Annotated in this window: 61 protein-coding genes (2 of these 61 cut by a window edge); 29 read left to right on the top strand and 32 right to left on the bottom strand. The window is 65.0% G+C overall.

The window, feature by feature from the left end; all coding sequences use genetic code 11:
- On the top strand, window positions 1-1040 hold the 3' portion of the coding sequence (xseA, locus tag LPJ38_RS10440; RefSeq protein ID WP_145637815.1) for an exodeoxyribonuclease VII large subunit. Its footprint begins 580 nt before the window's first position; the window shows 1040 of its 1620 coding nt (coding positions 581-1620); the start codon falls outside the window, past its left edge; it ends in the stop codon at window positions 1038-1040.
- A 137-nt stretch (window positions 1041-1177) separates the two neighbouring features.
- Here xseA and LPJ38_RS10435 read toward each other — a convergent pair whose 3' ends face one another.
- Both LPJ38_RS10435 and LPJ38_RS10430 read right to left on the bottom strand, forming a co-directional pair.
- On the bottom strand, window positions 1178-1327 hold the full coding sequence (locus LPJ38_RS10435) for a hypothetical protein (RefSeq protein WP_008570117.1): 150 nt from the start codon (window positions 1325-1327) through the stop codon (window positions 1178-1180).
- A gap of 243 nt (window positions 1328-1570) precedes the next feature.
- Complete coding sequence (locus tag LPJ38_RS10430; RefSeq protein ID WP_145637844.1) at window positions 1571-2359, bottom strand: dienelactone hydrolase family protein; 789 nt, start codon at window positions 2357-2359, stop codon at window positions 1571-1573.
- A 176-nt stretch (window positions 2360-2535) separates the two neighbouring features.
- Between LPJ38_RS10430 and LPJ38_RS10425 the strand changes: the two genes are divergently transcribed.
- Window positions 2536-2760, top strand: a complete 225-nt coding sequence (locus LPJ38_RS10425) for a DUF2093 domain-containing protein (protein ID WP_145637810.1) — start codon at window positions 2536-2538, stop codon at window positions 2758-2760.
- A gap of 614 nt (window positions 2761-3374) precedes the next feature.
- Entirely contained in the window at window positions 3375-3572 is a 198-nt protein-coding gene (locus LPJ38_RS10420) for a hypothetical protein (protein ID WP_231088604.1), read from the top strand.
- Window positions 3573-3933: 361 nt separating this feature from the next.
- Here LPJ38_RS10420 and LPJ38_RS10415 read toward each other — a convergent pair whose 3' ends face one another.
- The 7 genes from LPJ38_RS10415 to LPJ38_RS10385 form a co-directional block, all read right to left on the bottom strand.
- On the bottom strand, window positions 3934-4269 hold the full coding sequence (locus tag LPJ38_RS10415) for a GYD domain-containing protein (protein WP_060734859.1): 336 nt from the start codon (window positions 4267-4269) through the stop codon (window positions 3934-3936).
- A gap of 338 nt (window positions 4270-4607) precedes the next feature.
- Window positions 4608-5624 (bottom strand): tetraacyldisaccharide 4'-kinase, encoded by a 1017-nt coding sequence (gene lpxK / locus LPJ38_RS10410; RefSeq protein WP_145637807.1) that lies wholly within the window; start codon window positions 5622-5624, stop codon window positions 4608-4610.
- Window positions 5617-6951 (bottom strand): 3-deoxy-D-manno-octulosonic acid transferase, encoded by a 1335-nt coding sequence (locus LPJ38_RS10405; RefSeq protein ID WP_145637805.1) that lies wholly within the window; start codon window positions 6949-6951, stop codon window positions 5617-5619. The genes lpxK and LPJ38_RS10405 overlap by 8 nt, the downstream gene beginning before the upstream one ends.
- Entirely contained in the window at window positions 6914-7627 is a 714-nt protein-coding gene (locus LPJ38_RS10400) for a lysophospholipid acyltransferase family protein (RefSeq protein WP_145637802.1), read from the bottom strand. Before LPJ38_RS10400 ends, LPJ38_RS10405 begins: the two co-directional genes overlap by 38 nt.
- The gene (locus tag LPJ38_RS10395) at window positions 7624-7866 is read right to left on the bottom strand and encodes a DUF4170 domain-containing protein (RefSeq protein ID WP_036009212.1); all 243 of its coding nucleotides are present in this window, start codon (window positions 7864-7866) and stop codon (window positions 7624-7626) included. The genes LPJ38_RS10400 and LPJ38_RS10395 overlap by 4 nt, the downstream gene beginning before the upstream one ends.
- A 62-nt stretch (window positions 7867-7928) precedes the next feature.
- Entirely contained in the window at window positions 7929-8747 is an 819-nt protein-coding gene (locus tag LPJ38_RS10390; RefSeq protein ID WP_145637799.1) for a 3'(2'),5'-bisphosphate nucleotidase CysQ, read from the bottom strand.
- Window positions 8734-10119: a TldD/PmbA family protein gene (locus tag LPJ38_RS10385; RefSeq protein ID WP_167520566.1), complete on the bottom strand. Its 1386-nt coding sequence runs from the start codon at window positions 10117-10119 to the stop codon at window positions 8734-8736. The genes LPJ38_RS10390 and LPJ38_RS10385 overlap by 14 nt, the downstream gene beginning before the upstream one ends.
- Before the next feature lie 264 nt (window positions 10120-10383).
- On the opposite strand from LPJ38_RS10385, the gene LPJ38_RS10380 reads away from it, so the two are divergent.
- Window positions 10384-10899, top strand: a complete 516-nt coding sequence (locus tag LPJ38_RS10380) for a DUF6101 family protein (protein WP_145637795.1) — start codon at window positions 10384-10386, stop codon at window positions 10897-10899.
- A 92-nt stretch (window positions 10900-10991) separates the two neighbouring features.
- On the opposite strand, the gene ubiA is transcribed toward LPJ38_RS10380, so the two are convergent.
- Entirely contained in the window at window positions 10992-11933 is a 942-nt protein-coding gene (gene ubiA / locus LPJ38_RS10375; protein WP_145637793.1) for a 4-hydroxybenzoate octaprenyltransferase, read from the bottom strand.
- The gene (locus LPJ38_RS10370) at window positions 11930-12592 is read right to left on the bottom strand and encodes a hypothetical protein (RefSeq protein ID WP_145637791.1); all 663 of its coding nucleotides are present in this window, start codon (window positions 12590-12592) and stop codon (window positions 11930-11932) included. Before LPJ38_RS10370 ends, ubiA begins: the two co-directional genes overlap by 4 nt.
- Before the next feature lie 209 nt (window positions 12593-12801).
- Between LPJ38_RS10370 and LPJ38_RS10365 the strand changes: the two genes are divergently transcribed.
- The 6 genes from LPJ38_RS10365 (at window position 12802) to LPJ38_RS10340 (ending at window position 18852) form a co-directional block, all read left to right on the top strand.
- Complete coding sequence (locus LPJ38_RS10365) at window positions 12802-13557, top strand: 16S rRNA (uracil(1498)-N(3))-methyltransferase (RefSeq protein WP_145637789.1); 756 nt, start codon at window positions 12802-12804, stop codon at window positions 13555-13557.
- A 237-nt stretch (window positions 13558-13794) separates the two neighbouring features.
- Window positions 13795-14946 (top strand): ATP phosphoribosyltransferase regulatory subunit, encoded by a 1152-nt coding sequence (locus LPJ38_RS10360; RefSeq protein WP_145637787.1) that lies wholly within the window; start codon window positions 13795-13797, stop codon window positions 14944-14946.
- 3 nt (window positions 14947-14949) lie between these two features.
- On the top strand, window positions 14950-15927 hold the full coding sequence (gene hisG, locus LPJ38_RS10355; protein ID WP_145637785.1) for an ATP phosphoribosyltransferase: 978 nt from the start codon (window positions 14950-14952) through the stop codon (window positions 15925-15927).
- Window positions 15928-16025: 98 nt separating this feature from the next.
- A complete protein-coding gene (locus tag LPJ38_RS10350; protein ID WP_145637783.1) occupies window positions 16026-17072 on the top strand; it encodes a glycosyltransferase family 2 protein in 1047 nt (348 codons plus the stop codon).
- Window positions 17069-17914, top strand: coding sequence for a ChbG/HpnK family deacetylase (locus LPJ38_RS10345; RefSeq protein WP_145637781.1), 846 nt, complete (start codon window positions 17069-17071; stop codon window positions 17912-17914). The genes LPJ38_RS10350 and LPJ38_RS10345 overlap by 4 nt, the downstream gene beginning before the upstream one ends.
- 125 nt (window positions 17915-18039) lie before the next feature.
- Window positions 18040-18852, top strand: a complete 813-nt coding sequence (locus LPJ38_RS10340; protein ID WP_145637779.1) for a DUF2076 domain-containing protein — start codon at window positions 18040-18042, stop codon at window positions 18850-18852.
- Between the two features lie 625 nt (window positions 18853-19477).
- Here LPJ38_RS10340 and LPJ38_RS10335 read toward each other — a convergent pair.
- Complete coding sequence (locus tag LPJ38_RS10335; protein ID WP_145637777.1) at window positions 19478-20305, bottom strand: L,D-transpeptidase; 828 nt, start codon at window positions 20303-20305, stop codon at window positions 19478-19480.
- Window positions 20306-20344: 39 nt separating this feature from the next.
- Between LPJ38_RS10335 and LPJ38_RS10330 the strand changes: the two genes are divergently transcribed.
- Window positions 20345-20560, top strand: coding sequence for a hypothetical protein (locus tag LPJ38_RS10330; protein WP_145637770.1), 216 nt, complete (start codon window positions 20345-20347; stop codon window positions 20558-20560).
- A gap of 61 nt (window positions 20561-20621) precedes the next feature.
- Window positions 20622-21407, top strand: coding sequence for a protein phosphatase CheZ (locus LPJ38_RS10325; RefSeq protein WP_145637767.1), 786 nt, complete (start codon window positions 20622-20624; stop codon window positions 21405-21407).
- Between the two features lie 161 nt (window positions 21408-21568).
- On the opposite strand, the gene LPJ38_RS10320 is transcribed toward LPJ38_RS10325, so the two are convergent.
- A complete protein-coding gene (locus tag LPJ38_RS10320; protein ID WP_167520565.1) occupies window positions 21569-22090 on the bottom strand; it encodes a hypothetical protein in 522 nt (173 codons plus the stop codon).
- 315 nt (window positions 22091-22405) lie between these two features.
- On the opposite strand from LPJ38_RS10320, the gene LPJ38_RS10315 reads away from it, so the two are divergent.
- From LPJ38_RS10315 to LPJ38_RS10305, 3 genes are all read left to right on the top strand, one after another.
- Window positions 22406-22702, top strand: coding sequence for a co-chaperone GroES (locus tag LPJ38_RS10315; RefSeq protein WP_008544107.1), 297 nt, complete (start codon window positions 22406-22408; stop codon window positions 22700-22702).
- A gap of 110 nt (window positions 22703-22812) precedes the next feature.
- On the top strand, window positions 22813-24444 hold the full coding sequence (gene groL / locus LPJ38_RS10310) for a chaperonin GroEL (RefSeq protein WP_145637763.1): 1632 nt from the start codon (window positions 22813-22815) through the stop codon (window positions 24442-24444).
- 144 nt (window positions 24445-24588) lie between these two features.
- Window positions 24589-25800 carry a hypothetical protein gene (locus tag LPJ38_RS10305; protein WP_145637761.1) on the top strand — a complete coding sequence of 404 codons (1212 nt, stop codon included), beginning with the start codon at window positions 24589-24591 and terminating at the stop codon, window positions 25798-25800.
- Window positions 25801-25949: 149 nt separating this feature from the next.
- On the opposite strand, the gene LPJ38_RS10300 is transcribed toward LPJ38_RS10305, so the two are convergent.
- Both LPJ38_RS10300 and LPJ38_RS10295 read right to left on the bottom strand, forming a co-directional pair.
- Window positions 25950-26348 (bottom strand): META domain-containing protein, encoded by a 399-nt coding sequence (locus LPJ38_RS10300; protein ID WP_145637759.1) that lies wholly within the window; start codon window positions 26346-26348, stop codon window positions 25950-25952.
- A 133-nt stretch (window positions 26349-26481) separates the two neighbouring features.
- Entirely contained in the window at window positions 26482-28146 is a 1665-nt protein-coding gene (locus tag LPJ38_RS10295) for an L-lactate permease (RefSeq protein WP_145637757.1), read from the bottom strand.
- Between the two features lie 311 nt (window positions 28147-28457).
- Between LPJ38_RS10295 and LPJ38_RS10290 the strand changes: the two genes are divergently transcribed.
- Window positions 28458-30215 (top strand): ABC transporter ATP-binding protein/permease, encoded by a 1758-nt coding sequence (locus LPJ38_RS10290; protein WP_145637754.1) that lies wholly within the window; start codon window positions 28458-28460, stop codon window positions 30213-30215.
- 189 nt (window positions 30216-30404) lie between these two features.
- Here the strand turns inward: LPJ38_RS10290 and LPJ38_RS10285 are convergent, their stop codons facing one another.
- The 5 genes from LPJ38_RS10285 to LPJ38_RS10265 all read right to left on the bottom strand — a co-directional run bounded on the left by LPJ38_RS10285 (window position 30405) and on the right by LPJ38_RS10265 (window position 36419).
- Window positions 30405-31439, bottom strand: coding sequence for a TorF family putative porin (locus LPJ38_RS10285; protein ID WP_145637752.1), 1035 nt, complete (start codon window positions 31437-31439; stop codon window positions 30405-30407).
- A 405-nt stretch (window positions 31440-31844) separates the two neighbouring features.
- Window positions 31845-32219: a histone gene (locus LPJ38_RS10280; protein ID WP_145637750.1), complete on the bottom strand. Its 375-nt coding sequence runs from the start codon at window positions 32217-32219 to the stop codon at window positions 31845-31847.
- A 98-nt stretch (window positions 32220-32317) separates the two neighbouring features.
- Entirely contained in the window at window positions 32318-33640 is a 1323-nt protein-coding gene (gene glcF, locus LPJ38_RS10275; protein ID WP_145637748.1) for a glycolate oxidase subunit GlcF, read from the bottom strand.
- On the bottom strand, window positions 33637-34875 hold the full coding sequence (locus tag LPJ38_RS10270) for an FAD-binding protein (protein WP_145637745.1): 1239 nt from the start codon (window positions 34873-34875) through the stop codon (window positions 33637-33639). Before LPJ38_RS10270 ends, glcF begins: the two co-directional genes overlap by 4 nt.
- A 50-nt stretch (window positions 34876-34925) precedes the next feature.
- The gene (locus tag LPJ38_RS10265; protein ID WP_145637743.1) at window positions 34926-36419 is read right to left on the bottom strand and encodes an FAD-linked oxidase C-terminal domain-containing protein; all 1494 of its coding nucleotides are present in this window, start codon (window positions 36417-36419) and stop codon (window positions 34926-34928) included.
- Between the two features lie 273 nt (window positions 36420-36692).
- Between LPJ38_RS10265 and cycA the strand changes: the two genes are divergently transcribed.
- Entirely contained in the window at window positions 36693-37088 is a 396-nt protein-coding gene (gene cycA / locus LPJ38_RS10260; RefSeq protein WP_145637741.1) for a cytochrome c-550 CycA, read from the top strand.
- 17 nt (window positions 37089-37105) lie between these two features.
- On the opposite strand, the gene LPJ38_RS10255 is transcribed toward cycA, so the two are convergent.
- Window positions 37106-38062, bottom strand: coding sequence for an alpha/beta fold hydrolase (locus LPJ38_RS10255; RefSeq protein ID WP_167520564.1), 957 nt, complete (start codon window positions 38060-38062; stop codon window positions 37106-37108).
- Window positions 38063-38391: 329 nt separating this feature from the next.
- Here LPJ38_RS10255 and LPJ38_RS10250 point away from each other — a divergent pair, with 329 nt between their 5' ends.
- Window positions 38392-38574, top strand: coding sequence for a hypothetical protein (locus LPJ38_RS10250; RefSeq protein ID WP_008544046.1), 183 nt, complete (start codon window positions 38392-38394; stop codon window positions 38572-38574).
- Between the two features lie 12 nt (window positions 38575-38586).
- On the opposite strand, the gene LPJ38_RS10245 is transcribed toward LPJ38_RS10250, so the two are convergent.
- The 3 genes from LPJ38_RS10245 to ykgO form a co-directional block, all read right to left on the bottom strand.
- Window positions 38587-38847, bottom strand: coding sequence for a hypothetical protein (locus tag LPJ38_RS10245; RefSeq protein ID WP_167520563.1), 261 nt, complete (start codon window positions 38845-38847; stop codon window positions 38587-38589).
- Window positions 38848-38974: 127 nt separating this feature from the next.
- Window positions 38975-39616: a tetratricopeptide repeat protein gene (locus tag LPJ38_RS10240; RefSeq protein WP_145637736.1), complete on the bottom strand. Its 642-nt coding sequence runs from the start codon at window positions 39614-39616 to the stop codon at window positions 38975-38977.
- 105 nt (window positions 39617-39721) lie between these two features.
- A complete protein-coding gene (gene ykgO, locus LPJ38_RS10235) occupies window positions 39722-39847 on the bottom strand; it encodes a type B 50S ribosomal protein L36 (protein ID WP_006611362.1) in 126 nt (41 codons plus the stop codon).
- Window positions 39848-40157: 310 nt separating this feature from the next.
- Between ykgO and LPJ38_RS10230 the strand changes: the two genes are divergently transcribed.
- Window positions 40158-41042: an amidohydrolase family protein gene (locus LPJ38_RS10230; RefSeq protein ID WP_024337500.1), complete on the top strand. Its 885-nt coding sequence runs from the start codon at window positions 40158-40160 to the stop codon at window positions 41040-41042.
- A 72-nt stretch (window positions 41043-41114) separates the two neighbouring features.
- On the opposite strand, the gene LPJ38_RS10225 is transcribed toward LPJ38_RS10230, so the two are convergent.
- On the bottom strand, window positions 41115-41849 hold the full coding sequence (locus tag LPJ38_RS10225; protein WP_167520562.1) for an SDR family NAD(P)-dependent oxidoreductase: 735 nt from the start codon (window positions 41847-41849) through the stop codon (window positions 41115-41117).
- Between the two features lie 148 nt (window positions 41850-41997).
- Here LPJ38_RS10225 and LPJ38_RS10220 point away from each other — a divergent pair, with 148 nt between their 5' ends.
- The gene (locus LPJ38_RS10220; RefSeq protein ID WP_208750568.1) at window positions 41998-42369 is read left to right on the top strand and encodes a winged helix-turn-helix transcriptional regulator; all 372 of its coding nucleotides are present in this window, start codon (window positions 41998-42000) and stop codon (window positions 42367-42369) included.
- 103 nt (window positions 42370-42472) lie between these two features.
- Here the strand turns inward: LPJ38_RS10220 and LPJ38_RS10215 are convergent, their stop codons facing one another.
- Entirely contained in the window at window positions 42473-43567 is a 1095-nt protein-coding gene (locus tag LPJ38_RS10215; protein WP_145637725.1) for a Gfo/Idh/MocA family protein, read from the bottom strand.
- Window positions 43568-43589: 22 nt separating this feature from the next.
- A complete protein-coding gene (locus LPJ38_RS10210) occupies window positions 43590-44417 on the bottom strand; it encodes a sugar phosphate isomerase/epimerase family protein (RefSeq protein ID WP_145637723.1) in 828 nt (275 codons plus the stop codon).
- A gap of 64 nt (window positions 44418-44481) precedes the next feature.
- Between LPJ38_RS10210 and LPJ38_RS10205 the strand changes: the two genes are divergently transcribed.
- From LPJ38_RS10205 to LPJ38_RS10195, 3 genes are all read left to right on the top strand, one after another.
- Window positions 44482-45207, top strand: a complete 726-nt coding sequence (locus tag LPJ38_RS10205; RefSeq protein ID WP_231088603.1) for a TetR/AcrR family transcriptional regulator — start codon at window positions 44482-44484, stop codon at window positions 45205-45207.
- A 130-nt stretch (window positions 45208-45337) separates the two neighbouring features.
- Complete coding sequence (locus LPJ38_RS10200) at window positions 45338-46069, top strand: haloacid dehalogenase type II (protein ID WP_145637721.1); 732 nt, start codon at window positions 45338-45340, stop codon at window positions 46067-46069.
- A 49-nt stretch (window positions 46070-46118) separates the two neighbouring features.
- A complete protein-coding gene (locus LPJ38_RS10195; RefSeq protein ID WP_145637719.1) occupies window positions 46119-46586 on the top strand; it encodes a YbaK/EbsC family protein in 468 nt (155 codons plus the stop codon).
- Between the two features lie 6 nt (window positions 46587-46592).
- Here LPJ38_RS10195 and LPJ38_RS10190 read toward each other — a convergent pair whose 3' ends face one another.
- Both LPJ38_RS10190 and LPJ38_RS10185 read right to left on the bottom strand, forming a co-directional pair.
- Window positions 46593-46952, bottom strand: a complete 360-nt coding sequence (locus tag LPJ38_RS10190; protein WP_145637717.1) for a hypothetical protein — start codon at window positions 46950-46952, stop codon at window positions 46593-46595.
- Window positions 46953-47084: 132 nt separating this feature from the next.
- Window positions 47085-48071: a tripartite tricarboxylate transporter substrate binding protein gene (locus LPJ38_RS10185; protein ID WP_145637714.1), complete on the bottom strand. Its 987-nt coding sequence runs from the start codon at window positions 48069-48071 to the stop codon at window positions 47085-47087.
- Between the two features lie 149 nt (window positions 48072-48220).
- Here LPJ38_RS10185 and LPJ38_RS10180 point away from each other — a divergent pair, with 149 nt between their 5' ends.
- Window positions 48221-48478, top strand: coding sequence for a hypothetical protein (locus tag LPJ38_RS10180; RefSeq protein ID WP_167520561.1), 258 nt, complete (start codon window positions 48221-48223; stop codon window positions 48476-48478).
- Between the two features lie 113 nt (window positions 48479-48591).
- On the opposite strand, the gene LPJ38_RS10175 is transcribed toward LPJ38_RS10180, so the two are convergent.
- Window positions 48592-49527 carry a LysR family transcriptional regulator gene (locus tag LPJ38_RS10175; protein ID WP_145637709.1) on the bottom strand — a complete coding sequence of 312 codons (936 nt, stop codon included), beginning with the start codon at window positions 49525-49527 and terminating at the stop codon, window positions 48592-48594.
- Window positions 49528-49644: 117 nt separating this feature from the next.
- Here LPJ38_RS10175 and LPJ38_RS10170 point away from each other — a divergent pair, with 117 nt between their 5' ends.
- The 4 genes from LPJ38_RS10170 (at window position 49645) to LPJ38_RS10155 (ending at window position 52086) form a co-directional block, all read left to right on the top strand.
- Complete coding sequence (locus LPJ38_RS10170) at window positions 49645-50397, top strand: SDR family NAD(P)-dependent oxidoreductase (protein ID WP_145637707.1); 753 nt, start codon at window positions 49645-49647, stop codon at window positions 50395-50397.
- A 38-nt stretch (window positions 50398-50435) separates the two neighbouring features.
- Window positions 50436-51134 carry a pirin family protein gene (locus tag LPJ38_RS10165; protein ID WP_145637705.1) on the top strand — a complete coding sequence of 233 codons (699 nt, stop codon included), beginning with the start codon at window positions 50436-50438 and terminating at the stop codon, window positions 51132-51134.
- Window positions 51135-51275: 141 nt separating this feature from the next.
- Window positions 51276-51875: an NAD(P)H:quinone oxidoreductase gene (gene wrbA / locus LPJ38_RS10160; RefSeq protein WP_145637702.1), complete on the top strand. Its 600-nt coding sequence runs from the start codon at window positions 51276-51278 to the stop codon at window positions 51873-51875.
- Window positions 51868-52086 carry a hypothetical protein gene (locus tag LPJ38_RS10155; RefSeq protein WP_145637700.1) on the top strand — a complete coding sequence of 73 codons (219 nt, stop codon included), beginning with the start codon at window positions 51868-51870 and terminating at the stop codon, window positions 52084-52086. Before wrbA ends, LPJ38_RS10155 begins: the two co-directional genes overlap by 8 nt.
- A gap of 15 nt (window positions 52087-52101) precedes the next feature.
- On the opposite strand, the gene LPJ38_RS10150 is transcribed toward LPJ38_RS10155, so the two are convergent.
- Window positions 52102-52986, bottom strand: coding sequence for a protein-L-isoaspartate O-methyltransferase family protein (locus LPJ38_RS10150; RefSeq protein ID WP_145637694.1), 885 nt, complete (start codon window positions 52984-52986; stop codon window positions 52102-52104).
- 116 nt (window positions 52987-53102) lie between these two features.
- Window positions 53103-53579, bottom strand: coding sequence for an Lrp/AsnC family transcriptional regulator (locus LPJ38_RS10145; RefSeq protein WP_145637688.1), 477 nt, complete (start codon window positions 53577-53579; stop codon window positions 53103-53105).
- 120 nt (window positions 53580-53699) lie between these two features.
- On the opposite strand from LPJ38_RS10145, the gene LPJ38_RS10140 reads away from it, so the two are divergent.
- Window positions 53700-53983: the 5' portion of an RBBP9/YdeN family alpha/beta hydrolase gene (locus tag LPJ38_RS10140; protein ID WP_158644768.1), read on the top strand. It continues 256 nt past the right edge of the window; only the first 284 of its 540 coding nucleotides appear in the window; its start codon is at window positions 53700-53702; the stop codon falls past the right edge of the window.

The following is a 53983-nucleotide window of genomic DNA, read 5'->3' as shown; positions in this document are numbered from 1 at the left end:
GCTTCAACGCGCTGCCCGAGGGCGGCAGGATTCCACGGCCCGACGTTCTGATCGTGGCGCGCGGCGGCGGCTCGCTGGAGGATCTCTGGTCCTTCAACGAGGAGATCGTGGTGCGCGCGGCAGCCGAAAGCATGATCCCGCTGATCTCGGCGGTGGGGCACGAGACCGACATCACGCTGATCGACTTCGTTGCCGACAAGCGCGCGCCGACGCCGACGGCTGCGGCCGAGATGGCAGTGCCGGTCCGCAGCGACCTCTTCGTCGAGGTCGCCGACCTTGCTCGCCGCACCCGCGCCTGCTGGCAGCGCGGCCATGAGAACCGGCGCAACGAGTTGCGTGCCGCGGCGCGCGCGCTGCCGGCGGCCGGCGACCTGCTGGCGATCCCGCGGCAGCGGCTGGATTCGGCGGGCGCCTCCCTGCCCCGCTGCCTCAAGGCCAACACGCATGCGCATTTCCGCAGGTTCACCGCCGCCGGCGCCAAGCTGACCTTGCGGGTGCTGCACGGCCAGATCTCGCAGGCCGATCACCGCCTCACCGTATGCGGCGAGCGGCTCGGTCTTTCCGCGCGCTCGCTCTTGCGGCGGCGGCGCGACCGCTTTGCCGGGCTGGAGGTTCGCCTGCGCGCCTCGAAGCTTTCGAATGCGCAGGCGCAGCGCAACGCCATTGCCCGCCAGCGCGAGCGGACGCATCGTCTCGCCGAGCGCGCCGGCCGTGCGCTGGTCACGCTGCTGCAGCGGCTGGATGCGCGCGTCGAGAACAGCGGCAAGCTGCTCTCCGCCTTGTCTTATCGCAGCGTGCTCGCGCGCGGCTTTGCGCTGGTGCGCGACGAGGCCGGCCATCCCGTGCATTCGGCCGACGCGATCGGTCCTGCCGCGCGTGTCGAGATCGAGTTCGCCGATGGACGCGTGGCCGCAACCGCGGATGCCGATCGCCCGGCGCCGGTCAAGCGCGCACCGTCACAACCGAAGCCGGCCGCGGCGGACACGAAGCCCGCGCCGAAGCGCGTGGCCAAGCCGGTGGATCAGGGCAGCTTGTTCTGAGGCGCCGAGATCGACGCCGCCGTGAAGGTGTCATTCCCCGCGAAAGCGGGGAATCCAGTATGCCGCGGCTTCTCGGCGACCAACAGGCGTCTCGGCGTACTGGATCGCCCGGTCAAGCCGGGCGATGACGGCGAGCCTCAGCGGCAGGATAACCCCGCGTCGATCGTGGTCCAGAAGCCGCAATGTTCGACCGCGCGCTGGGGCGCGCCGGCGTGGGCCTCGAACAGGAAGATCGCGGCGGTGAAGACGACCAGGGCGGAGGCGAAAAGAACGATACGGCTGCGCATGTGACATGCGTTTAATCGACATCGTGGTCGAATGATGGCGTCGCCGCGTGTTGAAACCCGCACCTCGCGCGATCCGTAGATTCCTGGTCGGCCATACTCCGTGCAGGGCGGTGGTCGATGCGGGGCTGTCCGCCTGACGTTGTTCCTCGGGCGGCCCCGCTCGCGCATTTGTAGCCCGCATGAGCGAAGCGATATGAGGGGTCTTTCTTCCCGGATGTCGCTGCGCTCATCCAGGCTACGAGACTACCGCGCCAGCCACTCCGCGACATCCTTCTGCGACTCCGCGCGCGCCTCGGCATCGGTGCCGCCGGCCGCTGCGTGCAGCGGCGTGTTGGCGCGGTCGAAATCGTGATCGGCACCGGGATACACCACGATGCGCGCGAGCGCGCTGCGGCCGCGTGCGCCGTCCACCATCTGGCGGCAGGCCGGCGGCGACGACACGTCGTCATCGGCGCCGATCAGCACCAGCGTCGGCACCCGCGTGCTCCAGCCGAGGCCGGCGGAGATCCGGCAATCGGGATAGAAGGCCACCGCCGCACGGAAGTCCGGGCCGAGGTCCCGCGCGGCACTCTGCGGACGCACGGCCCAGAGCAGCGCGCTGGCACCGTTGGCCCAGCCGATCAGGCTGACGCGATCGCGCGCCACCCAGCTCTGCTTCATCAGCCAGGCGCGCGACGCCGCAATGTCGGAGACGCGTTCGCGCCGCGCCTTGACGTGCATCTCCTTGACGCGGCATTGCGGCCCGAGCTCGCGCGAGCCGTAACTGTCGGGCAGCAGCACCGCATTGCCGGCCTTGAGCAGGCGCTCGGCCCAGTCGCGATAGCGCGGCAGGACGGTATCCGAACGGCCACCGAGCCCGCCGCAACCATGCAGCGCGATCACGGCCGGAAACGGCCCCTCACCCTCGGGCTTGTAAAGCTGTGCATGCAGGATGCCCGACGACAGCGGAATGTCGACCTGCTGCGGCACGGGCGCGGCGTGCGCGGCCGACATCAGGAGCATCAGGAACAGAGCGGTCAGCCGAAGGCGAATCGGAGGTTGCGTCAACATCCTTTGGCCAAGCCCTATCACGCGGAAACGGCGCCAAATCATCACAAACCGGTGGGGTTTACCGGGCGGACAAGCCACCCTATTTATGCTACATCCAGCCCGACACATCGTGCCCTCCGGGTTTTCCAGGGAGCGGCCTTCCGCGGAGACTTTCGACCGTGCTGAACAAGTTCGGCCCCTCGGGCCATGGCGAAGCGCAGGTGCAGTATCTCGACGGCGATTTCCGCGTGATCTCGCCGGGGACCTATGTGCGCTGTGCCATCACCGACACGCGCATTCCGCTCGACGAGTTGAAGTATTGGAGCGTGGATCTGCAGGAGGCCTACGCCACGCCGGCCGCCGTGCTGCAGCGGCATTTTCCGGGCGCGCTGAAGCAGGCGTGATCCTTCGGCTCGCGTAGGGTGGGCAAAGCGAAGCGTGCCCACCTTCGCCGTCTCAGTTGCGAGCAGACAGTGGGCACGGCGCGTTGCGCCTTTGCCCACCCTACGAGACCGCGTTCGTGGCACCGTTCGGCTATTGCTCGGGACCATCAGTGCCCACGCAAGTCAGTTTCATCGAACTCTCCCGATCGTCCGTAACCGATAGGCGTTTTGCGATGAATGTGGCCTGAATAGCAGGCCACTGACGGAGGGGCTGAGCGGCATCGAGTTGTCGCGATCGACGCTGGCTGGTGCTCTCAAACTACCGTGACTTCCTTCGCGACGGTCCGCATTGCATCAGGCCGTATCTACACTCTGTGGTTAGTCTCTTCGCGCTGAGGTTGGATTCTTCATGCGAATTGGCGCCCTCAAGTTGTTTGACGAAGTCTTGATGAAACAGAAGGCTGCTAGGCTGCGCGTTAGGTAATCGGTCCTGCTCTTTTCATCGCACAGACCATCAAGTCACGGGCAATTCGGATCGGCGCGATCTGTGAACGGGCTCATATCGAAGAGCCATCTGGCGGACTACGGTCACCCCGGAAATGCACGGCGGCACATCGGCAAATCGAAAGTCAACGATGGGGGTGATCATGCCCACCATACTAGACATGCTCTATCGTGAATATTGCCGCGCCCGCCTCGCCGAGATGCGGAAACAGCTTCTGATCTCGGCCCGACGCTCTGAAGCTCTCGAAGCGCATGATCATCTCGCGCATCTGGATGATGATGAGAGGGCGGACGCACCTCGCAATGCCAATGACAGCACGACGAACTGAAGTGGGCCCGGGACCGGCAACTCCCGCGCGCCAAACTGGCAACAGTTTGGGAGGCAACGATGAATACACCCGAATGCTATACTGTGATGGTGGCCTGCGTCTCGTGCCTGACCATTGTCGGATTGATGGCCGCTGGGGCGTGGTGAACGCAACCCATCGCTGAACCGCGATCGAAGGCCATCACCGGGTCGGCCGGCAACACGTTCAGCCGGGCCATGACCCGACGCGGCACGCGCACCGCATGGCCCGTCAAAGCACGTCGAAAGGCCTCCGCCCTGCGTCGCTTGGCGACGGCGATTCTGTCGGCGCGAGCGTCGCCGCCGCGTCGTCCGACTGCGGCGGCAACGCTTCGATCAGGCTGTCAGCTTCCAGGCGGACTATAGGAAGAACGCAGCTTCGCCGCGTTCTGGCGCACCTGCTTGATCTCGTCCTGAGTGAACAACCTCGTCAGCTTCACGTTTTGAAGGGTGCCCGCCGTGACGGTCAGGCCGGAAATGGCGGGAGCCGCAGCGGGGTCAGGCACATCGAAGATCACCAACACGCCAGGGCCATCGGCCGCAACGCTGTACATCGAGATCAGCTTTCCTCCGGCCGCCTCGATGAGCTTTCGAGCCGCCTCCTGGCGATTGGTCGTGGGGTTTTCCAAAATGGCGTTGAGAGCGCGTGGTGTGTACTGTCCGGTGAGGCAAAAATGCATGGCATGTTCTCCTCTGCGCTTCTGGCGATGATTCTCCCTGCCGTTGCGAACGGGTCGTTACGGCCGCTGGATCTAAAATGGTGAAGATGCGCTGCCCGCCGTGGGCATAAACGCCGCCAATGATTGCCGGGAGTTCGGCACGTCCCGGTGACGGCTCTGCTGCAAGGCTACATCAACCTGCAACGGTGCGGAAGATAATTCGTCAGCCGCGGTATGTGACCTCGGTTCACACGATGCATCGCGTTGAATGAACCATCTTTCCATCATGCATGGGATGCCACGGCGGGAGAGCGATACGCAATCCGACCCATTGCGCAGTCGCTTTGCTCGCAAGGAGATCAGCGCTTGCCAAACCTTCGCTCACGCGCCGCATAGAGATGATCGCCGATCAGCTGCCTCAGCCTTGCAGGGTCGTCGAACTCGAGCCGGACGGCGAACGGCACGATGCCGTCAGGTACGTCCGCTCTGCCGCGCAGGCGTGCAAGATCCTTTTCCGTGGTCACCAGCGTGAGCTGCTCGCGCTGCGCATCCGCCGCGAGGCCTGCGATCTCCTCGTTCGAGAACATGTGGTGATCGGCGAAGGCGCGCGCACGCGCGACGTCGATGCCGCTGGCGCGCAGCGTGCGGAGGAAGCGTTCGGGATCGCCGATGCCGGCGAAGGCAAAGACCCGCTTGCCGAGCAGCTGCGAGACCGAGTCCGCATCGGGCTTCAATCGCGCGCGCAGCTCCGGCTTGTCGCGCTTGGCCAGCTCCGCGGCGACCTCGTTGGCGGCACGGCCGTCGCCGATCAGCACGAGCGCGTCGGTACGCGCGAGCTGTGCGCTGAGCGGTGCGCGCAAGGGGCCGGCGGGAAACACATGGCCGTTGCCGAGACCACGCTCGCTGTCGATCACGATCAGCGAGGCGTCCTTGAGGAGGCGCGGGTTCTGGAAGCCGTCATCCATGAGGATCACGGTCGCGCCCTGCGACTTCGCCAGCGCGACTCCGTCGAGGCGATCGCGTGCGACCGCAACGGGGACATCGCGCGCCATCATCAGGGGCTCATCGCCGACGTCGGCCGCGTCGTGACGCGTCCGATCGACCATCAGCGGACCCTTCAGGCGCCCGCCATAGCCGCGGCTGAGCACCACGGGGGTCTCGCCGAGCTCGCGCAAGAGCCTGGCCAGCGCCAGCACGGTCGGTGTCTTGCCGGCGCCGCCGACGTGATAGTTGCCGACGCAGAACACGGGGATGCCGGCATCGACGCCCTTGCGCAGCATGCGCCGTTCGGCGATCGCGCCGTAGAGCGCTCCGAGCGGCCATAACGCGTAGGACGGGAGAGAACGTGGCCGGTACCAAAAGGCCGGCTCACGCATTGGCGGCCCCCATCTCGATGGTCAGCTGCAGCAGATAAGGCTCGAGCGCAGTCATGGTGCGATCCAGCGCGCCACCGAGCTGCTCGACCACGCCTGCGCCTGCGCGCTGCATCTTGTCGCGCAGGGTGGGATCCGCCAGCAACTGGCCGAGCTGCTTGACCAAGGCCTCGTGCGTGTCGGCCTGGCGCGCCCCGCCGCTTGTGTCGAGCGCCTCGTAGACGTCGGCGAAATTGAAGACGTGGGGGCCGTGCACGATGGCGGCACCAAGCTTGATCGCCTCGATCGGATTCTGTCCGCCATGATGGATCAGCGATCCGCCCATGAACACGATCGGCGAGAGCCGATAGAACAGACCGAGCTCGCCCATGGTGTCCGCGACATAGACGTCGGTCGTCGCCGTCGGCAGCTCCTCGCGCGAGCGCAGCGCCGGCTTCAGGCCGGACGCGGTGATCAGCCCTGCGATCGACGAGCCGCGATCCGGATGGCGCGGCACGATCACGGTCAAGAGCTGCGGGAAGAAACCGGACAGGCTGCGATGCGCCGCGACCAGCATCTCGTCCTCGCCCGGATGGGTCGAAGCCGCGACGATGATGGGACGCCCGCGCGTCATCGCCATCAGCCGTTCGAGCCTGGCGGGATCGGCCGGCGGCGCCGGCACGTCGAGCTTGAGATTGCCGGTGGTGAGGACGTCGCGGCCGCCAAGCGCGGCAAACCGCTCGGCATCCGTCTTCGATTGCGCAAGGCAAATGTCGAACCGCGACAGCAGCGCCGAGATGGTGCCGTGCATGCGCCGCCAGCGCGGGAACGAACGCGGCGACATCCGTCCGTTGATCAGCACCATCGGCACCCGGCGTGCCGCCCCGGCAAGGATCAGGTTCGGCCACAGATCGGATTCGATGAACAGCGCCAAAGACGGCTTCCAATGGTCGAGGAAGCGCGCGACATAGCGCGGCGAGTCATACGGCACGTATTGATGGATGACGTCGGGCGGAAAGCGCTTGGCGACGACGGCGGCCGAGGTGACGGTGCCTGACGTGAGCAGGATGCGCAAATTCAAATCGCGCAACCGCTCGATCAGCGCAGCCGCCGCCAGCACCTCGCCGACACTGGCGCCGTGGATCCAGACCAGCGGACCGTGTGGCCGTACGTCCTGCGACAAGCCGCGTCGCTCGCCGACACGCGCGGGATCCTCCTTGCCCTGCTTCAGGCGCCGCTTGATCAGCGCAGGCGCAAGCGGCACCAGGCCGCTCGCCAGGCGCCGATACATCCGCAGCGTGATGGGCAGCGAGTTAGGCATCTTCCGGTCCCGGGCGGCCGAGTTGCGCATAGGCGCGGCGGGTCGCCTCGTTCAAGGTCTCCTCCAGCTCCAGCCGCAGCGCTTCCATGGCGGCGGCGTCGGCGTCGGGCGGAACGTGGATCTCCTTGATGCCGACCAATGCGCCCCGCCCGAATGGCAGATTGATGGTGGTGCGGTCCCAGTTCTTGAGCCGGATAAAGCGGCTGGTCGCCATCGCAAAAGGCATGATCGGCCGCCCCGATTCCCGTGCCAGCATGATGATGCCGAGCCCGGCCACGCGCGAGCGCTTGGGGACATCGGCGGTCAGCGCGACATTACAACCGTCCTGGAGCGTGCGCACCATCTCCTTGAAGGCGCCCACGCCACCTTTGCGGTGGAACGCGCCGCCATGGTCGCCGGAACCCCTGATCGTGCCGATGCCGAGGCGCTCGGCGGCGATCGCGTTGAACTCGCCGTCGCGGTGACGGGAGATCAGCACCTTGGCCCGGTACCAGTCCTTGTTCTTGATGAAGGGCGTGAGGAAATGCTGGCCGTGCCAAAAGGCGAAGATCGCCGGGATCTGCGGCTCGACGAGGTCATAGACGCCGGGCGGATCGAACTTGAATTTGTTGGTCCGCCAGACAAAGCGCAGATATTCGGCCGCCAGGACCCCGACGGCACGCTGAACGAAGCTGCTTCGCAGCGTATTGCGAAGCAGTTTTTTCAACGCGCCGGTTCTTGATTGGGGTCGAGCAGCCGGTGCAGATGGACGATGAAATAGCGCATCTGCGCATTGTCGACCGTGCTCTGCGCCTTGGCGCGCCAGGCCGCATGTGCGGTGGCATAATTCGGATAGAGGCCGACAATGTCGACCTCGTCGAGATTTTTGAAGGTATTGTGCTCGAGGTCGACGAGCTCGCCACCGATGACGAGGTGAAGCAATTGTTGCGGGGCACTATCTGGCATGGGTTCTCTTCCTAACGGGCTGCCCGGCAAAGCAGTGTTCGACAAGCACGACGGAAAGCGCTTCAGGCCAAGGGGCGGCTTCGAAAATGCGCGACAATGCCCGCATGACGATCGCGCCCCGCTGCCACCAGCACCCCGTGCGCCACTTCCCGGCGGTTATAGAGGATGGGTTCTCCGGAGAGGTCGCTCATCCTACCATCCGCTTCCTGCACGATCAAATCGGCCGCCGCAAGATCCCAATCATGGCTGTTGCCCCCCGCAAAAGCCGCATCCAGTGCGCCATGCGCGACCCGGCACAGACGCAGCGCGAGCGAGCCGATTCGCCGATGCAGCTTGATCTCGCCGAGGGAGGGCTTCAGGCGTTCGACCAGCGGCTTCGGGCCGGCGACGCGCGCGAAGTCGAGCTCGGATCCCGACGACGTCCGCACCGGCTTGTCGTTGAGCGTCGTGCCCTGGCCGCGAACCGCGAAGAAGAACTCGCCACTGGACGGGGCGAACACCGCCGCCAGCACCGGCGAGGCATCCTGGACCAGCGCGACACTGACGCACCATTCGTCGTGGCCGCCGAGATAATTGCGCGTGCCATCGATGGGATCGACGATCCAGGTCAGCCGCCGCGACAGCCGCGCCGCGTCGTCGGCGCTTTCCTCGGACAGCCAGCCATAGTCGGGCGTCGCATTGCGCAAGCGCGTTTCGAGGAGATCGTTGACCGCGATGTCGGCTTCAGACACCGGCGAGGACGCGCCCTTGGTCCACTTTTTCAGCTCGGTGCGGAACATCGACTGCGCCAACGCGCCCGCGTCCCGTACCGTCGCCTTCAGCAGCGCTGCATCGCGCGTCAGGATGGTCGCGTCCAGGGATTGCGCGTCAGCGTCCGCCAAGCGTCAATCCCTCGATGCGCACCGTCGGCGCATTGATGCCGTAGCGGAACTCGAGATTGTTCGCCGGCTGCATCGACTTGAAGATCTCGAACAGATGGCCGGCGATCGTGACCTCGCTGACGGGATAGGTGATCTCGCCCTTCTCGATCCAGAAGCCGGAGGCGCCGCGGCTGTAATCGCCGGTAACGCCGTTGACGCCGGAGCCGATCAAATCGGTGACGTAGAAGCCCTGCTTGATGTCGGAGATCAGCTCAGCCGGGCTCGGCGTGCCGGGCTCGAGATGCAGATTGTACGGCCCGGGCGAGGGCGAAGACGAGACGCCGCGATGGGCGTGGCCGGTGGTGGTGAGGCCAAGCTCGCGCGCGGTGGCGCAATCGAGCAGCCACGTCGTCAGCACGCCCTCATCCACCAGCGCGATCCTCTTCACCGCAACGCCTTCGGCGTCGAAGGTCTGCGAGCGCAGGCCGCGCTTGCGCAGGGGATCGTCGATGATGCGGATGTTCTTCGCAAACAGCTGCTGGCCGAGCTTGTCCTTCAGGAAGCTGGTCTTGCGCGCGATCGAGGCGCCGTTGATGGCGCCGACGACATGGCCGACCAGCGAGCCGGCGACACGCGGATCGAACACGACGGGTACCTTGCAGGTCTCGACCTTGCGCGGATTGTAACGCGCCACGGTGCGCTCGCCGGCGGAACGGCCGACGACATCGGGCGACAACAGATCGGCGCCGTGCGGCGCCGAGGTGAAGTCGTAGTCGCGCTCCATGCCGGTGCCTTCGCCCGAGATGGCGGTGGCCGAGATGCCCTGGCTGGAGCGCAGATAAGAGCCGTGGAAGCCGGTCGAGGTGACGAGCACCATGCCGCCGATGCCGGCGGAGGCGGAGGCGCCGCCGGACTTGGTGACGCCCTTCACTGCGAGCGCGGCAGCTTCCGCCGCGAGCGCGCGGCGCTCGAGCTCGGCGGTCGTCGGCACCTCGGGATCGAGCAGGTCGAGATCGGGGAAGTCGCGCGCGAGCAGCGCAGGATCGGCGAGGCCGACATATTTGTCGTCGGGCGCGACACGCGCCATCGCCACCGCGCGTTCGGCGAGCTTGGTGACGGCGTCACCGCTGACGTCGTTGGTCGAGACCACCGCCTGGCGCTGGCCGACCAGCACGCGCAAGCCGACATCGTCGCCTTCGGAGCGCTCGGATTCCTCGACGCGGCCGTCGCGCACCTCGACACCTTGCGAGACGCCGCGCACTGCGACCGCATCGGCCGCATCCGCACCGGCGCGCTTGGCCGCCTCGACCAGTCGCTGCGCGAGATCGGAGAGCGCGGACTGATCGAACAGGTCGCGATGGGCTGTGGTCGTAGAGCTTGGTGAAGAGTTCACGAACGAAATCCTGTTGGGGCGGGGTTCGGGACCGGAACCCACAAATGTGCCCTGATGGCGCGGACTTCAAGCATTTTCAGCCCGTCAAAAGCTCAGATTCGCGACTTCGGCGCAACGTCTCGTCAATCATGCGTGCCAAGGTCTTGTCAATCATGAGCCGCAGTGACGGTGGGTTAACCAGCCTTTTTAAGCGGTTTCGGAAAGCCGCGCGCTAAGGTCCTCGCATCGACCGGGAACATAATCCCGGCGGGGAGAACTAAAGCCGTGAGGCGTCAAACAGCAACATGCGGGGTCGCTCCCGCCGGGTCGAGCCGCTCCCTGCGGCTCGACCCTCTTTCCCTTCCGGTCCGCTTCGATGCGCACGATCCGCGCGCCGACGGACATGTCAGGCAAATCGAGCTTCATCGCGAGCGTGTCGTGCTGCGCCGTGCCGTGCACGGCATGCAGATGGCCATCAACGTGCGCGTCAGCGACTTCACCGGCGTCGCGCTGCGCGGCAATGACGAGGGGCAAGCCCTCGTGCTCGTGCATCGCGATCCCTCGCTCTCCGTTCCGCTGCTGGTCGGCGCCGATGGCAACGAGCTCACGGAAGCCTGGGCGATCTGGAGCGAGATCTTCGCGCTGCCGCAGCTCGACGAAGGCGCACGCAAGCCCGCACCGCGCCGCCGCCGTGCCAACGCGATCCGCGCCCGCCGCCCGAAATTCCTGATGCGCCGGCGCACCGCGATGGCGCGCGAGCTTACAGTGCATCGCGAGCGCGAGATCATCGCGCGGAATTGAAGGTGCCGTAGGGTGGGTTAGCCGTAGGCGTAACCCACCTCTTCTGTTTCCGTGGATAGAGACAGTGGTGGGTTACGCTTCGCTAACCCACCCTACGAGAGCAACGCGGCTCGCATCACCGCGTCCGCCAGCAATCCCGCAAACAACAATAGGCCCGCATCCCTATTCGACTTGAACAGGCGCAGACACAGCTCGGGATCGTCGATCCGGAGCCGCACGATCTGCGATGCCAGATGCACGGCGAAGGCGATCAGCCCGAGCCAGGCGGGCCAGCGCGCATCGCCGGAGGCCAGCGCGACGCCGATCAGCATCACCGACAGGCCATAGAACAGGATCAGCGCCTGGTGCGTGTGCGCGCCGAACAGGCGTGCGGTGGATTTGATGCCGATCAGCGCGTCGTCCTCGGTATCCTGATGCGCGTAGATCGTATCATAGCCGATCACCCAGGAGATCGCACCGGCATAGAGCACGAGCGCGGTGACGTCGATGCGCCCGAAGGTGACGGCAAATCCCATCAAGGCGCCCCAGGAGAAGGCAAGGCCAAGCACGATCTGCGGCCACCAGGTGATGCGCTTCATGAAGGGGTAGATCGCGACGATCAGAAGCGAGGCGATGCCGGTCAGGACCGCGAAGCGGTTGAACTGCAACAGCACCACGAGGCCGATCAGCGCCTGCGCAATCATGAAGACCAGCGCCTGCTTCGTGGTCACCTGCCCTGACGGCAGCGGCCGCGATCGGGTGCGCTCGACCTTGTCGTCGAGGTCGCGGTCGGTGATGTCGTTCCAGGTGCAGCCGGCCCCGCGCATCACGAAGGCGCCGATGAAGAACAGCACGATGGTGAGCGGCAGGCCGCGGACGTCATGCGCGATGCCGGCCGCCAGCGCCGCCGACCACCAGCACGGCATGAGCAACAGCCAGGAGCCGATCGGACGGTCGAAGCGGGACAGACGCAAATAAGGCCGCGCCCATGGCGGCGCGAGCGTATCGACCCAGTTGCCGGCGGAATCGGCAACGCGGGCGGATGCATCGCTCATCGGGTCAGGACGTTGCCGTTGAGCGTATCGAAGGTGCTGCCGCCCTTCTTGCCGGCATTGGCCTCAGGCGCCGAGCCCGAACCCAGCACCTCGCTCAGTGAGGGGCCTGCCGGACCGCGCGGCTGGTTCTGCATCTGCTGCGCGACGTTGCAGACCTTGGTCGCCATGGCCTCGGTGTTCTTGTGGCCGGCCTTCATCTGATCGCCGACCTGCGCCGGGATTCCGCATTTGGCGGCGTTGGTCTCGATGTACTTGATCATCTTCGTTTCAGCCTGGCTGAAATTACGGATCAACTTGCAGGCCTCGTCCGGCGGCGCATGACGGTCGCTCGCCGCCTTGATCAGCTTGCCGCGCTTCTCGGCCTCCTCGCGCAGCGGGATGAAGGCCTTCATGCAGTCCTCGCCGGGACCGGCTTGCGTCGGCGGAGCCGCGCTGAAAGCGCCGGCACCGCCGAGCGGGGCAGCGCCGTTCACGGGAAAGGAGGACTGCGGCGCGGTGCCGACCGACGCGCTAGGCGCCGAGCCGTTCACGGGCGGAAACGGCGAACTGCTTGCAGCCTGATTGGGCAGCGGCGCCGGGAACGCGCTTTGCGCGTCAGCACCCGCAACGCCCATGGTGACTATGGCGGCAGTGATCGGAACCATCAAATGACGGATCATCAAGATAGTCTCTCCGGCAGGATCTTACGGGTTCGGCGCCTTCCCAATTGAAGCGCAACCAACGTGTTCGCGTTTTTACGATTCCCGCCGACGCTTAACAACCCGTGGAATTGGGCAAGAGCGCGGCGCTGGGACGCACCATTCTGGCAATATTTACCCCCAAAACTACGGCTTTCGGTTAAGAACGGCGGCAAATCGGACCTTTGACGATGCCTGCCCACGATTTCCGCGCCCCCCGCCTGTTCGTCGACGCCCCCCTCGCCCAGGACGCCCGGGTCCCGCTTGACCGCGACCAGAGCAATTATCTCGGTAATGTGCTGCGGCTGGCCGCCGGGGCCGAGGTCCTGGCCTTCAACGGCCGCGACGGCGAGTGGCAGGCGGCCATTGAGGGCCGCAAGCGCCCGGATGGCCTCGTCATCCTCCAGCAGACCCGGGCCCAGGACCGGCTTGCCGACCTCGCCTACGTCTTCGCCCCGCTCAAGCATGCCCGGCTCGACTACACGGTGCAGAAGGCCATCGAGATGGGCGCGGCAAGGCTTCAGCCGGTCCTGACCCGGTTCACCCAGGCTTCCCGGGTCAACACCGAGCGGATGCGCGCCAATGTCGTCGAGGCGGCCGAGCAATGCGGCATTCTGAGCCTTGCCACCGTCGCCGAGCCGGTGGCGCTGGAGCGCTTCCTCAGCCAGCGGCCGGGCGACCGCCTGCTGATCTTCTGCGACGAGGCGGCGGAGGTCGAAGATCCCATCCAGAGCCTGCAAGGTGCGCGCGCGGCCGACCAGGGTATTGACGTGCTGATCGGCCCCGAAGGCGGCTTCGCCGAGGAGGAGCGCGCGCTGCTGCTGCGGCAGCCGAAGATCCTGCGGCTGGCGCTGGGACCCCGGATCATGCGGGCCGATACCGCCGCCGTGGCGGCCTTGACGCTGGTGCAGGCAGTCCTCGGCGATTGGGGCGGCAGAATGGGTTAGCTTCGGTCCGCAATCCAACGGGGAGGTCGTCATGCCCGGGCTTGTCCCGGGCATCCACGTTCTATGTGCCGGCAGCAAGGCGTGGATGGCCGGCACAAGCCCGGCCATGACGGTGAAACGGTGAATTGCCCCCTGTTAAGCGATTGATCCTTTGGAGGTCGAAACCGCCTAGCGGCCATGCTAAGGGCTGCGCAACTTCCCTCCCTGCCCGGTTCCACCGGGACGATGGACCCCGTTATGACCACGACTGCCACCTCAAATGCTGCCGGCTCCGCCGCCTGGGCGGATACGCTGCTCTTGTCGTTCGCGCAGGCGGGGTATGTCAGGGCGGAGCCTGCGATCCTGCAGCCGGCCGAGCCGTTCCTCGACCTCTCCGGCGAAGATATCCGCAAGAGCCTCTACCTGACCACGGACCTCTCCGGCGAGGAACTCTGCCTGCGTCCGGACCTGACCATTCCCGTGGCGCGCGATTACCTCGCCTCAACCCGCGCCGGCCAGCCGGCCGGGTTCAGCTATCTCGGTCCGGTGTTTCGTTACCGTAGCGGCCAAGCCAGCGAATTCCTCCAGGCCGGCATCGAATCCTTCGGCCGCCAGGACCGCGCCGCGGCGGACGCCGAGATGCTGGCGCTGGCGCTCGAAGCGACTGCCGCCTTCGGCGTCAACGACGTCGAGATCCGCACCGGCGATGTCGCGCTGTTCAATGCCCTGCTCGACGCGCTCGATCTCTATCCAGTCTGGCGCCGCCGCCTGATCAAGGATTTCAACCGCAAGATCAGCCTGGAGCAGGATCTGGAGCGCCTGGCGGCCGCGACCACCGCAACCCGCAGCGAATATGAGGGCGTGCTCGCCGCGCTCGCCGGCTCCGATCGCAAGGCGGCGCTGGCCTTCGTCACCGATCTGATGTCGATCGCCGGCACCACCAATGTCGGCGGCCGCACCACGGCCGAGATCGCCGACCGCTTCCTCGAGCAATCGACCCTCAAGGGCGGCGCGCTGCCGCGCGAGGCGATCACCGTGCTCAAGCGCTTCCTGTCGATATCGGGCAATCCCGACGACGCCGTCGCGGAGCTGCGCGCACTCACCGCTGACGCCAAGCTCGATCTCACCGCCGCGATCGACCAGTTCGAGAGCCGGGTCGGCTTCTTGGCGGCACGCGGCATCGACGTGAAGCTGGCGCGCTTTTCTACCGCGTTCGGACGTGGGCTCGACTATTACACCGGCTTCGAATTCGAGCTGCACCACACGGGCAATGGTGCAGAGCCGCTGGTCGCCGGGGGCCGCTATGACGGACTGATGACCCAGCTCGGATCAGTCGAGCCGATCCCCGCGGTCGGCTTCTCGGTCTGGGTGGACGCGCTGACCAGGATCGGCCGCAAGGTGGGAGCTTAAGCCATGAGCGCGCCATTCGTTCTGGCCGTTCCCTCCAAGGGCCGCCTTCAGGAAAATACCGAAGCGTTCTTCGCCCGCGCCGGGCTCAAGCTGTCCAAGGCCGGCGGAGCCCGCGACTATCGCGGCACGATCGCCGGCCTCGACAATGTCGAGATCGCCTATCTCTCCGCGAGCGAGATCGCCTCGCAATTGTCGCGCGGCTTTGCGCATCTCGGCGTCACCGGCGAAGACCTGGTGCGCGAAACCATCGCCGATGCCGACAAACGGGTATCCCTGATCGAAGGGCTCGGCTTCGGCTATGCCGACGTCGTCGTCGCGGTGCCGCAGGCGTGGATCGACGTCCGCACCATGGCCGACCTCGACGACGTCACCACCGGCTTCCGCGAGCAGCATCACATGCGGATGCGGGTCGCGACCAAGTTCATCAACCTCACCCGCGCCTTCTTCCAGAGCCACGGCATCACCGATTACCGCATCGTCGAAAGTGCTGGCGCGACCGAAGGGGCGCCTGCGGCCGGTAGCGCCGAGCTGATCGTCGACATCACCACGACCGGCGCCACGCTCGCCGCCAATGGCTTGCGGGTGCTCGACGACGGCGTGATCCTGCGCAGCCAGGCCAATCTGGTCGCCTCGAAAGACGCCGACTGGTCGCCGCAGGCGCGGGAGACCGCGCGCATCATCCTCGATCACATCGCCGCGCGGGCGCGAGCCAACAAATATCGCGAGGTCCGCACCCGTTTCCGGCAGTGCGACGCCGCCCTGCTCGGCGAAGCCCATAGCCGGTTCGGCGTCGAGGCCCCGTTCGGCGGACCGACCTCGTCAGGCATGTTGACGCTGCACTGCCCGCCGGGGCAGCTCTACGCGCTGGCGAGCTTCCTGCGCGAGCATGGCGCCGAGACCGTTTCGGTGGTGTCGCTCGACTACGTGTTCGACCGGGAGAATCCGCTGTTCGCCAAGCTCGAGGCGTTCCTGCGGCGGTGAGCCCGGAGTTGTTGAGCAGTTTCGTTCAGCGTAGCGACAGCAAACGGCAGCTACCATATGCTGTCGAGAAGACCTGAAGGCATCTGGAACCTTGATCGATGACGCTGGGCTCTGACGTATCCGGCATGACGACCACAGCGGCCGGCGCCGCCGCGAAGGGGTTGTCGATTGTCGTCCCCATCTACAACGAGGCGGCGGGCCTTGCCGCTCTGCACCAACGGATCTGTGAGCTCGCGAAAACATTGCGCCAGCGCTATCGGCTGGCTTGCGAGGTCGTCTATGTCGATGACGGCAGCAAGGATGCGACGCTGTCGATCGCCCGCAGCCTTCCGGCCGACGCGCTCGGCGTCCAGGTGGTCTCGCTCTCGCGCAATTTCGGCAAGGAGGCGGCGCTGATGGCCGGCCTCGACCATGCCCGGCTCGGCGCCGTCATGTTCATGGACGGTGACGGCCAGCATCCGCCGGCTCTGGTCGAGCAGCTGGTGCGGCACTGGATCGATGATGGCTACGACGTCGTCTACACCGCCAAGGCGCATCGCGACAACGAGCCCTTCCTGCGCCGCGTCGCCGTGCACGGCTTCTACGCGCTGATCAATTGGGGCGCGCGGCAGAAGATTCCGGAGGACGCCGGCGACTTCCGCCTGCTCTCGCCGCGCGCGGTCGCCGCCCTGCGGCAATTGCCGGAGCGCAACCGCTTCTTCAAGGGACTGGCAAGTTGGATCGGCTTCCGCCAGATCCGCGTCGACTACGAACCGGCAGCGCGCGCCCATGGCGTCACCACTTTCAACGCTGCCAGCCTGCTCGGCCTGTCGATCGAGGGCCTGACCTCGTTCTCGGTGGCACCGCTGCGCTTCGCCAGCCTGCTCGGCGTCATTCTCGCCGGAGGCGCCTTCCTGTTCGGCCTTTCGATCCTGTGGGAGGTGTTCACCACCGGCAAGCAGGTGCCCGGCTATCCCTCGCTCGTGATCGGCCTGATGACGATCGGCGGCGTGCAGCTCATCATGATCGGCATCGTCGGCGAATATATCGGCAAGATCCTGTCCGAGCTGAAGGCGCGCCCGATCTACTTCGTAGCCGAGCACAGCGAAAAGCACTTCGAGACCGACAACGCGGAGGACGCCTCGAAGAGGACGGCGGCCGAATGAATGCGGCCGCAGGCCTGCGGCGAATCTGGCTCTGCGCCGACGATTACGGCATGAGCCCGGGCGTCAACCGCGCCATCCGCGACCTGATCGAACGCGGCCGCCTCAACGCGACCTCGGTGATGATGGTGGGACCTGCGATCGGGCGCGGCGAGATCGAGGCGCTGGACGCGGCAGCCAAGTCGAGCCCGCGCTGCGCGATAGGATTGCACGTGACGCTGTCGGCGCCGTTTCGGCCGCTGACCATGCACTTCCGTCCTCTGGACGGCGACATGTTCATGCCGTTTCCAAAACTGCTGCGCGCCGGCTTGACGCGGCGGCTCGACCGCGAATTCATCCGCAACGAGGTGAAGGCGCAGCTGACCGCCTTCATGGAAGCATTCGGACGCGCGCCCGACTTCGTCGACGGACACCAGCATGTGCAGCTCTTTCCGCAAGTGCGCGACGGCTTCGTCGATGCCGTCAGCGACGGCGCGCCACGGGCCTGGGTGCGCCAGGGCGGGCGCAATCTGCCACTCACACAGAGGCTGGCCTCACCAAAGGCGCTGTTGCTCGACATCCTCAGCGCGCCGTTCCGCCGCCGCGCCGGCGCTGCCGGCCTCAGCTTCAATCCGGCCTTCGCCGGCGCTTACGACTTCACGCGGACGACCGACTTCGGCACGTCGATGCGGCAATTCCTCGAAGACCTGCCGGACGGCGGTCTCGTGATGTGCCACCCCGGCTTCGTCGACGATGTCCTCGTCGGCCTCGACCCGATGACGGAGGTTCGCGAACGCGAGCACGCCTATCTCGCCGGCGATGCCTTCCCACGTCTGTTGGCAGACAGTGGCGTCACGCTCGTGTGACACCGGTCAAAGCAGCTTGCGAGGCAGCTTGTCGCATACCGAAATTTAATCCGGCCGGCACTGTTGGGGCCACAATGGAACCCTACATCTCCTGCGCGCTTGGTTTTGCGCGAAGGAGAGAGATCATGACGCCGCAGGAACGCCAGCTCGTTGACGACCTTTTCGACCGGCTTTCAAAGCTGGAGAATGCACCGCGCGATCCCGATGCGACCGCAGCGATCTCCGAGGGGCTGCGCAAGGCGCCCGGCGCGATCTACGCGCTGGTGCAGACCACGCTGTTGCAGGATGAAGCGCTGAAGCGGGCCCATAACCGCATCCAGGAGCTGGAAGCGGGGCAAGCGCCCGAGCAGCCGCAGTCCGGCGGCTTTCTCGACACCATGCGTGACACGCTGTTCGGCGGCGGCCCATCCCGCGGCTCGGTTCCAAACGTGCCGCCGCGCGAGCAGCGGCCCATGTGGAATACCGGCCAGGCCATGCAGCAGACCCAGCCGGGTTATGGTCAGCCGCCTTACGGACAGGCTTACGGCCAAGGTCCCGGCCAGGGCGCGCCCCCGGCCGGCGGTGGTGGCGGCTCGTTCCTCGGCACGGCAGCGGCGGCCGCCGCTGGCGTGGTCGGCGGCTCGCTGCTGCTGTCCAGCATCCGCGGCATGATGGGCGGATCGCATCAGCAGGCTTTTGGCGACACCAATGCGCTCGGCGACCGCAGCGCTGGCGGAAGCCCCTGGGGCGGCAGCGACGAGTCCAGCGGATCGCTGGCGCGCGACGCCGGCCTCAACGACATCGGCTCCAAGGGCGATTCCCGCCAGGGCTTCTTCGACCAGGCGTCGAACGACGATCGGAACAACAACGATCAGCACTACGACGATAACGGTGACAACATGGACGTGGCCGACAGCGACTTTGGCGGCGACGACGATGGCGGCAGCGATTACGCGTGAGCAATCATCCCGTAGATGTGGAACGGCCGCCTTCTCGGCGGCCGTTTTCTTTTGCGCGTAGCTCAACTGCCTTTGCCACATGCAGGCGAAGCCGTTCGATATAGTATGACTAATGCGTGCGCTATTGGACTTCACTGAGCTGACGTTGCCCGACGTGCCTAAGTTCACCATGAAAAGCGAATCCGCCTTCTGACACGCGCGGCCGTAGAGTCCCGGATTTCCAAATGCGGACATGGGTGTTCAACTCGAAGAACACATTGCTCATGCCACACACCCTGCCGTTCTTGGCTATAGTCGGGGGTTTAATGATGAGTTCACTTCAGCAGCGCATTGCAACCTTGACCGACGCTACGACACATCTCATCACCGAATTGTGCGAGCTGGAAGGATTGCACGAACGTGTTAGGAAGGCGGAGCTGTCGGCACTGCGGTTGAACCGCTCCGCTGGCGCACCGCATTCCCATCCGTCAACTCGTCGGCGCTGCTCCGTTGCCCCGCGGCTGGGGTCGCGGCACCGCCAGCGAGTTTAGACCCGGCTGAGGCGTACGCCGGAGGCACGCACGCCTTCGATGCCGCCCACCCGGCGGGAATGCCGAGTTGAGGCCCGCATCGAGCGTGTGGCGCCTCACATCACCACGACCTTGGTGCCGACATTGACGCGGCCGTAGAGGTCGATGACGTCCTCGTTGCGCATGCGGATGCAGCCGGAGGAGACGTTGGTGCCGATGGTCCAGGGCTCGTTGGAGCCGTGGATGCGGTAGAGCGTCGAGCCGAGATACATCGCGCGCGCCCCGAGCGGATTTTCCGGGCCGCCTTCCATGTGCCTCGGAAGGTCGGGGCGGCGCGCGAGCATTTCCGCCGGCGGCGTCCAGGCCGGCCATTCGCGCTTGGCCGTGATCGATTTCACGCCGGACCAGGTGAAGCCGGGACGGCCCACGCCGATGCCGTAGCGCATCGCCCGGCCGTTACCCTCGACGAGATAGAGGAACTTGTTCGGCGTATCGACCACGATCGTGCCGGGGCTTTCCCTGCCGCCATAGTCGACGAGTTGCTTCTCGAACTTCGGATCGAATGGACGCTGCCGCGGATCGACCGCGTCCTGCTGGAGCGCGCCTTGCTGATATCCGCCTTGTTGATACCCGCCTTGCATCTGCGGCTCGCCCATCGGCGGCAGACGGCGCTGGTCGTAATAGGCCGGCTGCTGCTGATACACCGGTCGCTCCGGCGCATAGGCCGGACCGCGGCCCGGGCCGTCGCCGAACAGGAACTCGATGAAGCCGCCGCCCAGGTTCGCGTTGGAGGCGACACGTACCGGCGCCGGCGGCACTTGCGGCGCGTAGAGCACTGCAGGCGGATCGTTCGGCACCGTGTTGTCGAAGGCGCTGGCGCCGTTCGCGCCGGCCATGAAGGTGCAAGCGCTGCCGAGCAGCGCGACAGACATTTTCTTGAACATCGACGTACTCTGTACTGTTTCGTCTAGATCACATGCGTCGTGGAAGGCGCCTGGCTGATCGACCGCCGCGACGTGGTCAATAAAAGGCAAAAGCCGTTTTGTTTGGTAAACGTATCAGCCGTTTTGATTCACCACGTCGTCGGGCGCGGGCCAATTCGGCGATCAGCGTTTATTTTCGGTGAACGCCGCACGGCCATGGTTAATCGCTTCTTTGCGCAGCGTCGCGCGACGCAAGCACAACAGTTCCGGCTGTGAACTTCGTGTTAAATCGCTTCTGCCTACAAAGACGCGTGAGTGAGGTGGGGGGAGTTTTCTGATGGCTGTTCACCGCAAGCGTTTCCGTGTCGAAGATATCGCCGGTGGCGAGATGCCCATTCTCGACGTAACCGAAGAGGCGACTCCGATGCATAGCGAGATCATGGCCGAGCTGCGTGCGATCCGTGCACAGATGGCGAAGGGCTCCGTGCCCTTGTCCGGCAGCGCTGCCATGGCGGCGATCGACGCCTCCACGGCACACGAGCTTGCCGAAGCCCGCACCATGCTCGATACCTATCGTGCGCAGATCGAGCAGTGCGAGAAGCTGAAGGTCGAACTCGACCTCATCCACGACGCCATCGATCGCACCAAGCGCGAGATCGCGACGCTGCACGGCAAGAGCTTCGACGGCGGCGAGATGGCCAAGGTCAATGGCGAGCTCGGCGCGGTCGTCGGCGGCACCGAGCAGGCGACCCAGCAGATTCTCGAAGCCGCCGAATCGATCGACCAGGCGGCCAGCGCGATGTCCAAGGTGCAATCGGCCGATCAGCAGAAGCGGCTCGCCGACGATATCCAGGAGCGCGTCATCTCGATCTTCGAAGCCTGCAACTTCCAGGACCTGACCGGCCAGCGCATCAGCAAGGTCATGGGCACGATGAAGTTCATCGAGCAGCACATCAATGCGATGATGGAGATCTGGGGCGGCGTCGACGCGATCAAGGCCCATGTGCCCGCACATGCGCATGTCGACAACCGCACCGAAGAAGAGAAGCTTCTCAACGGCCCGAAGCTTGCCGGCGACGTCGGCCATGCCTCGCAGGACGACATCGACGCGCTGTTCGACTGAGCGGAGAGCATACGGAAAAGCAAAACGCCGGCCCCGGGCCGGCGTTTTTGTTTTGGGGATTTATCTCACTCTGTCATTCCGGGGCGGTCCGCAGGACCGAACCCGGAATCTCGAGATTCCGGGTTCGCGCTTCGCGCGCCCCGGAATGACGGAAACGATTATCACGCCCGAGGCGCGCAGCGGACGTAGACCATGTTGCCGTAACGGACCGCGGCGTCCTTGTCGATGAAGCGGGTGATCAGCACGCGGCCGTCGAAGGAGACGATCTCGCGGTCCTGGTCGCCGGGGGTGGGACCAGCGGGCCCAATGTAGTTCTTGCCGCTGGGCGAGCCCTTCAGCCGCAGCTCCTGCGGCGTCGCCTGGTCGGCCAGATGCATGATCACGCCGCCGGAGGAACCGGCGGTGATCACATAGGGATTCCTGCACTGGGCCCTGGCCGCCGCTTCGGTACGGGCGCGATCGGCCGGGTTCTGGAACGAGGCGAGACCCCAGCGGCCGACGATCTCGTCGGCGCGGATCGTTGCGGGCATTTCGGGAGCAACTCCCGGTTCGGCCGCGGGCGGCGGCGGAGAGGACGTCAAGGACGGCAGGCTGAAGCCGCCACCGCAGGCGCCCAGCAGCAGCGCCAGACAGGAGGCGGCGGCAAGATTGGCCACCGTGCGCGCGCGAGCTGAACTGATCATGGCATTCCCCCCAACAAGACCACGGCCGCACCCCTCCCGCAGCCAAGCGCAAAATCGATGCCGGAGCAATGACGTCCTTTGATACGCCGATGCCCCGAACGAGTTTCCGATGCCACCATCCTATATCCGCCTCAACAATCGCTTAACCACCTTTGCTTGACAGGATCGCGGCCAAGCCATATTTCCGGGCGCACTATTAGCACTCGGAAAGCCCGATTGCTAAGCGCGCCGTTCGGTCCTCGGGGAGAGGTTGGACGGAAGCGCCGCCCCACCCACTTCCACTACTTCCGAAGCGAGCCTCCAAAGGGAAACGTCATGGCTAAATCCAAATTTCGTCCGCTGCATGACCGTGTCGTGGTCAAACGTATCGACGCCGAGGAAAAGACCAAGGGCGGCATCATCATTCCCGACACCGCCAAGGAAAAGCCGTCCCAGGGCGAAATCGTCGCCGTCGGCCCCGGCGGCCGCGACGAGACCGGCAAGCTGATCCCGATCGACCTCAAGGTCGGCGACCGCGTGCTGTTCGGCAAGTGGTCGGGCACCGAGGTCAAGATCGACAATGAAGAGCTCCTGATCATGAAGGAGTCGGACATCATGGGCGTTCTGGCCTAAGGCCGTCCGCCTGAACAGCCGCTGAATGTCATGCCCGGATCGGACGATCCGGGCATCCATCGTTCCGAACCAGCGGCAAGACACATCACGAAACACGAGGGATTGCAGAAATGGCTGCCAAAGACGTCAAGTTTTCCGGAGACGCGCGCGATCGCATGCTGCGCGGCGTCGACATTCTCGCCAACGCCGTCAAGGTGACGCTCGGCCCCAAGGGCCGCAACGTCGTCATCGAGAAGAGCTTCGGCGCGCCCCGCATCACCAAGGACGGCGTCACCGTCGCCAAGGAGATCGAGCTCGAGGACAAGTTCGAGAACATGGGCGCCCAGATGGTGCGTGAGGTCGCCTCCAAGACCAACGACCTCGCCGGCGACGGCACCACCACCGCGACCGTGCTGGCCCAGGCCATCGTGCGCGAAGGCGCCAAGGCGGTTGCCGCCGGCATGAACCCGATGGATCTCAAGCGCGGCATCGACAGCGCGGTTGCGGCCGTGATCAAGGACATCGAGAAGCGCGCCAAGCCGGTCGCCGCCTCCTCCGAGGTCGCCCAGGTCGGCACCATCTCGGCCAACGGCGATGCCGCCATCGGCAAGATGATCGCCCAGGCGATGCAGAAGGTCGGCAACGAGGGCGTCATTACCGTCGAGGAGAACAAGTCGCTCGACACCGAGGTCGACATCGTCGAGGGCATGAAGTTCGACCGCGGCTATCTGTCGCCCTACTTCGTCACCAACGCCGAGAAGATGACCGCCGAGCTGGAGGACGCCTACATCCTCCTGCACGAGAAGAAGCTCTCGGGCCTGCAGGCCATGTTGCCGGTGCTCGAAGCCGTGGTGCAGTCGGGCAAGCCGCTCGTCATCATCGCCGAGGACGTCGAAGGCGAGGCGCTGGCCACGCTGGTCGTCAACCGCCTGCGTGGCGGCCTCAAGGTCGCGGCCGTCAAGGCGCCGGGCTTCGGCGATCGCCGCAAGGCCATGCTCGAGGACCTCGCGATCCTCACCGGCGGCCAGCTCATCTCCGAGGAACTCGGCATCAAGCTCGAGAACGTCACGGTGAAGATGCTCGGCCGGGCCAAGAAGGTGGTGATCGACAAGGAGAACACCACGATCGTCAACGGCGCCGGCAAGAAGCCCGACATCGAGGCGCGCGTCGGCCAGATCAAGGCGCAGATCGAGGAGACCACCTCGGACTACGACCGCGAGAAGCTGCAGGAGCGCCTCGCCAAGCTCGCCGGCGGCGTCGCGGTGATCCGCGTCGGCGGTGCGACCGAGATCGAGGTCAAGGAGAAGAAGGACCGCGTCGAGGACGCCCTCAACGCCACCCGCGCCGCGGTGCAGGAAGGCATCGTTCCCGGCGGCGGCGTCGCGCTGCTGCGCGCCAAGAAGGCGGTCGGCCGCCTCTCCAACGACAATGCCGACGTCCAGGCCGGCATCAACATCGTGCTGAAGGCGCTGGAAGCCCCGGTCCGCCAGATCTCCGAGAACGCCGGCATCGAAGGCTCGATCGTCGTCGGCAAGATCCTGGAGAACAAGTCCGAGACCTTCGGCTTCGACGCCCAGAACGAGGCCTATGTCGACATGGTCGAGAAGGGCATCATCGATCCGGCCAAGGTGGTGCGCACCGCGCTCCAGGACGCCTCCTCCGTCGCCGGCCTCCTGGTCACCACAGAGGCCATGGTCGCCGAGATGCCGAAGAAGGAAGCCCCGCCCGCCATGCCGGCCGGCGGCGGCATGGGCGGCTTCTGAGCCTCTTCTTCCATTGCAGCATTGTGAAGGCCGCCTCCGGGCGGCCTTCTTTTTTGCCGACCCTGCCCTTTCGCTTTCCGATTCAACCGGCAGCCAAAACCCACTACGGTGGCGCGCCGATTCTATTGATCGAGGGTTTCGTCGATGCGCGCGCTTCTGGTTTGCCCGGCATTTGTCCTGGCGGCTCTGCTTGCCACCTCGCAACATCCTGCATCCGCCCAGATGAAGCTGTCGCCGAAGGCCACGACGCCCGGCGGCGCCGAGACGCGCTATTTCACCTCGATCGACGGGCTAATGGACGGCAATGCCGACGTGATCCTGAAGGAGACGCGCCAGGGCAAGACGCTCACGGCGGCCGTGCTCGACGTCTGCTACCCCGTCGCGAAGAATTCCGACCGCAAGGACCGCTTCGTCGTCAATCTCCAGGTCGCCGGCCAGAACCTGACGGGTACGACACAAAGCATCGGTGCGAAGGCACCCGTCAGCGTCAAGCTGACGCGCAAGCAGGCCGGCGACATGTTCGAATTCCGCGGCCAGATCAGCATCGGCCAAGTGGTGACCGAAGTCACCTCACCCGACAATTCCGATCTCAGCGAGAAGGAGTTTCTGGACAGCCAGACCTCCGACGACGGCATCACGCCGCAGCCGAAGGATTTCACCGACGTCTCGCCGGAGGCGATCGCGGTCAAGGTCAAGCTCGATGTGGCGACCGACTTCCTGAAGAGCCTGAAGGGCCAGGACGTCGAGGTGACGCTGGCGAGCCTCAATGTCGGCTGCGATGCGCTCCGCGCCGGCGAGCAGACCATCAACATGTCGGTCGATCCGGAGCGCGCGGGCGCGCTGCTCGCCAAGTTCAAGGCGATGCCCGGCGTCACCGCCGCGGGCTGGACCGCTGGCATGACCGAGATGGACCGCACGATCCGCATCCCCGCCGCGGATTGGCGCGACGGCGACAAGATCAACAAGGACAAACTCGCCTCGGCCGTCGCGGGCGTGCTGAGCACCACGCTCGCGGCAAAGCCGGTGTCACAAAGCTTCAACCCCGCCACCGGCAAGCTCAAGCTCGTGTTCAAGCGGCCGAACCAGGATTTCCCCGCGCTCGGTCTGACCGACACGATCGACGTCGCAGGGCTGGTCTCGCCCGACAAGCCCGGCACGACCGACAAGCTCATGCTCTGGATCGGCAGCCCCGCGACGACCACGGCCGATGAAAGCAGCGGCGCCAAGCTCAATCTATCCGACGATGCCAGTCCGGACGAAGAAGGCGCGCTGCCCGACGACAACGGCTCGATCGAGGCACTTGCCAAGGAGCTGAAGGGCCAGCACTGGGACGCCGACAAGTCGGTGTGGAAATGACGCACGCCGCGCCCCGGACTGGCGCGAAGCGCTGCGCGCTGGGGCCCCGAAGCCACACACTGGATTGTAGACAGAGTCTGGGTCCCGGCTCTGCGGAGCGTCACTTCGTGCCGCACCGCGTCCGGGACACGAGAACGCTGTTTGCGACTTCAATTGCCCGTCGTCCGAAAGCGCAGCGGCTTCGGACCGATCAGCGTGAGCATGTCGCCCTGACGCTTCCAGGTCTCGACGCTGCTCAGTGCGGCCACGAGCTCGTCATCGGCCTGCGCTCGCGCCGGCGGGCAGTTGCGGTCCTGGATCTGACCGGGGACGAAGATCACGGTGTTGCCGGCGACCGAGAACTGGCCCTTGCCGCCCTTGCACCAGAGCTCGAGCACGACCTCGCCATTGTCGCCGATCTCGATGTTCGGAATCCGCTTCGAGCCTGCTTGCGGCAACGCTTCCAGCGTCATCTCGGTGCCGAAGGGGAACCCTTCCTGGGCATGCACGAGCGTGGACATCGCGAGCATTGCAATCGCCGCACACACCAATCGCAGACGCGAAACCATGAGACCTCTCGACCGAGCTGACTTGCCGCACCTTCTATAAGACAGCGGTGGCCTTGAGAAGGTTCGTGCAGATGCAAAAATCCCCGCAAGGCGAACCTCGCGGGGATTTGCATCACAGCTTTGGCGTAGGCCGCTACTTCAGCACCAGCGCCGTGAACGGCCAGACATAGGCCTGCAACGTCACGAGCACACCGACGAGACAGGCCAGCACGATCGAATGCCAGAATACGAAGCGCAGGATCGTGCCCTCATGGCCGTACCAATTGGTGGCGGTGGAGGCGACCACGATCGACTGCGCGTCGATCATCTTGCCCATCACGCCGCCCGATGAGTTCGCCGCAGCCATCAAAATCGGCGACAGGCCGAGCTGTTCGGAGGTGATCTTCTGCAGGTTTCCGAACAGCACGTTGGAGGCGGTGTCCGATCCCGTCAGCGCCACGCCGAGCCAGCCGAGCAGCGTGCCGAAGAAGGGATAGAGCACGCCGGTGGCGGCGAAGGCGAGACCGAGCGTCGCGTCGACGCCGGACAGGCGCGTCAAGGTGCCGATCGCGAGCATCGCCGAGATCGTGATCAGCGAGATCGCGCACAGCCGGATGGTGCGGCCGTACTCGGTCAGGAGCCGGCCGGGACCGACGCCCATCAGGAAGCCGGAGATGATCGCCGCGATCAACATGCCCGTGCCGGTGAAGGACAGGTAGGTGAAGCCGAACACCGCGGCCTCCGGCGTCGGCTTGGCCGCCACCGGCGGCACCTTGTTGATCATCTGGTCCAGTTCGGGAACGTGATAGTTCCAGACGAAGATCGAATTCGCCCAGGCCTTGAAGCCGCCGTTACCCCAGATCAGCATCACGACGCAGACGATGATCCACGGCAACAGCGCGTTGAACATCTCGCTCTGCGTGAGCGGCGTCTTGTCGAGTGGCTTTGCCGCCGCCATGGTGGCGGCGGACTCGTCGCGGCCGCGCAGCGCCGGCGACAGCCAGAGCTGCTTCGGCTGCCAGACCTTCAGGAACAGGATCAGCGCCCCCATCGAGATCAGCGACGCCCCGATGTCGACGATCCAGGGATTGATGTAGTTCGAGATCACGAATTGGGGGATGGCGAACGAGAGGCCCGTGACGAGGATCGCCGGCCAGACGTCCTTCATGCCTCTCCAGCCCGCGAACGCCCACACCACCCAGAACGGCACGATCAGCGAGAAGACCGGCAATTGCCGGCCGACCATGGCGCCGAGGATGTAGGGATCGAGTCCGGTGACAGAGCTAAGGCCCTGGATCGGCGTGCCCAGCGCGCCATAGGCGACCGGCGCGGTGTTGGCGATCAGCGACAGGCCGGACGCTGCGAGCGGCGAGAAGCCGAGCCCGATCAACACCGCGCCGGTGATCGCGACCGGCGTGCCGAAGCCCGAGGCGCCCTCGAAGAACGCGCCGAACGAGAACGCGATCAGCAGCAATTGCAGCCGCCGGTCCTCGGTGACGCCGCCGACGGCGCGCTTCAGCAGTTCGAAGCGTCCGGTACTCACCGTCACCTGGTAGAGAAAGATGACGTTGAGGACGATCCAGCCGATGGGGAAGAAGCCGGTGACGATGCCCAGCACCGAGGCGCGGATCGACATGTTGGCCGGCATGGTGAAGACGAAGATCGTGATCAGGTTCGCCACGATCACGGCGATGATCGCCGCGATGTGGGCCTGGACGCGGCCGCTCGCGATCAGGACCAGCAGCATGACGACGGGCACCGCCGCCGCAATGGTCGACAGCACCGGGCTGTTCAGCGGATCATAGATCTGATTCCACATAGTCATTCTCCCCACGCATGTTGCAGCAGGCGGCCCGCGTGGAGAGCCGTTCCTGCTTGACGCTAAAAGCGTAAACCCCAAGCTGGACGCGAAGTCCTCGCGCTGCGGGCGGTTCCCGTCCGCTCACAAGCGCGAGAAATCCCGGAGCACCCTGCCCCGGGCCGTCGAAGCCCATGCTAAGGTTGCGGGCTGCGACAATCCAACGCAATTTGCAGATCTTGCGACTTTAGTCTAAGCGCGCCCGTTTCCGCCATTGCCTCAGCCATTTGGCGCTGGGCCGTTACGCACATCCCCTGAGGAGACCCAGCTCTGTGACCAACATCCGCGCCACGCTCGCGATCGTCTGGCGAATCGCCGCCCCCTATTTCCGGTCGGAGGACAAATGGGCCGGTCGCGGCCTGCTTGCCGCCGTCATTGCCTTGGAGCTTTCGCTGGTCGCGATCAATGTTCTCGTCAGTCAGTGGCAGAACCGTTTCTTCAGTGCGATCCAGGGATATGAACTGGACCGCTTCGTCAGGGAGATCTGGATCTTCCTCGTCCTTGCTTTCACCTTCGTCGCGCTGGCGGTCTACAAGCTCTACCTGAACCAGTGGCTCCAGATTCGCTGGCGGCGATGGCTGACGCAACATTATCTCGCCGAGTGGCTCAATGGCCCGACGCATTATCGCATGCAGCTCAAGGGCGACGCCGCCGACAACCCGGACCAGCGCATCACCGAGGACGTCAAGAGCTTCGTCGAGCAGACATTGACCCTCGGGCTGGGGCTGCTGTCGTCGGTCGTCACGCTGGCCTCGTTCGTCGTCATCCTCTGGGGCCTGTCGGACAAGGCACCGCTGCACATTTACGGCACGGATATCGTGGTCCCCGGTTTTCTGGTCTGGTGTGCGCTGGTTTACGCGATCCTGGGTACGGCGCTGACGCACTGGATCGGTTCCCCGCTCATCAACCTCAATTTCGAGCAGCAGCGCTTCGAGGCCGACTTCCGCTTCAACCTGATCCGCGTGCGGGAAAATTCCGAGCAGATCGCCCTCTTGAAAGGTGAGAGCGCCGAACGGGGAAATCTGCTGCAGCGCTTCGGGTTCGTGATCGGCAATTGGTACGCCATCATGAGCAGGACCAAGCGCCTGACCGCGTTCACGGCAAGCTATGGTCAGGCTGCCGTGATCTTTCCCTATGTCATGGTGGCTCCGGCTTACTTCGCCAAGCGAATCCAGCTCGGCGACATGATGCAGACCGGCTCGGCGTTCAGCAGCGTTCAGGATGCGCTCTCTTTCTTCGTCTCGGCCTATCGCTCGCTCGCGGAATGGCGCTCGGTGATCGCCCGCCTCGATGGCTTCGAGATGTCGGTCAGTTCGGTCGCGGAGACCGCGGCGCGCGAGCCAACCGTCGCCATCGCACCAACAAGCAACGCGGCAATCGGGCTCGAGCAGCTGCTCGTAAAGCTGCCAAACGGCGAGCCGCTGGTTGCCGCCAATGCAATCGCGATCGAGCCGGGTGAGCGGGTGCTGGTGACCGGGCCGTCAGGCTCGGGCAAATCGACGCTGTTCCGGGCCATCGCCGGAATCTGGCCGTTCGGCACCGGGACCATCGCCATCCCTGAGAACGCCAGGCTGATGATGCTGCCGCAGCGGCCATATTTTCCGATCGGCCCGCTCGGCGACGCCGTGATCTACCCCGCAGAGCATGGCGTGATCGGACCCGACAAGATCGCGGAGGCGTTGAACGCGGTCGGCATGCCGCGGCTGGCAAAGCGGCTCGACGAGAGCGGTCACTGGAATCGGATGCTTTCGCTCGGCGAGCAGCAGCGCCTCGGGCTCGCCCGCGCGCTGTTGCATGCGCCGGACTATCTGTTCCTGGACGAGGCGACCGCCTCGCTGGACGAACCTTCCGAAGCCCGGCTCTACCGCCTGCTGACGGAGAAGCTGCCGCAGGCCACCATCGTCTCGATCGGCCACCGCTCGACGCTCGACGCCTTCCACACGCGCAAGGTCGCGCTGGTGAAGGACGGCGCCATCCACGTCCTCGGCGGCGCCGCGCCGGCCGAGAAGGCGCCGAGCGCGGCGGGCTGAGGCGGGAGAGGTTCTTACTGCCGCTTCTACCTGTCGCACGCGCGTGTCCGATCTTCCACACGAGGTCTGAGGCCGAAGTATGTGTGACGCCCGGGAGTCAAGCCCGGATGACAGCGTGGCCAAGGGAGGCCCAAAGCAGAAGGGCGGCAGGTTGCCCTGCCGCCCTCGTGACTCGTCCCGAGAAGAGACTTACTTCAGGTTGGTCATCGCCGTCAGGTCGACGGAGAGCTTGGCGACGCCAGCAGCGCTACACCAGTTGGAGCCAAAGGCCGTGGCTGCGTTCGCGCCACCATTGATCGGGGTGACGAAGCCAGGGCTCGAGTTGGTTGCGGAGAAGTCGCTGGTGAAGGCGTTGCAATCGCCCTTCGACAGATCGGTGTCGTAGTAGCGCAGATCGAGCGTGAACACCTTGTAGGTGAAGCCGACGCCGACGTTCCAGGTGTTGTAGCTCGGTTCCTTGATGCCGTTCGCGTACACCGGATCGCCTGCGATGCCGTAGAAGATGTCGGAGGTGCCGAGCCACTGGCGGCCGAACTCACCCGACACATACATGCCGACGCCGCTGGCGCCGAAGGTCGTGCTCGGCGCAGTCCACTTGGCCGTGACCGAGGCGTAGTTGCCCCAAGCGCCGAGGTTCAGGAAGTTCGGCGAATAGTACTCGTTGAAGCCGACCGACCACTGGTCGTTGATGGCGATGTTCAGCTTGGCATAGGCTTCGAAGAAGCTTGCGTCCTTCTTGGCGAAGTTGCCGTTGATCGGCAGGCCGATCGCGCCCTGAGAGTTATCCAAGGTGGTACCGCAATTGCCCTGCGCGAGGGTGCCCTGCGAGCCGAAGCAGCTTCCGCCCGGATAGAGATAGCCCCAGACACCGAAGTCGAAGGCGAACATGCCGAAGGTCGGGCGGATACCGCCGTAGATATCGACTTCTGCCGCGGCGCGGTTCGGGAACGAGATGCTCGCGGCGGCCGCACCGATATAGAGCTGGAGGTCCTTGTTGACGTTATAGCGCGGCTCGAAATACGCATTGACCGACGGGTTGTGGTTCGACTGGGTGATACCACGGAAGATGTAGTCGTTCGTGATGCCGGCGCCGAAAGCGATATCCCAGGGATCGAAGGCCGGCGGCGGCGGGGCCTTCAACGCCTTCACGCGCAGATCTGCCGCGAAAGCCGAACCCGTCGTCACCATTGCCAGCGCCGTTGCCAACAAAGCCAGTTTTTTCATTTCGATCCCCATCGCCAGTTCTTAGACCCCAGTCGGATCCCGGAAGCCCCCCGGGTCGCTCGACCTGATTGCAAAATTGATCACTGCGACAATCTGGATTGAGGGATACGAACCGTGAAGCAAAAAGCGCGGGCATCTGCCGACTTTTTAGGCGTTTTGACGATTTCACGAAAGGTTGTCCGCCTGTGTGGCTTCTCGATCACATTATTTGCATTCCAAAGTGCTGGGCGGCCCCGTGTAAGTCCAGGGATCTCGGGCGGGGTGACATCCAGGCCACGAATCAGGCGGGCGGGGGAAAGCTGCGCCTGAGTTGACCTTGCGACGATGCAAAAAAGCCGCAGCGCCCCCGCGCCGCGGCCTTCCTGTTTGCAGATCGACTTCAGAGGAGACGAGGGGGTCGGGGCTCTAACTCTGCCCCTCGGCCTGCGCCGGTTCCGCAGAAGACGAAGGCATCGCCCAGCTTGTCTCGGCGGCAGGCTCGGGTGCCGGAGCTTCCGCCGGTGCTGATGGCTTCGGAGCAGGAGCTGCCTTCGCCTTCTTCGGTGCCGCTTTCTTCGCGGCCTTTTTGGCTGCAGCCTTCTTGGCTGGCTTAGCCGCAGCCTTCTTGGCAGCTTTCTTCGGGGCTGCCTTCTTGGCAGATTTCTTCGTCGCCTTCTTCGCCGCTTTCTTTGCGGATTTCTTGGCAGACTTCTTCGCGGACTTCTTGGCTGCCTTCTTTGCCGCTACAGCCTTCTTGGCCTTTTTGGCCTTCTTGCTTTTCTTCTTCTTCGCTTTCGCCATCGTGGTCCTCCTGTTGCCGCCGAACAATGGTCGATCGGGCGCATTCAGCCGTCACTTCCGGACGAAAGCTCAGCCTGGAAGGCTCAGCTTTTGAAAGCTCAAACCTGCGCGTTCAGTGCCGGCCGCGACCCGCCCGTAGCCCAATCGAGAAGCTCAATCGTGTGTACGACCGGAACTGACGTGCCACTGGCAATCTGCACCATGCAGCCGATATTGCCCGCGGCAATCATGTCCGGCTTGACGCTGGCGATGTTGGCGACCTTGCGATCGCGCAACCTGCCCGCAAGCTCGGGCTGGAGAATGTTGTAGGTCCCTGCCGAACCGCAACACAAATGGCTCTCGGGGACATCTTTCACTACGAATCCATTCTTGGAAAGCAATTCTTTCGGAAGGCCCGTGATTTTCTGCCCGTGCTGCAACGAACATGCGGAGTGATAGGCGACGACGATGTCGTCCTGTCGCGCAACCTGCTCCAATCCGAGACCGGCGACGTATTCGGTGATGTCCTTGGCGAGCGCAGACACCTTCGCTGCATCTTCCGAAATGGCGACGTCCTCGCGCAGCAGATAGCCATAATCCTTGATCACGGTGCCGCAGCCGGACGCCGTCACCAGGATGGCGTCCAGCCCTTCGCCGGTCGCTTCCTTCCGCCACGCCGCGACGTTGGCGCGCGCCCGCGCCAACGCATCATGGTCGTCGCCGAGATGATGGGTCAGCGCGCCGCAACACTGCTCGTCCCTGACCAGGACAACCTCGATGCCGTGCCGGGTGAGAAGGCTGATGGCGGCCTGGTTGATGCGCGGCGCCAGCACCTGCTGGGCGCAGCCCTGCAGCAGCGCGACCCGGCCCCGCCTCTTGCCGAGCGCCGCGAACACGCTGCCGGCAGCGGGGCCCCGCGCGGGCAGCCGGTCCGGCGCCAGCGCCAGCATCGCCTTGACACGCTGGATCAGCCCGGGCGTGGCGGAGGGGCCCGGCGTCGGCAGGAAGACGGCGAGCGGACGAGCCAGCCGCGCCAGCCACATGCTCGCGCGAAAACGCCGGGGGTCCGGCAGGACAAAGGCCAGCACCTTGCGCAGCAGCCGCTCGGCGAGCGGCCGCTGATAGCGCTCTTCAATCCGAACCCGGGCCTGGTCGACGAGGTGCATGTAGTTCACCCCCGACGGGCAAGTCGTCATGCAGGCCAGGCACGACAGGCAGCGGTCGATATGCTTGACCACCTCGGCCGTCGGCGCCTGGTCCTTCTCCAGCATCTCCTTGATCAGATAGATGCGGCCGCGTGGACTATCGAGCTCGTCGCCGAGCAGGACATAGGTAGGACAAGTCGCCGTGCAGAAGCCGCAATGGACGCAGGCGCGCAGGATCTTGTCGGCTTCGGCGATGTCGGGGTCGGCGAGCTGTGCCAGTGAGAATTCGGTCTTCATGCCACGGCGTCCCGTCTCAAGCGTCCCCGGTTGAGAATGGTCTTCGGATCGAAACTGGCGCGCACCCGCTCGCTGAGCGCGGCAATGCCTGATACCTGCGGATGGAACACATCGACATTGCGCCTGACATCATCGGCCGCGCGGACCAGTGTGGCGTGCCCGCCGAACGCATTCGCACGCGCACGCACCGCCGGGCCATGGGCGTCCGGCTGCGGCGGCAGCGCCGCCCAGATCAGCCCGCCGCCCCAATCATAGATCACGTCGCCCCCCGTCTCGCGTGCCAATTGGGTCCCGAGCGCCGCGCCTGACGCCGGCGGACAGACGATCCGCCACACCGGCCAGGCACCGAGCGCGCCGCTGGCCGCGAACGGCAACACGTCGCGAATCGTCGCCCACAGCGCGGCGGAGGCCGCATCCTCGATCAGCGTCGCAGTTCCAAACGGCGCCAGCAATTGGCGCAGCGAGCCGGCGCGGTGGACGGCGGACGCCGTGATGCCCTCGAGCCGCAGCACGGTCAGCGCCTCGTCCTGGCCCACGATGTCGCCGAGCCCATCGGACTTGGCGCGGAACGCGGATTTCGGCAGATGCGCGGCACCGGAGACGTCGAAGGGCGAACCGAGCGCCGCCGTCATCGCCTTGTTGGCGACGGCCTCATCTAGCCCGCGCAGCAGTAGCGTTCGCTCGGCCTCGGGCTTGGGCATCACCTTCAGCGTGACCTCGGTCATCACCGACAGCGTGCCCCAGGACCCCGCCAGCAGCTTGCAGAGATCGTAGCCGGTGACGTTCTTCACCACCTTGCCGCCGGTCTTGAAGCTGTCGCCGAAACCGGAGACGGCGTGCGCCCCAAGCAGATGGTCGCGCGCCCCGCCCGCCCTCATCCGCCGCGGCCCGGCGAGCCCGGCCGCGATCATGCCGCCGATGGTTCCGAGCGGAGGCGTGCCGAGCAATGGCGCGGTGTCGATCGGCTCGAAGGCGAATTGCTGGTTCTTGGCATCGATCAGCGACAGCACGTCGGCCAACGGCGCGCCGGCCTGCAGCGTGACGATCAGCTCGTTGGGCTCGTAGGCGGTGACGGCGTTGAGCGCGGAGAGGTCGAGCACGGCATTGGTCGCCATGGCATGGCCGATGCCGCGCTTGCTGCCATGACCGATGATCTCGAGCGGCTGCTCATTGGCAATCGCCGCGCGCACCACCTCTTCGACGTCTTTGGCGTCTCTGACCTTGAGCGTATCCACGGGAAAAGGCGGTATCCAACTTTAGAGCGGAAAGCAATCTGGCGTTGGCGCTAGAACCGCGGGATGTCCGGAAACGCCAGCTTGCCGGCATGCACATGCATGCGGCCGAGCTCGGCGCAGCGGTGCAGGGTCGGAAATACTTTTCCGGGGTTGAGCAGGCCCTGCGCGTCGAAGGCGCATTTGAGGCGCTGCTGCTGGTTGAGGTCGATCTCGCTGAACATGTCGGGCATCAGATCGCGCTTCTCGATGCCGACGCCGTGCTCGCCGGTCAGCACGCCGCCGAACTCGACGCAGGCGCGCAGGATGTCGGCGCCGAAGGCTTCGGCGCGCTCGATCTCCCCGGGCTTGTTGGCATCGTAGAGGATCAGCGGGTGCAGGTTGCCGTCGCCGGCGTGGAACACGTTGGCGCAGCCGAGCTGATATTTTTCCGAGAGCTCGCGGATGCGCGCCAGCGCCTTCGGCAGCGCCCCGCGCGGGATGGTGCCGTCCATGCAGAGATAGTCGGGCGAGATGCGGCCCACGGCGGGGAACGCAGCTTTCCGGCCGGCCCAGAACAGGTTGCGCTCGGCTTCCGAATTGGAGATCTGCAGCGTCACCGAACCGCAGCTTCTTGCGATGGTCTCGACCCGCGTAATCAGCTCGTCGACCTCGATCTTGGGACCGTCGAGCTCGATGATGAGCAGCGCCTCGACGTCGAGCGGATAGCCGGCATGGACGAAGGCTTCGGCAGCGTGGATCGCCGGCTTGTCCATCATCTCCATGCCGCCAGGAATGATGCCGGCGCTGATGATGCGCGCGACGCACTCGCCGGCCGCCTCGACTTGCGCGAAGCCGACCATCAGCGCGCGCGCCGTCTCCGGCTTCTGCAGGATGCGTACCGTGATCTCGGTGATGACGCCGAGCAGGCCTTCCGAGCCGGTGATGACACCCATGAGGTCGTAGCCCGGGTTTTCCGCCGACTTGCCGCCGATACGCAGGATCTCGCCGCTCATCAGCACGATCTCGCAGCCCAGCACGTTGTTGGTCGTCATGCCGTATTTCAGGCAATGCACGCCGCCGGAATTCTCCGCGACGTTGCCGCCGATCGAGCAGGCGATCTGCGAGGATGGGTCGGGCGCGTAATAGAAGCCGGCATGCGCGACCGCCTGGCTGATCGCGAGATTGGTGACGCCGGGCTCGGTGACCACGACGCGGTTGTCGAAATCGATCTCGCGGATGCGCTTGAACTTGCCGAGGCCGAGCAGCACGCCGTCTTCGAGCGGCAGCGCGCCGCCCGACAGCGAGGTGCCGGAGCCGCGCGGCACCACCTTGATGTTCTGCTCTGCACAATATTTCAGGACCAGCGAGACCTGCTCGGTGGTATCGGGCAGCACGACGACCATCGGCGGCTGCCGATAGGCCGTGAGCCCGTCGGATTCGTAAGCCCGCATTTCGGCCGCGCTGTCGATCACACCTTCGCCGGGCACGATTGCACGCAGCGCGGCGACGATCTCCGCGCGGCGCGCGAGCACGGCCTGGTCGCTCGCAGGCATCATGATGGCCATTTCAAGTCCTTCATCGCAGATCGTTCCGGCTCACGCCGCACGATCGATTTGTCGCGCCAAATCAACCACGTCCGAGGGTGTTTGGGTAGGCCATCCGAAAGTCGGACGGGCAATCGTCGGCGAGTTCGCTCTGGGACAAGTAGGAGATCGTGAAACCTGTCATGGTTTGGTGGCTTGTCCAAGCCGGACGGGCCTGCCAAAAGCGGCAGGCCCGCCGATTGCCGCTCAGGCGAGAGACTGACCAGACCCCAGGGAAGAGACGAAGAGCAACCGATGACAAAACTGACTTTTGGCGCACTGATGATCCTCACCGTGACTGCCACCGCACCTGCCGCGATGGCGCAGGATGTCGCGGCCGGCAAGACGTCGTTCAACAAATGCCTGGCCTGCCACGCGATCGGCGAAGGCGCCAAGAACAAGGTCGGCCCCGAGCTCAACGGTCTCAACGGCCGCAAATCCGGCACCGCCGAGGGCTACAATTATACGGATGCGAACAAGAATTCCGGCATCACCTGGGACGAGGTCACGTTCAAGGACTACATCAAGGATCCCAAGGCCAAGATCCCCGGCACCAAGATGGCGTTCGCGGGCATCAAGAACGAGACCGAGATCAACAATCTGTGGGCCTTCCTTGCCCAATACGACAAGGACGGGAAGATCAAGCAGTAAGTCCGCACAGGCGGCCGCTAATCCGCGGCCGCCTGCGTTGGAACGATCTTGCCGATCATCGACTCGATCTCCGCCTTCACGAGATCCGGCTCGGCATTCTGTACCATGTGACCGAGACGGGGCAGCACGATCAGCTTCGCATTCGGCACGGTCGCGGCAAACGGGCGCGCGTGGATGTCGGTCTTCACGGTCTTGTCGGGCTCGCCGGCGATGATGGTCACCGGCACCGCTATCTCGCCATAGCGCGCGACCTGCGCGGCCACCGCTTCCTTCAGCGTCACCAGATCATAGGCATTGGCGATGAACTCGCGCGGCCGCAGCAGCAGCGGCGTCGCGGAGTCCTTGACGAAGCCGTCCGGCATGGTCTGCGGCAGGAAGACGTTGCGCGCGCCTGACTCGGCGAGGACGTAACCGAGCGGCAACGTGATCGTGTAGGCGAGCAGCGGCCCGATCACGGGCGTTGCGATGATCTCGTTGTAGCGGCCGACCCCGCCGCGCCAGGGATGCGTGACGGGCGCGAGCATCACGAGGCCGGCAACGCGGTGCGGGTGATCGAGCGCGATCCGCGCGCCAAGCGCGCCGCTCCAGGAATGCACCACGAAGATCGCCTGATCGATCCCGAGCTTTTGAAGTGCCTCGTCGATCATCCTTGCCTGGACCTGCGGCGTCGAATCCTGCCGCCGCGCGCGCGTGCTCCAGCCATGGCCGGGGCGATCGATCAAGATCACGCGATGATCCCTGGCGAGGAGATCGCCGAGCGGCCGCCGCATCGCTTCGAGATTGGAGCTCGCGCCGTGCAGCATCACGATCGGCAGGCCGGCCGCGCGCGGACCGAGATCGACGACGTGGAGCACGGCACCGTCGACCTCGATCATCCGGCCCTGCGCTGGAAAGGCGCGTTGCACGGCGACTATTCCGGCCTGCGTGGCCAGCGCCAGCAGAACCAGCGCCGTCACGACTGACATCACGATCATCGAGAGAATCCGGGCGATCCTGGGCACAGGGCAGTTACGGGTTCTGGCACATTGCAGTTTCGCCCCACCGGCCCCAGGGCTTCCACCGAAATAGAGGGGCTGTGGATATGTGCATAATCAACGAACAAAAAAATAGAATGAAATCAACGACGTTCCATGGCGACACACAAGCCTCTAGCCAGCTTCATGCAGTCGTCATCACGGCTTCCATATAATCGCCATGGTCGGTTCCGCCATCTAGGCGCGGGTGGGCGCCGATCCTCCTCGCAATCTCAGGGGATGCGGGAAAGACCGGCAGGATTTTTTCCTGATTGAACCGGAGGATTTCGATGAGCTTCAGATCCAACGACACTGCGATCGACGAGATCGTCGCGAGCTGTAACGGCGACTTGCGCGGTGCGGTGCGGGCGCTGCTCCTGATCAACGAGCATCTCGAGGCCGAGCTTGCAAGGGCTTACGCCGCAGCCGCCGATCGCGGCCTCACTGAGCGCGGCAGCAGCGCCCTGCACTAAGATCCCGGCGGTCTAGTTCGACCCGTCCTCGTCCTTTTCCTCCTCGGGCGTGGGCGCGGGGCAGACGCGGATCGTCGAACGAGCAAGCTTGGCATCGGCCCTGGATTTGTAGGGGCCGTCACCGAACCAGATGTCGCCGATGATCACGGGATTGCTGGTCACGATGTTGCATTTGCCGGTAGCGCGGTTGCCGACCACCCAGAACAATCCGTCGGCGAAGCTCGCCGTTCCCGACGCAATCAGCAAGCTTCCCGCAATAATCAAGCGCTTCATGGCTGTGCTCTCCCTGTCATGCAGGTAGGTCCGCCGCGGCAGCAGCAATAGCCCGCAAAGCGCCGCGCTTCCGATCGTGGTTAATCCGCGACGGCCATGATCACTCAGGAAATGATCAACTTGTCCGCTAGATGTCGCGGCCTTCGACCTTCTCGGTCAGCGATTTGACCTGGTCGGGAATCTTCTCGAGGTGCGGATTGACGGCGAGTGCCTTGCGGTAGGCGTCCAGCGCGCGCTTCTCGTCGCCGACCTCCTGCATGATCATGCCGAGCCCTGCCAGCGCGCCGAAATGACGGGGCTCGCGGATCAGCACCTGCTGGATGTCGGCGAGCGAACGGCCGTAATCGTTCTGCATGTAGTAGAGCGTCGCGCGCCGGTTCCAGGCCTCGATGTAGTCGGGCCTGAGCTTGATGACCGAATCCAGCAGCTTGATCGCGATTTCGATCTTCTGCGCCTCGGCCGCGGTCTTGGCGCGCGACATCAACAGCGCCGCCGTGTCGCTCGGGGTCTGCAGCCAGACCGCCCAGATCCGCGCCTCGACGTGCTTGGCGCTGGCCTCGTCGGGCGCTGCCTTCAGTGCGCCGAACAGGAAATCGAGGTTCTTGCTGCGGTCGACCTTGGGCAGCTTGGCCGGCGCCTCCGGCAGCTTCTTCTGCTTGCCGGGCGGGGGCGGCGGTTCAATCTGCTGCGCCAACGCCGGCGTGAGGCCGGTCGCTCCCAGGAGGAGGGCCAGGCACAGGGTGCGCGCGAAAGGGAATCTCACTGCCATGGTGAAAGTCTAAACGCGCAAAGCCGTCCTTGCAAAGCAAGGACGGCGTCAAACTCGTGTGAGCGTGGTCTTGCGGAGCGCGCGAAAGCGTCCGGCAGGGCGAGATCAGCCCTGACGCGCCTTGAAGCGGCGCTGCACCTTGTTGATCACATAGACCCGGCCCTTGCGGCGGACCAGGCGGTTGGCGCGATGGCGACCGCGCAGCGATTTCAGCGAGTTACGGACCTTCATGGCAGAATCCTGAACGTTCGAAAGGCCGTGTTCGGCACTACCGTTTCGGCACGCGCGAATGTGGCAAAATGAGATTTTTCCCGCTGGCGGACCGACCGCCCGGGACGGGGCGGTTCTTAAGGCATGGCGGGAGGTCATGTCAATGTTAACTGCCGGGTTCCGCACCGGCCATCGGCGAAAACAACCCCATGCACAGTAGAAGCGGCCGGATCGGCCCATTTTATTGCCGTGACTTCAAGGCCTTTCGACAACGCCTTGCCAAATTCGTTATATCATATAATCAATTCGGCAACCCGTCGGGAGGACACCCATGCCGAAGCTGAAGCTGCCTAATATCGACGATGTCGTCGCCATCGACATCCACACCCATGCCGAGGAGCCCTGCGGCACCCATCCCGATGACGGCTATGACGATTTCCAGGCGCAGATGGCGGAGTATTTCAAGTCGCCGCACAAGCATCCGCCGACCGTGCCGGAGACTGCCGCCTACTATCGCTCCAAGAACATCGCCGCGGTGATCTTCCCCGTCGATGCCGAGCGCGAGACCGGTTTCCGCCGCTACAAGAACGAGGAGATGCTGGAGATCGCGTCCGAGCATCTCGACGTCCTCATCCCCTTCGTCTCGATCGACCCGCACAAGGGCAAGCTCGGCGCGCGCGAGGCGCGCAAGCTGATCGAGGAATACGGCGTGCGCGGCTTCAAATTCCACCCGACCATGCAGGGCTTCTACGCCAACGACCGCATGGCCTATCCGCTCTATGAAGAGATCAACAATGGCGGCGCGATCGCGCTGTTCCACACCGGCCAGACCGGCGTCGGCTCCGGCATGCCCGGCGGCATGGGCATGCGACTGAAATATTCCAACCCGATGTACATGGACGACGTCGCGGCCGATTTCCCCGACCTCAAGATCATCCTCGCCCACCCCTCCTTCCCCTGGCAGGAGGAGGCGCTGTCGGTCGCGACCCACAAGCCGAATGTCTATATCGACCTCTCGGGCTGGTCGCCGAAATACTTCCCGCCGATCCTGGTGCGCTACATCAACTCGATTCTCCAGGACAAGATGCTGTTCGGCTCGGACTGGCCGGTGATCACGCCGGACCGCTGGCTGTCGGATTTCGCCAAGATCGACATCCGCGACGAGATCCGGCCGAAGGTGCTCAAGGCCAACGCGCGCAAGCTGTTGGGAATCTAGGCGCTCACTGATACCCAGAGCGTGAGGGCTTCGATCGCAGCGATCGAAGCCCTCACGCTCAGGCGTCCACGCTCAGACCTGCGCGAGGCCCCCGTCCACGAAGACTTCGCCACCGGTCATGTAGCTGCTGTCCGAGGACGCCAGGAACGCGGCGACCGCGCCCGTCTCAGAGGGGTCAGCGACACGCCCGATGGGTGTCGTGCTTCCAAGCGCGTCGAAGGCTTCCTCGCCGACGATCTCCAGCGCCAGCTCCGTCTTGGTCGGCCCCGGCGACAGCACGTTGACGCGGATGCCGGTGCCGCGCAGGTCCAGCGCCCAGCTGCGCGCCAGATTGCGGATCGCGGCCTTGGTCGCGCTGTAGATGCTGAACTGCGGCGTCCCCATCACGCCCGTGCTCGAGCCGGTGAGAATGATCGACGACCCCTTGCGCATCAGCGGCAGGGCCTTCTGCACGGTGAACACCAGCCCTTTCACGTTGACGTCGAATATCTGATCGTAGTGCCCGGGCGTGATCTCGCCGAGCGGCGCAAACAGCCCGGTGCCGGCATTGGCGAAGAGAACGTCGATACTTCCGCGTTCGGCTTTCACCGTCGCATACAGTCGATCGAGGTCGGACAGATCCGTGACCGATCCCTTGACCGCGCGCGCCGAGGAGCCCAGCTGCGCGAGCGCAGCGTCGAGCGGCTCCTGCCGCCGTCCGAAGATGTAGACGAACGCACCCTCCTCGACGAACCGTTTGGCCGCTCCCAGTCCGATGCCGGTTCCACCGCCCGTCACCACCGCCGTCTTGCCTTGTAGTCTGCTCATGTTGTGCTCCTTCAATGAGGTTGCACTGAGCTGGCGGCCTACCCACCTATCGACAAGTATGCACCTTTTGGTAAGTGCCCAAAAAATGTCAGACACGACTTTCCCGCCTGCACAGGCGCCAACACCGGTCCAGAGCTGCACGCCGACTTTGCCCGGATTCACTTGCGGCCTGGATGCCACCTTGCGGGTCATCGCCGGCAAGTGGAAGCCGCTGATCCTGTACTTCCTCGCCCAGGACGGCCCCACCCGCTATGGCGAGCTCCGGCGCGCCATACGCGATGTCAGCGACAAGGTCCTGATCCAGCAGTTGAAGGAGCTGGAGGCCGATGGTCTCGTCAAGCGGACCGACTACAAGGAAGTGCCGCCGCGGGTGGACTACAGCCTCACGCCTCTCGGCCACAGCCTGGCGATGGCCCTCGTGCCGCTTTGTACGTGGGGCACGGAGCACATGGCGGAGGTCAGCCGGGTGTTCGCGGAGAGGGCGACCTGGACGCGGCCAGGACGTCAGCCGACAGTCTAGCTTGCCTGCCCTTCGTCCTACGGCTGGCCAGCAGCAGACATCTTGGTCGACAGCCACTCATCAATGATGCGGAAGGTCTCACCCAGGACCTTCCTCGTGCGCCCTATGTCGCCCCTTGCCTGACGCCCGCGGCTTGCCCGGTTGCGAACGCCGCATAACGTTCGCGCAGATCGATGCGCCGTCCCGCACTTGCGGCTTCGGCGATCGCGAGCGTCGCCAGAAGGCTGCGCGCGCCGTCCTCGACCGGCTGCAGCGAAGGCGCGACCCCGCGAATGACGTCGCGAAAATGATCGAGTTGAGCGACGTAGGGATCGATCGAAGCTGCGTGGTTGGCCTGGGCCTGGATCGGCCTGTTCCAGTCCTGCGCGCCGCCGTCCTGCGTCCACTGATCGAGGCTCGGAAACTCGATCGCACCGCGCCGGCCCATCAGGCGGTAGCTGCTCTGTCCGCTGAAGGGGAACTCGGGCGCCTCGCCGAGCCCCTGCTCGGTCGTCCATGGCGTCACCGCGCAGTCGCTGAGGAAGAACGTGCCGAGCGCACCGCTTTCGAACGCGATCAGCGCAACGGCGGTATCCTCCACCGCAAAGCCGCGCTGGCGATTGGCGGAGATGGCCTCCACGGCAATGATCTCGCCGAGCGTGAAGCGCAGGAAGTCGATCTCGTGGATCAGGTTGATCAAGATCGGCCCGCCACCGGCCTGCGACCGCCAGGGCGCGATCTCGAAATAGGTCGCCGGCTTGTGCGTGGCCCAGATGGCCGAGACGCCAACGACGTCGCCGATACGGCCGTCGGCCAGCAGCGCCTTCAACGTCTTCACCTGCGTATGATGGCGGCGATGATGCCCGACTAGCGACTTGACACTGGCCTTACTGACCTCCGCGATCAGGCCGGCGGCAGTCTGCAGCATATCGGTGACCGGCTTCTCGATCAGAATATGGACGCCGGCGCGTGCGCAGGCGATGCCGTTCTCGGCATGGAGCTGATTGGGAGAGGCGATGATCGCCGCGTCCGGCCGCGCCTCGGCAAGCAGCTCGCGATAATCCTTGAAGACGCGCGCGCCCGGCTGCTCGGCTGCGACCTGTTCGGCGTTGACGTCGGCAATGCCGACGAGCTCATAGTCGTCGTGCCCGGCGAGCTTGCGCAGATGCTTGCGTCCGATCAATCCCGCGCCGATCACGCCAATCCTGATTTTCGTCATGCATGCGTTCCGTAGGTCAGGCCTAGCCCCGACAGCCGCGGCGCCTTGTGCCGCGCGGTCGTCCTTCGAGCAGGTTCCTCGTTGCGTTGAATGCCGTCGTGATCCGCTCCCTTGCCCCCAGCGCCGGCATCGGCATTTCGACGCTGAGACGGGTGTCGGCGGGAAGCGCTTCAATGAGGGAAACGAGCGGCAAGGCGCCGTGTCCAGGCGGCAGCCGTCCTTCTCGCGCCTCCGCAATGATGGCGTGCTCCGTCGCCGGCGGCTTTGCGATGGCGTCGCAGAGCTGCGCGCTACGCAACCACTGATCCGGGAGCAGAATCAGATCGGCGGCCTCGCCGCCCGAACGCGTGAGATGCAACGCATCGATCAGGATGGCGCCATTCATCTGGCTCGCGTCGCGCACGATGGCTGCGGCCTGCGCCAGGTTTCCGACCGCGCGCCAGCGCATGAATTCGAGGTCGACACGCAAGCCGAAGGACGCTGCGAGCCGACAGAGCTCTGCGAAATGCGCCGTGAGCCGGGACTGATCTGGATCGTCGCCTGAAGCGATCACGGCCGTCGCGCCGAGATCGGCGCCGGCCTCCAGACGACCCGCAAGCGAAGCAACGTCGACGGCAGGTGTGAGCTGGACCAGTTCGATATCGCTGACCCGCACGCCTTCGCCCGCCAGCACGCGCTTGAGCGCGCGGTGAGCCTCGGTGCCGACCTCGGTGGGATAGGCCGGCCCGTCAGTGGTTGCCGGGATATAGCGCAATCCGACGGCGGCAAAGCCGGCACGCGCAGCCTCGGCGACCAGCGCGGCCGGCGCGAGCTGCAGTGCGGTGAGGTGGGCGAGCCCAAGCGCGATCATATTAATTAATCCATAGGTTAATTAATAATTATCCGGTGGGGTAATTGATGTCAAGAGCTCCCGAATGGGCTATGGTGGTGGCGAGGCGGCGTGCGGCTGCCACGAGGGACCGACCGGCCAGATGCCAAGTGTGAAAAAGCAGACCGCGCGGGCCGGAAAAACTACGCCGATCAAGCGGCGAGACCGCGACCGAACACGGCAGGAAATTCTGGATATCGCCTTCGCGGAGTTTGCCGAGAACGGCCTGTCCGGCGGCAACACCGATGCCATCGCAGCGCGCGCCAACATCACCAAGCGGCTGATCTTCTACTATTTCAACTCCAAGGAAGAGCTGTTCACGGCGGTGCTCGAAATGGCCTATGCCAAGATGCGCGCCGCGGAGGAGGACCTTCACCTCGAAGCGCTGGAGCCGGAAGCCGCGATCCGCAGGCTCGTCGAGTTCACCTTCGACTTCCACCACGCCAATCCGGAATTCGTCCGCCTCGTCTCCATCGAGAACATCCATCGCGGACGGCATATCGGCGCCAGCCAGAGGCTGAAGGAGATGACGCAGCCGAGCATCAGCCAGATCGCAAAACTGCTCGCGCGGGGCGTCGCAAGCGGGGCGATCCGTCCCGGCGTCGATCCGATCGAGCTGCACATGACGCTTAACGCACTGAGCTTCTTCTCGGTCGCCAACCGTCACACTTTCGAGGCGCAGTTCGCCTGGGACATGTCCTCGCCAAAGGCAAAAGCTCAGCGGCGGAGCGAGATCGCCGACCTGCTTTGGCGCTATCTGCGAAAAGTCTGAAGCCGTCTGCACCCTTTGCGAGCAGGGAACGTCAGGGTTTGCATGCCTTCCGCTGCGGGTCGGCAAACCGACAGGCATGAGGTACACTACCTGAAACACCTGTGCCGCATCGATCCCGGAGAACTGGACAATGAGCATCAAAGCCGTCGTCTTCGACGCCTACGGGACGCTCTACGACATCCAGTCGGTCGCCGAGATCACCGAGGATGCGTTTCCGGGTTATGGCGAGCTCATCACGCAGGTCTGGCGGATCAAGCAGCTCGAATACACCTGGCTGCGCTCGCTGATGCGGCGCTACCAGGATTTTGCCGTCGTCACCCGCGACTCGCTCACTTATACGCTGCGCATGCTGGGACTTGCGTACGAGGACGACGCATTCGAGCGCATCATCGACAAGTATCTGCATCTCGATCTTTATCCGGATGCGACCGCCGCGCTTGTCGCCTTGAAACCGCGCCAGCTGGCCATTCTCTCCAACGGCAGCCCCGACATGCTCAATGCGCTCGTGCGCAACTCCGGCCTCGACGCCCTCCTCGATGCCACCATCAGCGTCGATGACAAGAAGATCTTCAAGCCGAGCCCAGAGGCCTATGAGCTGATCGACGAGATGCTCGGCACCCGGCCGAGCGAGGTTCTGTTCGTCTCCTCCAATCCCTGGGACGCCGCCGGGGCGAAATCATTCGGATTGAAGGTAGCCTGGATCGAACGGGTCACACCCGAAGCCATGGCGCTGGCTTGCGTCGAGAACGAAGTCGTGGCACCGCTGACGATGTTCAGGGCGATCCGCACCCAGATGGACGAGCTCGGCTTCGCGCCGGATCATCGCATCCGCGCGCTTTCAGAGTTGCCAGGCATCGCTTGAGGGATTGCACCACGTCGCCTGCCCACGGGTCTGGAATGAGCTGTTTGGAATGAGCCTGCAATCCGTTCGCGATTTCTTCGCCGAGAATGCCCCCGACATATCAGTCATCGAATCCCCGATCAGCTCCGCCACCGTGACGCTGGCCGCCGAAGCCTATGGCGTCGAGCCCGGCCGGATCGCCAAGACGCTGTCCTTGCGCATCGGCGAGCGCGTGATCCTGATCGTCGCCAGCGGCACGTCGCGCATGGACAACAAGAAGGTGAAGGCGCAATTCGGCGGCAAGCCGAAGATGCTGGGGCTGGAGGAGGTCGCCGAGATCACCGGCCACGAAGTCGGCGGCGTCTGCCCGTTCGGGCTGAAGGTGCCGCTGCCGATCTATTGCGACGTCTCGCTGAAAGCTTTCGACGTGGTGGTGCCGGCCGCAGGCTCGACCCACAGCGCGGTGCGCATCACGCCCGACCGCATGGCCGAGCTGGTCGCGGCCGAATGGGTCGATGTGTGCGAGCACCGTCCTTAGATCAGGCTAGTCGTCCTCGTCATAATAAGGACGCGGGCCCGGCACAGCAGCGGGCGGCGGCGCCGCATTGTAGCGCTGCGATGGCGGTGCAGCGCGGTTGCGGGGAACCTGCTGCTGCGGCGGCATCTGATTGTTGGACTGGAACACCGCGCGGCAGCCGCTGGAGAGCTGCGGCGTGTTCTGCTGCAAACAGGCCGTGATGCGGCCGACGTCCGGAATCTGGTCGCTGCACAGCCGCCACACATCCGGCGTGCACGCCATCTGCTGTTCCATCGTGCCACGGTATTCTTGCGCCGAGGCCGCGCTCTGCGCGACAACGCCGCCGATCGCAAGCGCCACCCCCAGCGCAATCCGCTCTGTTCGCATATCCTGATCCTTCCCGATCCGCCCAAACCTCTTCAATCAATGAGGCAGGGGAAGGTTCTGAACAAACAACAAAACGTGAAAATGCGCCAGGAACCTATTGGCACGAACGATCGTCCGAACGATCGTGCCGCCCTACTCCACCTTGCCGATCTTCTTCACGGCCGCGATCAGCCGCGCGCTGTCGGCCGCGACGAACTCGGAGAATGCGGGGGCGTCCTGATAGGCGACGAGACTGCCGGAGGTCTCGAAGGCCTTGAGCACGTCGGGACTTCTCATCGCTTCGGCCATCGCTTCGCGCAGCCGAGCCGCGATCGGTGCCGGCAGCGCGCTCTGCGCGAACAGCCCGGCCCAGATGTAAAACTCGACGTCCTTGTAGCCGAGCTCCTGGAAGGTCGGCAGGTCGGGGAAGCTCGGGATGCGCTTCGCGCCGCAATTGCCGAGCACGCGCAGCTTGCCGTCGTCGACCTGCGGCTTCAGCGTGCCGGGTGCGGCGGCGATCGCCTGCACGGTGCCGCCGAGGATCGCGGTCAGCGCGGGGCCTGCACCGCGGAATGGCACGTGCAGCAGCTTGATGCCGGCGCTGTTTGCGAACATCTCCATCGCCACGTGCAACGTGCCGTAGGGCCCCGACGAGCCGTAAGTGATCTGGCCTGGGCGCTTCTTCGCGTCCTCGACGAAATCCTGCGCCGTCTTCCAGGGCGCCGAGGCCGGCACCGCGAGCAGCGTCGGATCGGCGAGCACGCGCGCGATCGGCATGAACTGCGAGACCTCGTAGGCGACGGGACGATCGAACAGCCGATCGGCCTCCGGGAGCACCGCGAGCGAGGATAGCGTCATCAGCAGCGTGTAGCCATCTGGCTCGGCGCGCGCCGCCGCGGCATTGCCGACCGAGCCGCCGCCACCGCCGGCCCTGTTGTCGACGATCACGGGCTTGCCGAGGATCCGCTCCAGCGCCTGTGCCACCGGGCGCGCAGCAAGATCGGCCTGCCCGCCGGCGGGAAAGGGCACGATCATGGTGATGTTGCGCGTCGGATAGGTTTGGGCGAAGGCCTCGTCGGGGAACGCAGCGCGCAACAGCGGCAGTGCGGCAGCGGCGCGCAACAGATCGCGTCGGTCCATGATGGGAGCCTCCCCCGATGTTCTTTGTTTCGCTCTCAGCCTAACGCGCCAAGCGGCAAGAACAAGATCTTTACGAAGCGTTAGCCATGTTCGGCCTCGCGAGGAACGCATATCTGGACCCGCTGTTGCCCTCTCAGGGAGAGTGAGTGATGCGGAATTTGGCGACCATCGACACCGCGCTGGACGAGATGCTGGTGAATCTCGCGGCGATCGTCTTGCGGCTTTCGAAGCCCGAATTGAACCGCACGCCGGAAGCGCGCCGCGCTTTGGCGCAATCCGTCCATCAATATGCGGTTTGCGCGAAGCGTTCGAGCGACCCGCGCGTTCACGAATTGAAGGCGCAGCTGGACGAGACGATCAAGCCGAGCCTGCGCATCGTCTCGATCAACGGCGTGAAGGTGTCGTAGTCGGCATCGTCATTGCGAGCAGCTCTTGCGACGAAGCAATCCAGACTGTCTCTGCGGAGGGTTTCTGGATTGCTTCGCTGCGCTCGCAATGACGGGGCTTGCATTCGACTGCTCTACGGCGCCTTCACGCCTTTCTTCGTCCGCCGCTTGCAGGTGCCCGGCAGCTTTGCTGCGAGGAAATCGGCGAGCGCCTCGACCCGGGCGGGGCGCGGGCCGCCAGGCGGCGTCACCAGATGCACGGCGCCTTCGGCCTGCTTCCAATCCTTCAGGATCACTTCGACCGCGCCGGTCGAGATCGCCTCGCCGACGATGAATTCGGGCAGCTCGGCGATGCCGAGGCCTGCGATCAGCGCCGGCATCACGGCCTCGCCATTGTTGACGCGAAGCGGGCCGCCCGGGCGCACGCTGGCCTGCTCACCGGCCGAATTGGTGTAGTGCCAAACATTGGGCGTCGAGAGATAGGCGTAGCTGAAACATTTGTGCTCGGCCAGATGCATCGGATGCGTCGGACGCCCGTGCTGCTTCAGGTAGGACGGCGCGGCCACGGTGTAGCGCGGCATGGTGAAGAGCTGCCGTGCGATCAGTGAGGAGTCCGGCAGCCGCGCGATCCGCACCGCCATGTCGAACCCCTCGCCGATCAGGTCGACGGTCGCATCGCTCAAATGCAGATCGACCGAAACTTCCGGATAGGCCTGGAGGAATTCCGGGAGCAGCGGCGCCACCGCCTTGATGCCGAACGTCATGGGCACGGCGAGCCGGACCAGCCCGCGCGGCGCCACCGATTGCGCCAGCGCCTCGTTCTCCGCGGCCTCGCCGTCGGCCAAGAGGCGCGTCGCGCGGTCGGCAAGCTTGTGCCCGGCATCGGTCAAGGCGAGCCGGCGCGAGGTGCGATTGAACAGCCGGGCGCCGAGCCGCTCCTCCAGCCGCGTCACCGCCTTGGAGACCGTCGCCTTGGACATCATGAGCTCGGTCGCGGCCCCCGCAAACGACCGTAATTCCACGACTTTTGCGAAAATCGCGAGCGCCTCGAAATCGGGGAGTTTTGCCATGGCGGGCGATCCAATTGGGATATCATAGGAAACAATGTGTTTCAACAGTTTCTATTTCTATACCACAGACAGAGGCTTATCCAAGGGTCAATCGCAATTCCAGCAATGGAGATTCCAATGACCAAGAAGCTCTCAGGCAAGGTTGCCCTCGTTACCGGCGGCTCGCGCGGCATCGGCGCGGCTTCCGCCCGCGCGCTCGCCGATGAAGGCGCAGATGTCGCCATCAGCTACGTCGCCTCGCCCGACAAGGCCGAAGCGGTCGTTGCGGAGTTGAAAGCCAAGGGTGTCAAGGCGCGCGCCTTCAAGGCCGACCAGGCCTCGGCCAAGGACGTCACGCAACTCGTCCAAGATGTCGCAAAGGAGTTCGGCCATCTCGACATCCTCGTCAACAATGCCGGCGTCGCTGCCGGCGGTGCGATCGACGATGCCAAGGCCGACGCAGAAGCGTTCGCCCGCCAGGATGCCATCAACGTGCATGGCGTGATCGCGGCGATCCGCGCCGCCTCGCAATTGATGGGGGAAGGCGGCCGCATCGTCACCGTCGGCTCGATGCTGGCTGACCGCGCCTCGTTCCCGGGGCTGGCCGACTACGTCGCCACCAAGGCCGCCGTGGTCGGCTACACCAAGGGCGCAGCGCGCGATCTCGGCCCGCGCGGCATCACCGTGAACGTGGTGCAGCCCGGCTCGATCGACACCGACATGAATCCGAAGGACGGCGGCGAGTTCGCCGAGACCCAGCGCAAGCAGCACGCGCTGCAGCGCTTCGGCCGCCCCGAGGAAGTCGCGGCGGGCGTCGTTTTCCTCGCCAGCCCCGAGGCCTCCTTCGTCACCGGCACCGTGCTCAATGTCGACGGCGGGTTCGGCGCCTGATCCGAGCCACCACCCGCTCAAGTCAAGGAATTACGCAGATGATCGAACTCAGACCTTTCGCAAAACTCGGCGGCGCCGATCACGGCTGGCTCAAGGCCAAGCACCATTTCTCCTTCGCCAGCCATTATGATCCGGACAACATGGGGCATGGCGCCTTGCGGGTGTGGAACGACGACGAGATCGCGCCGAACACCGGCTTTCCCGCCCATCCCCATGCCAACATGGAAATCATCACCTATGTGCGCGAGGGCGCGATCACCCATCAGGACAGCCTCGGCAACGAGGGACGTACCGAGGCGGGCGACGTTCAGGTGATGAGCGCCGGCAGCGGCATCCGCCACTCCGAATACAATCTCGAGCCGACCCAGGCGCGGATCTTCCAGATCTGGATCGAGCCGACGGCACGCGGCGGACAACCGACCTGGGGCTCGAAGCCGTTCCCGAAGGCGGACCGGTCCGGCAAGCTGGTCACCATCGCGAGCGGGATCGAAGGTGATACCGACGCGCTGCCGATCCGCGCCGATGCGCGAGTGCTCGCCACCACGCTGAAGGCGGGCGAGAGCGCGGAGTACACGCCGCAGAAGTCGCGGCATCTCTATCTCGTGCCCGCGGCGGGCACGGTCGAGATCAACGGCGTGCGCGTCAACGCCCGCGACGGCGCCGCGATCCGCGACGAGGACCGGCTGACGATCACTGCGCTGGAAGATTCCGAGATCGTGCTCGTCGACGCGGCCTAACCCCCGCTCCTTCCGTCATGGCCGGGCTTGTCCCGGCCATCAACGCCCATCCGCACGGAAGCAAGAACGTGGATGCCCGGGACAAGCCTGGGCATGACGTCCTCAACACCTAGTCAAACTCATCCCCCAACGGAGCCCACCATGACCAAAGTTCTCGTCCTGTATTATTCCGCCTATGGCCACATCGAAGCCATGGCCAACGCCGTCGCCGAAGGCGCGCGCGAAGCCGGCACCCTGGTCGACATCAAGCGCGTGCCGGAACTGGTGCCGGCCGAGGTCGCGAAAGCCTCCCATTACAAAGTCGATCAGGCCGCCCCGATCGCCAAGGTCGAGGACCTCGCCAATTACGATGCGATCATCGTCGGCACCGGCACCCGCTTCGGGCGCATGGCCTCGCAGATGGCGAACTTCCTCGACCAGGCCGGCGGGCTCTGGGCCAAGGGCGCGCTCCACGGCAAGGTCGGCGGCGCCTTCACGTCCACCGCGACCCAGCATGGCGGCCAGGAGACCACGCTGTTCTCGATCATCACCAACCTCTTGCATTTCGGCATGGTCGTGGTCGGCATGAACTATGGCTTCGCCGGACAGATGAAGCTGGACGAGGTCACCGGCGGCGCGCCCTACGGCGCCACCACGATCACCGGCGGCGACGGCAGCCGCCAGCCCAGCGCCAACGAGCTCGCCGGCGCGCGCTATCAGGGCCGCCAGATCGCGGAGACCGCCAGGAAGCTGCATGGCTGATGCGCCAGGGGCGGCATTCTCTTTCGAAAATGCCGCCCCATTTGCGTGGAAGACGTTTTCACCAAGACCGATACGAATGGCTTTCGAACTGCTGTTGATCGCGCAGATGATCCGCCGGCCCGCACAGGCGCTGGCGCGGCGCTGGTATTGTCGCAGCCTCGTTCGCGCCTCGCGTGGCCGGTTTCGCTGCGCCGGTTGTAATGCATCGTGATGTCGGCGCCCCACGTCAGGCCTGCGTGATGTCCGCGAGCGGAGGGATGCCGAGCGCTGGCGCAGGTGGCGGGGCCGTCGAAAGCCACCAGCCCTCACCGGCAAACCAGCACGTCTCGTCCTGAGCGCCTCCTCTGCGAAGGGACTGCACGCTATCCCATCCTTTTGCGAACGCCGCGGCCAATCGCCGGCCAGCTTCAGCATCCTGCAATCCCGCACAGCCGATGAACTGGGCACGGCCCAGGAATTTCGCCGGCCAGATCGCGCCTTGGTCCGGGCGCGTGATCATCAACATGCCGCCGAGCACGCCTTCGGGCGCTAGCGGGAACACCAAGCGTCCGCCCGGCCGCAGTGCGTCGAGCCATTCCGAGGCCGGCTGCGCGGCGCCCGCGCAGACATAGATCACATCCGCGGTCGGCAGATCGGATACGATGCCCGAACGTTCGCGCACGTCGACATGGCCGATGTCCTTGAGATTTTCGCGTGCGAGTCCGGCCAGACGTTCGTCGATTTCGTAGGCATGGACTCGCCCGCCGGGGCCGACGAGGTGCGCAAGGATCGCGGTATAATAGCCGCTGCCCGCCCCGATCTGGATCACGATCTCACCTTCCCTCACCCCGCAGCCGCCGAGCCAGTAAGCGTGTGCACCGGGCATCCCGATGTTGAGACCGCGCGCGTTGTCGAGTGCCAGCAATGTGTTCTGATAGATGAACGCGGGGTCGTCATCAGGCGTCACGACATAGGGATGTCCGCCAAGGCAGATCGACCACGGCCCGGGTCCGACAAAAGCTTCGCGCCTGACGGTGCGAAAGGCCTGCTCGATGCGAGAATCCGTCACCTTCGCCGCGGCGCAGATCAACTGCGCATAGAACGCGCGATATTTTGCCGAACGATCTTCCATGTCGCCTCCGGAAAGACGGAGGCGACGATAACACAACGAGCGCGAGAAGCGGAAGCTTGACGCAATCCGGAGCTTTGCGACGGCGCGATAGACATGCCGATCGCGCGGGTCCTGCCTCAACTGCGTTCGGTCTTGTTCCTGACGAGGTCTTTGCCGATCGGCCGCGCCGGTTCGCTTCGCAGCACCAGCGAGGTCGTGACGGCGCCAAAGCCGGCGATGCGGTCCACGATCGTCTCGAGATCTTCCGGCGCCGGGACGAGCACCTTGAGCACGAAGCAGTCGTCGCCCGTCACGCGATGGACCTCGATGATGTGGGGAATTTCGCCGAACCGCTTGAGACAGGTCTTGATGTGCTCATGCGTGGTGCGCAGGCGCACCAGCGCCATCAGGCCGAGCCCCAGCGCGCGCGGATTGATGCGGGCGCCGTAGCCTTCGATGATCCCGGCTTCCTCGAGCCGCTTGACGCGCTCGGAGACCGCCGGCTGAGACAGCCCGACCGAGCGGCCGAGCTCGGACAGCGGCAGGCGCGCATTGACTTGCAACGCCTCCAGGATCTTCAGATCCTTGGCGTCGATGCTTCCGAAGCGATCCAATAAAATTCTCCTTTCCACCTTGAGATCAACGGCGGATGGCCGATTCCACCGATGACTTGCCATGTGATGCAGCACCGCGCTGCGTCACACTGCCTCCATCTCAGATATCACGGGACGACCATGCACGACACCATCACCCTGCCCGGCCTCGGCGGCTCCGGAGACACCCATTGGCAGACGATCTGGGAGCACAATGATGCGCGCTTCCTGCGGTTTCAGCCTGCGAGCTGGCATCAGCCCGACCTCGATGATTGGGAGCAATCGCTGGAGCGGGCAGTCAGGCGCTGCACGAGGCCGCCCGTGCTGGTCGCTCACAGCCTCGCCTGCCTGTTGGTCGCGCACTGGGCCGCCCGCTTTCCATCTCGCATCGCCGGCGCGTTCCTGGTTGCGGTGCCCGATCCCGA

The organism is Bradyrhizobium daqingense, assembly GCF_021044685.1.
Classification (GTDB): domain Bacteria; phylum Pseudomonadota; class Alphaproteobacteria; order Rhizobiales; family Xanthobacteraceae; genus Bradyrhizobium; species Bradyrhizobium daqingense.
The sequence above is the reverse complement of the archived record's forward strand: the minus strand, read 5'-3'. Positions and strand labels throughout refer to the sequence as shown.

Excerpts from the sequence above, each read along its gene's own strand:
- LPJ38_RS10370 (WP_145637791.1), bottom strand. The coding sequence starts at position 12,592 with ATGATCCGTCATTTGATGGTTCCGATCACTGCCGCCATAGTCACCATG.
- LPJ38_RS10415 (WP_060734859.1), bottom strand. The coding sequence starts at position 4,269 with ATGCATTTTTGCCTCACCGGACAGTACACACCACGCGCTCTCAACGCC.
- LPJ38_RS10155 (WP_145637700.1), top strand. The coding sequence starts at position 51,868 with ATGGCTGATGCGCCAGGGGCGGCATTCTCTTTCGAAAATGCCGCCCCA.
- LPJ38_RS10185 (WP_145637714.1), bottom strand. The coding sequence starts at position 48,071 with ATGGACCGACGCGATCTGTTGCGCGCCGCTGCCGCACTGCCGCTGTTG.
- LPJ38_RS10245 (WP_167520563.1), bottom strand. The coding sequence starts at position 38,847 with ATGAAGCGCTTGATTATTGCGGGAAGCTTGCTGATTGCGTCGGGAACG.
- LPJ38_RS10300 (WP_145637759.1), bottom strand. The coding sequence starts at position 26,348 with ATGGTTTCGCGTCTGCGATTGGTGTGTGCGGCGATTGCAATGCTCGCG.
- ykgO (WP_006611362.1), bottom strand. The coding sequence starts at position 39,847 with ATGAAGGTCCGTAACTCGCTGAAATCGCTGCGCGGTCGCCATCGCGCC.
- LPJ38_RS10315 (WP_008544107.1), top strand. The coding sequence starts at position 22,406 with ATGGCTAAATCCAAATTTCGTCCGCTGCATGACCGTGTCGTGGTCAAA.
- LPJ38_RS10280 (WP_145637750.1), bottom strand. The coding sequence starts at position 32,219 with ATGGCGAAAGCGAAGAAGAAGAAAAGCAAGAAGGCCAAAAAGGCCAAG.
- LPJ38_RS10395 (WP_036009212.1), bottom strand. The coding sequence starts at position 7,866 with ATGCCAGATAGTGCCCCGCAACAATTGCTTCACCTCGTCATCGGTGGC.
- LPJ38_RS10200 (WP_145637721.1), top strand. The coding sequence starts at position 45,338 with ATGAGCATCAAAGCCGTCGTCTTCGACGCCTACGGGACGCTCTACGAC.
- LPJ38_RS10165 (WP_145637705.1), top strand. The coding sequence starts at position 50,436 with ATGATCGAACTCAGACCTTTCGCAAAACTCGGCGGCGCCGATCACGGC.
- LPJ38_RS10305 (WP_145637761.1), top strand. The coding sequence starts at position 24,589 with ATGCGCGCGCTTCTGGTTTGCCCGGCATTTGTCCTGGCGGCTCTGCTT.
- LPJ38_RS10435 (WP_008570117.1), bottom strand. The coding sequence starts at position 1,327 with ATGCGCAGCCGTATCGTTCTTTTCGCCTCCGCCCTGGTCGTCTTCACC.
- LPJ38_RS10350 (WP_145637783.1), top strand. The coding sequence starts at position 16,026 with ATGACGCTGGGCTCTGACGTATCCGGCATGACGACCACAGCGGCCGGC.
- wrbA (WP_145637702.1), top strand. The coding sequence starts at position 51,276 with ATGACCAAAGTTCTCGTCCTGTATTATTCCGCCTATGGCCACATCGAA.
- LPJ38_RS10240 (WP_145637736.1), bottom strand. The coding sequence starts at position 39,616 with ATGGCAGTGAGATTCCCTTTCGCGCGCACCCTGTGCCTGGCCCTCCTC.
- LPJ38_RS10345 (WP_145637781.1), top strand. The coding sequence starts at position 17,069 with ATGAATGCGGCCGCAGGCCTGCGGCGAATCTGGCTCTGCGCCGACGAT.
- LPJ38_RS10225 (WP_167520562.1), bottom strand. The coding sequence starts at position 41,849 with ATGAGCAGACTACAAGGCAAGACGGCGGTGGTGACGGGCGGTGGAACC.
- LPJ38_RS10360 (WP_145637787.1), top strand. The coding sequence starts at position 13,795 with ATGACCACGACTGCCACCTCAAATGCTGCCGGCTCCGCCGCCTGGGCG.
- LPJ38_RS10365 (WP_145637789.1), top strand. The coding sequence starts at position 12,802 with ATGCCTGCCCACGATTTCCGCGCCCCCCGCCTGTTCGTCGACGCCCCC.
- LPJ38_RS10195 (WP_145637719.1), top strand. The coding sequence starts at position 46,119 with ATGAGCCTGCAATCCGTTCGCGATTTCTTCGCCGAGAATGCCCCCGAC.
- LPJ38_RS10190 (WP_145637717.1), bottom strand. The coding sequence starts at position 46,952 with ATGCGAACAGAGCGGATTGCGCTGGGGGTGGCGCTTGCGATCGGCGGC.
- LPJ38_RS10335 (WP_145637777.1), bottom strand. The coding sequence starts at position 20,305 with ATGTTCAAGAAAATGTCTGTCGCGCTGCTCGGCAGCGCTTGCACCTTC.
- LPJ38_RS10420 (WP_231088604.1), top strand. The coding sequence starts at position 3,375 with ATGGGGGTGATCATGCCCACCATACTAGACATGCTCTATCGTGAATAT.
- LPJ38_RS10170 (WP_145637707.1), top strand. The coding sequence starts at position 49,645 with ATGACCAAGAAGCTCTCAGGCAAGGTTGCCCTCGTTACCGGCGGCTCG.
- LPJ38_RS10230 (WP_024337500.1), top strand. The coding sequence starts at position 40,158 with ATGCCGAAGCTGAAGCTGCCTAATATCGACGATGTCGTCGCCATCGAC.
- glcF (WP_145637748.1), bottom strand. The coding sequence starts at position 33,640 with ATGAAGACCGAATTCTCACTGGCACAGCTCGCCGACCCCGACATCGCC.
- groL (WP_145637763.1), top strand. The coding sequence starts at position 22,813 with ATGGCTGCCAAAGACGTCAAGTTTTCCGGAGACGCGCGCGATCGCATG.
- LPJ38_RS10215 (WP_145637725.1), bottom strand. The coding sequence starts at position 43,567 with ATGACGAAAATCAGGATTGGCGTGATCGGCGCGGGATTGATCGGACGC.
- LPJ38_RS10295 (WP_145637757.1), bottom strand. The coding sequence starts at position 28,146 with ATGTGGAATCAGATCTATGATCCGCTGAACAGCCCGGTGCTGTCGACC.
- LPJ38_RS10340 (WP_145637779.1), top strand. The coding sequence starts at position 18,040 with ATGACGCCGCAGGAACGCCAGCTCGTTGACGACCTTTTCGACCGGCTT.
- LPJ38_RS10325 (WP_145637767.1), top strand. The coding sequence starts at position 20,622 with ATGGCTGTTCACCGCAAGCGTTTCCGTGTCGAAGATATCGCCGGTGGC.
- LPJ38_RS10210 (WP_145637723.1), bottom strand. The coding sequence starts at position 44,417 with ATGATCGCGCTTGGGCTCGCCCACCTCACCGCACTGCAGCTCGCGCCG.
- LPJ38_RS10250 (WP_008544046.1), top strand. The coding sequence starts at position 38,392 with ATGAGCTTCAGATCCAACGACACTGCGATCGACGAGATCGTCGCGAGC.
- LPJ38_RS10265 (WP_145637743.1), bottom strand. The coding sequence starts at position 36,419 with ATGGCCATCATGATGCCTGCGAGCGACCAGGCCGTGCTCGCGCGCCGC.
- LPJ38_RS10255 (WP_167520564.1), bottom strand. The coding sequence starts at position 38,062 with ATGATCGTGATGTCAGTCGTGACGGCGCTGGTTCTGCTGGCGCTGGCC.
- lpxK (WP_145637807.1), bottom strand. The coding sequence starts at position 5,624 with ATGCGTGAGCCGGCCTTTTGGTACCGGCCACGTTCTCTCCCGTCCTAC.
- LPJ38_RS10180 (WP_167520561.1), top strand. The coding sequence starts at position 48,221 with ATGCGGAATTTGGCGACCATCGACACCGCGCTGGACGAGATGCTGGTG.
- LPJ38_RS10320 (WP_167520565.1), bottom strand. The coding sequence starts at position 22,090 with ATGATCAGTTCAGCTCGCGCGCGCACGGTGGCCAATCTTGCCGCCGCC.
- LPJ38_RS10405 (WP_145637805.1), bottom strand. The coding sequence starts at position 6,951 with ATGCGCAACTCGGCCGCCCGGGACCGGAAGATGCCTAACTCGCTGCCC.
- LPJ38_RS10285 (WP_145637752.1), bottom strand. The coding sequence starts at position 31,439 with ATGAAAAAACTGGCTTTGTTGGCAACGGCGCTGGCAATGGTGACGACG.
- ubiA (WP_145637793.1), bottom strand. The coding sequence starts at position 11,933 with ATGAGCGATGCATCCGCCCGCGTTGCCGATTCCGCCGGCAACTGGGTC.
- hisG (WP_145637785.1), top strand. The coding sequence starts at position 14,950 with ATGAGCGCGCCATTCGTTCTGGCCGTTCCCTCCAAGGGCCGCCTTCAG.
- LPJ38_RS10150 (WP_145637694.1), bottom strand. The coding sequence starts at position 52,986 with ATGGAAGATCGTTCGGCAAAATATCGCGCGTTCTATGCGCAGTTGATC.
- LPJ38_RS10205 (WP_231088603.1), top strand. The coding sequence starts at position 44,482 with ATGGGCTATGGTGGTGGCGAGGCGGCGTGCGGCTGCCACGAGGGACCG.
- cycA (WP_145637741.1), top strand. The coding sequence starts at position 36,693 with ATGACAAAACTGACTTTTGGCGCACTGATGATCCTCACCGTGACTGCC.
- LPJ38_RS10175 (WP_145637709.1), bottom strand. The coding sequence starts at position 49,527 with ATGGCAAAACTCCCCGATTTCGAGGCGCTCGCGATTTTCGCAAAAGTC.